The sequence below is a fragment of the Pseudomonas sp. BIGb0278 genome (assembly GCF_024809895.1).
GTDB lineage: Bacteria > Pseudomonadota > Gammaproteobacteria > Pseudomonadales > Pseudomonadaceae > Aquipseudomonas > Aquipseudomonas shirazensis.
On record NZ_JANUEL010000001.1, the window covers coordinates 1,644,856 to 1,702,526 of the forward strand.

A 57,671-nucleotide genomic window follows, 5' to 3' on the forward strand; every position below is an offset into this window, starting at 1 on the left:
CGGTGTACAGGCCGGCTGCGGCCAGCTCGGCGATGGCCGCATAGAGTAGCCGGCGTTCGCGCTCACGCTCGGCAGCGCCGGCGGCAATCGCCGGCAGCAAGGCGCTGACACGGGCCTTCAGCGCGGCGACGGTATTGGCTGGGGCTTGGGCAGGCAAACGTTGAAAGGTAGTCATGGGGCAGTCCTTAGATGGCAATTTTCCACAGTCTTGCTTCGTCGAACAGGTCGAAGGCCTCATGCTCTAGGTCGAGCGGCGGTACGACCAATTCAGTGCCCGCGCCGGGCAGGCGCGGTACTGAGCCAAGCAGACGCTGGGTGTATTTATGGGCCGGCTGCCGGAACAGTTGCTCGACCGGTGCATGCTCGACGACCTGGCCGTGACGCATCACCAGCACATCGTCGCTGACATGGCGGATCACCCCCAGGTCGTGGGAGATAAACAGGTAGGCCAGGCCCAGTTCGTCCTGCAGATCAGCGAGCAGATCCAGCACCTGCGCCTGCACCGAAACGTCCAGCGCCGATACCGGCTCGTCGCAGATGATCAACCTCGGCTCGCTTGCGATGGCGCGGGCGATCGCCACGCGCTGACGCTGGCCGCCCGACAGCTGCAAAGGACGGCGCTGGGCCAGGTCCGCGGCAAGGCGCACCTGATTGAGCAGCACGGCAATCCGCGCCGGCCGTGCTGGCGCCTCGACGCCGGCGACCTGCAAGGCATCATCCAAAATCTGCGCAACCGTCCAGCGCGGGTCGAACGAACCGAGCGGGTCTTGATAGATCACGCTGATTTCGCGGCGCAGCGGCCGCCGGCTGGCCTCGGCGATGGCATCGTCGGGCAGGTTCCAGGGTTTGCCGCGATAGAGCACCTGGCCTTGGTCTGGCGTCAGCAGGCCCAGCGCCAAGCGGGCCACGGTGGTTTTGCCCGAGCCGGACTCACCAACGATGCCTAGCGTGCGGCCGGCATGCAGGGTGAAGCTGACGCCCTGCACCACTTGCCGCGCCAGCCCGTCCGGGCCGGTGTAGCGCTTGCCCAGGTCACGGCCTTCGAGCAGGACCTCGCCCAGGCCACGGTTGACCAGCCTGGGCGTGCTGGCCACGCGTTGCGGCGACAGCCGGGTGCCCCGCGGATGCTCGGCTGGCACCGCCGCCAGCAACGCCATGGTGTAGGCATGTCGAGGCTCGCGCAGCACCTGCTGCATCGGCCCCTGCTCGACCACTTCGCCATGGCGCAGCACCAGCACCTCGTCAGCCAACTGGGCAACCACGGCCAGGTCGTGGCTGATGATCAGCAGCGACGCACCGCGCGCCTTGATCTGCTGAAACACCTGCAGAATCTGCGCCTGCACCGTGGCATCCAGCGCGGTGGTTGGCTCGTCGGCGATCACCAGCGCCGGCTGCATGGCCAGCGCGCTGGCGATCAGGGCGCGCTGACGCAAGCCTCCCGACAGCTGTCCGGGGCGCTGGCGGGCGCGTAGTGCAGAGTCCGGCACGCCGACCAGCTCAAGCAGTTCATGCACCCGCGCCGCACGCTGCTGGCGGTCGCCGTAGCCATGGGTCTGCAACACTTCAAGGATCTCTTTGCCGACCGGTCGCAACGGGTCGAGCGAGACCAGCGCATCCTGCAAGACAAAGCCGATGTCTTTGCCGCGCACCTGCCGCCACTGACGCTCGCTGAGATCAAGCAGGTCGTGGTCGGCAAAGCGCAACTGACGCGCCGACACCACGGCGCCCGTGCCGGTCAGGCCGACCAGGCTCCGGGCGCTGACGCTCTTGCCCGAGCCGGACTCGCCGACCAAGGCCACGCAACGCCCGGGCGCCAGGGTAAAGCTCAGGTCGCGGACCACACTCTGGCCGGCGAACGACACCGTCAGGCCGTCGACGATCAAGGTCTTGTCACTCATGCTTGGCGGCCCTCCAGGCGTTGTTGAATGAAGCGCCCCGTGACCGTCGTGGCCAGGGTGGTAAGAACGATGAACAGCCCAGGGAAGAACGTCAGCCACCAGGCGCTGGCGATGAAGTCGCGGCCCATCGACAGCATGGTCCCCCACTCCGGTGCCGGCGGCCGGGCGCCTAGGCCTAGAAAACTCAGCGCCGAGGCCCAGACAATGGCCTGGCCGACGCCCATGGTCATGGTCACCACCAGTGGGCGCATGGCGTTGGGCAGCAGTTGGCGCAGCACAATCCGCGAGGTGGGATGGCCGAGCGCGCGCGCCGCTTCGATGTAGCCGGCATTGCGCACCGCCAGCACCTGGCCGCGCACCATGCGCGCGTAACCGGGCGCACCCCCCAGGCCGGTGGCAACGATCAGCGTGCCGACGCCGCTGCCGAACACCGCCACGAACAGCAACGCCAGGATCAAGCTGGGGAAGGCAAACAGCACCTCCAGCAGCCAGCCGACAGCGCGGTCGACCCGCGCACCACCGAGGCCGCCAAGCAAGCCCAGGCTGATTGCGATGGTCATCGACAACGCCGTGGCGGCGACGCCGATCAACAGGCTCTGGCGGGCGCCGTGAATGATCCGCGCAAAGATGTCGCGTCCGGATTGATCAGTGCCCAGCCAGTGCGCCCAGCTCGGCGCCTGGAACGCATCGCGCGGCACGATTGCCAGTGGGTCGACGTGGGTAAATAGCTGGGGAAACAGCGCAGCCAGCAGTAACGCGGCCAGAAACAGCAGGGCCAGGCTTGCGCCGACTGGCGGCAGGTTGATCCGGCGCTGACGGCGCAGCGGCGCCTGCACACGGTCAAGTATCAGGTCGCTCATGGCGTGGCCTCCTGTTGGCGGGGGTCGATCCACTGGTAGAGCAGATCCACCAGAATGTTGGCCAGCACATAGCCCGCGGCAACTACCAGGCTGATGCCGATCACCAGCGGCATGTCCTGGGCCTGCACCGCCTGATACAGCTGGCGGCCGATGCCCTTGCGGGAAAAGATCACTTCGCACACCACCGCGCCGCTGATCAGCGCGCCAATGGCCCAACCCGACAGCGAAACCCCGGGCAACAAGGCGTGGCGCAAGGCATGCCGGAAGCGCACGGCCAGGTCACTCAAGCCACGGCTGCGGGCAGTGAGAATGAACGGTTGTTCCAGGGTCAGCTCGAGCGACTCGCGGGTCACCTGGGCAATGAAACCCGCCAGCGGAATGGCCAGAGAAAATGCCGGCAATACCAAACTGGCCAGGCTGTCGCTGCCCGCCGGCGGGAACCAGCGCAGGCCAAAGGCAAATACCGCCAGCAGGACCACGCCAAGCCAGAAGTGCGGCAAGGCGGCGCTGAGGGTTTCCGCCAGCGAGGCCAGCCCGCCGATCAGACGACCGCGCCCGGCGGTGATCACCGTCAGCAACAACACCAGCACCCAGGCCAGCAACAACGCGGCGATGGTCAGCTCAAGCGTCGCACCGCCCTGCTCGGCCAGCACCCGCGTCACCGGCAGGTGCTGCGAGTAGGACAGGCCAAGGTCGCCTTGCAGCAGGCGGCCCAGGTACAGCAGGTATTGCACGGCCAGCGGTTTATCCAGACCGAACTCGATGCGCGTGGCTTCGATGGTTTCCGGACTGGGGTTGCCGCTGGGACCACCGAGAATCGCCAGCACCGGGTCGCCCGGCATCAGACGCAAGGCAAAAAACGTAAGCGTCGCCACGGCCCACAGCACCAGCAACCCGCCACCGAGGCGGATTACAGCGCGGCGGCCGAGTGCGGCCAGGCGCCCGCGGCGCGGGTCGGCTATTGCCAGTTCAGTTGCACTGCTCATTTGATCACCCAGGCGTCATACAGGTAAGTGACCGCCAACGACGGTTCCAGGCGCACGCCTCGGGCGGTCTTGTAAATGCCCAGGCGGGTGCTTTGCGGATAGGTGGTGAGCTGCAGGTATTGCCCGGCGGCTTGCGCCTGGGCCTGCTGATACAGCGCGCGGCGCTGCTCCGGCTGCTGCGTAGCCAGGGCCTGATCAAGCAGGCTGTCGAAGCCGGGATCGGCGTAGCCTGAGGAATTCTGGTGGTAGCCACCGACCCCTGCCGGCTGGACGAAGGCCGAGCTGAAGATGATCCGCAGCACGTCCGGGGTGTTGGTGTTCCAGTAACCAGTGCGGATGTCGTAGTCCCAGGCGGCCTGCCGGGCCGTGACCTGCACATCGCTCATCTGCTCCAGCACCAGCTCTATCCCGGCCTCGCGGGTGGTGGCCTGGACCTGCTCCCACAAGGTCAGCTCCGACGGCGGTGTGCGTGCTCCGATCAACACCGTCGCGCGCAGGCGCTTGCCGTCTTTGCTGCGGTAGCCCTCGGCATCGCGGCTGGTCCAGCCAGCATCATCGAGCAGCTTGCCGGCGCGGGCCGGCTGGTAGTCCTGGCTGTGCTCGAAATCGGCACTGTAGAACGGCGTGGCCATGCTCAGCGGGCCGCCGGCGCGGGGGAATTCACCGAAATAAACGCTCTTCAGCGCGCCCTCGATATCGGCGCTGCGCACAAAGGCTTCGCGCACGCGGATGTCATCGAACGGGGCGCGACGCAGGTTGAAAGTGCCGTTGGTGGGGTTACCTGGGCGTTGGGCGACGATCAGCTCGACATCCGGGTTGCGCCGTGCGGCCTCGTGGGATTCGGGCGGGAGGGTTTCGATCACATCGACTTCGCCTGCCTGCAGCGAGGCAAAGCGTACCGACGGCTCCTGGATGAACTTCCACACGATCCGTTCCAAGTAAGCCGGGCCCTGGTGCTGGGCGGTTGGCGGCGCCCAGTTGTAGTCCGGGTTGCGCACCAGCTCGACCTGGTTCTGCCGGTCCCAGCGCGCCACCTTGAACGGCCCGCTGCCGACCGGGCTTTCGCAGTTGACGTCACGGCTGCGCTTGAGCGCAGTAGGCGACTGAATACCGAGAAAGCCCTGCGCCAGCACTTCGAGAAACGCTGCATAGGGCGTTGCCAGGTGGACCACAGCGGTGTACTCGTCGATCACATCGGTGCCACGATACTGGCGGATATAGCCACCGGCGGTACTCGACTGGGTCTTGGGGTTGGCCATGTGATCGAGGTTGGCCTTGACCGCCTCGGCATTGAACGGCGTGCCATCGGTAAAGCGCACATCGCGGCGTAGCTGGAAGGTGTAGCTGAGGCCATCCGCGGCGACCTGCCAGTGCGTGGCCAGCCACGGGCCGATGCGCCCTTGGCTGTCCATCGACACCAGCGAGTCGAGGTATTGCTGAGCAACGAATACCTGCGGCATGTCCCCGGCGACGTGCGGGTCAAGGCAGGTTGGTTCGCGGTCGGTGGCGTACACCAGTGTGCCGCCGTGGACCGGCTGATCGCCATGGGCGTTGACCTGCTCGGTGCGTTCGCAGCCGACCAGCATCAATGCTGCACTGAGCAAGGTCAGGGGAAGGATGGAGTTATTCAAGGATGCTCCTGCACGGGCCCAAGGGGTGTGCAAGGGCTATTGCAGGACTTGTGCCTGGTTTCAACGCCCTGATTTTGCTGGGTTTGACCTTATTGGCAGTGAATGGCGACGGGCAAACTGTTGCACTGCTGTTGGCCTGCGGACAGTAACGGCCAGCGGCCTGCTGAGAATGCAAATAATTCCCAGCAAGTACCGCACTTTCTTCAGCAAGAAAGGTCTACTCCCTCTTTTGCCGATAATGTTCGACAATCGGCCGTTCAATTGCACCGCACGACGCAGGGCCAAAAGCCAGATGCTTGTGTAGGATGAGCAGCGCCGAGTCTCGCGCTGCCAGATAGGGAGATACACATGCGCGTCCTGTCATCCGTTGCCTGTCTTACCGTGCTGACGCTGGGCCTGGGTGTGTCTTGTGGCGCCCAGGCGTTCACCAGCGAGGAAGGGCAACTGATTGCGTCGATCAACGCCTACCGCAGCCAGCCGCAGAGCTGCGCCGGCGAAGGTTCGCTGGAGCTGCCGCCGTTGAGCAGCGATACCCGCCTGGCGCTGTCGCCGGAAGGCACCCGCGACCTGCAGCAGGCAATGTCCCGCGCGGCTTACCCGATGGTCAACGTGCAGGCGATCAGCCTGTCCGGGCCGCGCGATGCGCCGGCGGCGATGAAGGCCATCGCCGAAAGCTTCTGCCAGGTGGTGCTCGACCCGCAGTTCGTCGATATAGGCGTCAGCCAGGAAGGCCGCGACTGGCGCATCGTGCTGGCTCGGCCGCTGCTCAGTGGTCGCCTCGGTGACTGGCAGGCAGAGGGCCAGAAGCTGCTGCAGGAGATCAATGCAGCGCGCCAGCTGCCCCGCCAATGCGGTGGCCAGCCGTTCGCCGCCGCCGCGCCGCTCAGCTGGAACGCCACCTTGGCCGGCGTTGCTGCCGACCATACCCGGGCGATGGCCAATCAGAACTTCTTCGATCACATCGACCGTGATGGCCGCACTCCGGGTGACCGCGCCGAACTGGCCGGCTACTCCTATCGGCTGGTCGGCGAAAACATCGCGGCCGGTCTGGACACTCCGCGCAAGGTCATCGATGGCTGGCTGGCCAGCCCAGGCCATTGCGCAACCCTGATGAACCCGGATTTCAGCGAACTGGGCGCGGCCTACGCCGTGGACCCCAAGAGCGATGCCGGGATCTACTGGACCGGCTTGTTTGGTGCGCCGCAATGATCGCCTGAGCTGAGTCCGCTCGCTCTGCAGTCATTGAAGCGGCGCCTTCAACCGCGCCGGCTACGCAGCACGAATATGCCCAGCGCCAGCAGTGGCAATGTGGCGCCCACCAGCGCTACGCCATGCCAGCCGAGCTGCTCATACAGTGGGCTGGCCAGCGCCGAGCCCGCTGCGCCGCCGACGAAGATGCTGGTCATGTACAGCGCATTCAATCGGCCGCGGCTGGCCGGGTCCAGCGCATACACCTCACGCTGGCCGATCACCATGTTCATCTGCACGGCGAAGTCCAGCAGTACCCCGCTTAGCGCCAGGCCGATCACGCTGAACCCCGGCGCGCTAAGGCCCAGCAACAGCGCCAGTGGCGCCAGCACCAATGCCAGCAGCGAGCCGCGGCGGGCATGCCCGGCATCAGCCAGCCGCCCCGCCAATGGCGCAGCGACTGCGCCGACTGCTCCGACCAGGGCAAACAATGCGATCTGGCTCTGCGACAGGCCATGCTCCCCGCTCAATGCCATCGGCACCGCCGTCCAGTACAGGCTGAACGCGGCGAACATCAACGCCTGATACAGCGAGCGCTGACGCAGTACCGGGTAGCGGCGCAACAGCCCTGCCAAAGAGGCCATCAGTTGCGCATAGCTGGCTTTGTGCTCGGGCACCCGCCGCGGCAAGGTCAGCGCCAGCAACAGGATGATCGCCAGCATGATCCCGGCGGCGCCGACAAACACTGTGCGCCAGCCGAAGTGGTCAGCAACCACGCTCGCCAGTGGCCGTGCCAGCAGTATCCCCAGCAACAGGCCACCCATGATATTGCCGACCACGCGCCCGCGCTGTTGCTCAGGGGCAAGGTGCGCTGCCAGAGGAATGAGCATCTGCACCGACACCGAGCTGAAGCCGATCAACAAGGCATAGCCAAGAAACAAGCCACCCTGGCCATTGCTGCTGGTGCCCGCCAGGACGAGGCTGACGCAAGCCAGCACTGCGGTAGCAACCATCAGCCGGCGGTTTTCCACCAGGTCTGCCAGAGGCACCAGTAACAGCAGACCAAGCGCGTAGCCGAGCTGGGTCAGCGACACGATCAGGCTGGCGTGCTCGGCTGACAGGCCAAGGTCTGGCGCAATCAGGCCGACAATCGGCTGGGCGTAGTAGATATTGGCGACGATCGCGCCACAGCAAAACGCCAACAGGGTTACCAGGGCCCGACTCAGGCCTGCGGTGGAGGGCTGGCTGGCAGCGATGGATGGGCTCATGTGCAGGTGCCTCGGTGGATGATCAGGGAAGATGCTGTGCACGTTACCCAGCGGTGCAGGGCAAGAGAATCCAGCGGCTGCGCAAGGGGTCTTTGCGCGTAGCGCAACGCCCTGCCCTCACTCGCCCAGCAGTGCCTCGCAAAAGCCGACAAACGCCTGTACCCGGCGTGAGCCGCGGTGGTTGGGCAGGTACAGGGCATTGATCGCGTTGCTGGCGGAGCCGGGGCTGATCTGCCAATCAGGCAACAGCCGCAGCAAACGCCCGGCGGCGAAGTCTTCGCGCACCAGCCAGTCGGCCAGCAAGGCAATGCCGGCGCCACTCAGTGCAGCTTCGCGCAGCACATCGGCGTTACTGCTGCGCAGCGGCCCGCTGATATCCAGCTCCAGCGTCTGCTCGTCACGTGACAGGCGCCACGGCCGTGCGGACTGCCCATAGCGAAAACGCAGGCAGGCCTGTTCATTGAGTCCTCGTGGATGCTCCAGCGGCGCGTGCCCGGCGAGGTACGCGGGGCTTGCCACCAGCCAGCGCTGAAAGCGTCCGAGCGGACGGCAGATCAGTTCGTCGTTGGGCGCGGCCTCGCCCAGGCGAATACTCACATCGTAGCGGCCCTCGAGCAGGTCATCGAAGCGATCACTCAGGTCGATGTCCAGCTCAAGCCCCGGATGCGCGGCGAGAAAGCGCCCCAGATGCGGCGCTATCACCCGCCGGCCGAACTCGACGGGCAGGCACAAACGCAGCACCCCGACGGGCTCCTCGCCACGGTCGCCGACATTGGCATCGGCCTCGGCCAATGCCTCGAGCACCTCGCGGCAGCGCTGGTAGTAACTGGCGCCCGCCTCGGTCAGGCTGACTTGCCGGGTGGAGCGGTTGAGCAAGGCGGCGCCCAGTTCAGCCTCCAGGGCATCGACCAGGCGCGTCACTGAAGAGGTGGCGACCCCAAGGTTACGCGCTGCAGCCGAAAAGCCGCGTGCGTCGACGGTTGCCATGAAGGCCTTGATTGCCAGCAGCTTGTCCATCGCAGTTGATGTCCGCCAAATCGGCCAACCTTGCTCCAAATGGAGCCTGGGTGCAATCACGGCCAGCCTTACCTGACCTGTCCGCCAGCTTGACCGCAGGGGGCAGACGCAAAAATCTAAGTCGACAAAGCCAGATCAAGCTTTTTCGCGAAATTTTCACATTATTGATTTCGCCGTTTTTAAGCTGGAGTTGGCGACTTGATCTAAGCTTTTCGAGGCATCTTGGCAAGCTCAGCCCTGCGACAATAGGTCTCAAGGGCAAATGTACCAACTTGTTAATTAGCTTGCTAAGGGCTTAAACTCCGCGTATTCCACCTGCGAGATCCTTGGCATGAACGACTCACCGCGCGCCTCAGGCGCCTCGAAAATCATTCTGGTTGGCCTGGGCGTGATCATCGCCCTGCTCGGCCTGCTGCTGGCTGCCGGCGGCATCAAGCTGGCCGGTCTGGGCGGCTCCTGGTACTTCCTGATCGGCGGCCTGGCCATGGCCATCGCCGGTATCCTCATCGCCCGCCGCAAGGTCGCCGGCGCCTGGCTGTATGCCGCGTTCCTGCTCGGCACCGCGCTGTGGGCAGTGCTCGACACCGGCCTGGTGTTCTGGCCGCTGTTCTCGCGCCTGTTCATGTTTGCCGTGATCGGCACCTTAGTTGCGCTGGTGTACCCGCTGCTGGCCCGCGCCAACGGCACCGCCACTGGCCGCGGCGCCTACGCCGTCGCTGGCGTCATGGCGGTAGCAGTCGTGGTCGCGGCCGGCAACATGTTCGTCGCCCACCCAAGCGTTGCCCCAACTGGCAAAGGCCCGGGGTTGACCGCCGTCGAACCTGCGCAAGCGCAGAAAGACTGGGCTCACTACGGCAATACCGAAGGTGGCAGCCGCTTCGCCGCCCTCGACCAGATCAACCGTGGCAACGTCGACAAGCTGCAGGTCGCCTGGACCTACCACACCGGTGATGTCGCCCTCAGCGACGGCAACGGTGCCGAAGACCAGCTGACCCCATTGCAGGTCGGCAACAAGGTGTTCATCTGCACCCCGCACAACAACCTGATCGCACTCGACGCCGACACCGGCAAGGAGCTGTGGAAAAACACCATCAACGCCCAGTCGAAAGTCTGGCAGCGTTGCCGTGGCATGGCCTACTTCGACGCTAGCGCGCCGCTGGCCCAGCCCTCCCAGCCGAACAGCTCGCCGGTCGTTGCAGCCACGGTTGCCCCTGGCGCCAACTGCCAGCGCCGCCTGCTGACCAACACCATCGACGGTCGCTTGATTGCAGTCGACGCGGATACCGGCGAGTTCTGCCAAGGCTTTGGCAACAACGGCCAGGTCAACCTGATGGCGGGCCTGGGTGATGTCCCGGATTCGTACTATCAGCTGTCCTCGGCACCGCTGATGGCCGGCACCACCGTGGTGGTTGGCGGACGTGTTGCCGACAACGTCCAGACTGACATGCCAGGTGGCGTGATCCGTGGTTTTGACGTGATCACCGGGCAAATGCGCTGGGCCTTCGACCCAGGCAACCCTGAAGACCGTAACGCCCCGACTGACGGCAGCACCTACGTGCGCAGCACGCCGAACAGCTGGGCGCCGATGTCCTACGACCCGGCAATGAACACCGTGTTCCTGCCGATGGGTTCGTCGTCCACCGACATCTATGGTGTAGAACGCAGCAAGCTCGACCACACCTACGGCGCATCGGTACTGGCGCTGGACGCTACCACCGGTAACGAGAAGTGGGTCTACCAGACCGTCCACAACGACCTGTGGGACTTCGACCTGCCGATGCAGCCGAGCCTGATCGACTTCACCAAGGACGACGGCCAGACCCTCCCTGCGGTGGTGATCGGCACCAAGGCCGGGCAGATCTACGTGCTCGACCGTGCCACTGGCAAACCGCTGACCCAGGTCGACGAAGTGCCGGTCAAGCCAGGCAACATCCCCAACGAACCGTACTCGCCGACCCAACCGAAGTCAGTCGGCATGCCGCAGATCGGCGCGCAGACCCTGACCGAATCGGACATGTGGGGCGCAACCCCGTATGACCAACTGCTGTGCCGCATCGACTTCAAGAAGATGCGCTACGACGGCCTCTATACCGCGCCAGGCACCGACCTGTCGCTGAGCTTCCCAGGCTCGCTGGGCGGCATGAACTGGGGCAGCATCTCCACCGATCCGGTGCATGGCTTCATCTTCGTCAACGACATGCGCCTGGGGCTGTGGGTCCAGATGATCCCGTCGCAGAACCAGGGCAAAGCCGCCGGTGGTGGCGAAGCGCTGAACACCGGCATGGGCGCGGTACCGCTGAAAGGCACGCCGTACGCGGTGAACAAGAACCGCTTCCTGTCGATTGCCGGCATCCCTTGCCAGGCGCCACCATTCGGCACCCTGACCGCGATCGACATGAAGACCCGCCAGGTCGCCTGGCAAGTGCCGGTCGGCACCGTTGAAGACACCGGCCCGCTCGGCATCCGCATGCACCTGCCGATCAAGGTTGGCCTGCCGACGCTGGGTGGCACCTTGTCGACCCAAGGCGGCCTGGTGTTCATCGCCGGCACCCAGGACTTCTACCTGCGCGCTTTCAACAGCGGCAACGGTGAAGAGGTCTGGAAAGCCCGCCTGCCCGTCGGCAGCCAGGGTGGCCCGATGACCTACGTCTCGCCCAAGACCGGCAAGCAATACGTGGTCGTCACCGCTGGCGGTGCCCGCCAGTCGACCGACCGTGGCGATTATGTAATGGCCTACGCCTTGCCATAACGCGCGTCACTCCCGTGCGGCATGAGGCCGCTCCTGCATACCCGTTGCAGGAGCGGCCTCATGCTTTCAGCGGCGCTATTTATCACCACCTCGCGATTCCCAGGAAAGCTGCGCAATGTCCTCCGTGTTCCGTTTTACCCCTACCCGCATCACCGCCAGCCTGCTGCTGGTACTGGCCAGCAACGGCGCCATGGCCGAAGCCGATCTGCTCCAGCGCAGCACCCTCAGTGGTGACTGGGGCGGTTTGCGCCATCAACTTGAAGACGATGGCGTCAAGTTCAGTGCCGACTACAGCGGCGAGACCGCCTACAACGCTGATGGCGGCCTGCACCGCTCGGCGCGCTATTCGCAGAACATCAAGCTGGGCGTGCAGTTCGACTTGTCCCGCTTGTATGGGGTGGATAACGCCGGCAAGGTCCAACTGAGCATTAACGACCGCCGCGGCCACAGCGCCTCGGAGGAACTGGTAGGCAACCGCCTGCCGATCCAGGAAAACTTCGGCGGCCTGTACACACGCCTGACCGAGCTCAGCTACGAACGCAACTTCACTCCGGCGCTGAACATCAAGCTCGGCTACATGGCCATGGGCAACGACCTCGGCGGCCTCGACAGCGGCATCCTGTGCAACTTCATGAACGCAGGTTTCTGCGGCCATCCGCTGAACATGTCCGGCGGCAGTGGCTGGACCAACTACCCCAATGCGCGGCTCGGTGCGCGGGTCAAATATGACCTTTCGCCAGCCTGGCAAGTGCGCGTGGCGGCGTTCAACGTTGATCCCGAAAGCAACGGCAATTCCAGCCGTGCCTGGAAGCTGGGCCCCAAGCACACCACAGGCACGGTGGTGCCGGTAGAGCTGGTGTACAAACTGCGAGGCGAACTGCCGGGTGAGTACAAGCTGGGTTACTACTACGACAGCTCCAACGTCAAACGCATTGGCAGTGATGACGAAGTGGCTGGCCGAGGTGGGCACTACCTGTTGATTGATCAGGCGGTATGGAATGACCCCGCCCTGGCCGGCCGTAGCCTGCATGCGTTTGGTCAATACTCGGCGTCGAGCAAGGCGGCATCGCCGTTTACCAAGTGGTATGGCACGGGCGTGGTGCTGTACCAGCCGTTTGCAGGCCGCCCGCGGGACACCTTGTCGTTGGGCTATGGCCGAGCAGTGCCGAATCCACGTAGTCGGGATGTGCTGGAGGATGCCGCTGCTGGCAGTGATCGCGAGTTCCCGAATATCGACAGTGCTGAGCAGTTGATCGAGCTGAGCTATGGATATCAGGCCACGCCCTGGCTGAATCTGCGGCCGGACGTGCAGTACATCATCGAGCCTGGAGCGTTTTCCGGGACTGATATCGACAATGCGCTGGTGGTGGGATTGCAGGTCAAGGCCAGCTTCTGATTGGGGCTGGCTTGGTGGGCTGTGTGGGGTTTGCGGTTGTTGGCTTATCCTTTCCTGGTGTTGGCCAATGCTGCCCCTTTCGCCTTTACCGGCCATCCCTTTCAAGGTCTCTGCATGTTTCTGAATTTTTCTCTGCTTTGAGATTGCTGGGCCCGCTGCGCGGCCCTTCGCGGGCAAGCCCGCTCCCACAGAGTTCGCGATACTTTCAGGTCAGCATTAATCCCTTAAGTCCGTCGCCCCGGCAACCTCTATCAACACTGACCAAGCCACTCTCAGGCAACGCGGACCCTGTGGGAGCGGGCTTGCCCGCGAAGGGCTGCAAGGCAGCCCCGCTGTTGATGTGCGCCAGCGCAGCGAGGCGTGCTTTTGATCTTGATCTTGATCCTTCAGCGATTCAGAGGCAATACCGGAGCAAGGGAACCCCTAGCAGCGCAGAGCTAGCCGATGTCGCCACGCCCGCACATCACCATTTATGCAGGTTATACAGGCCGACCACACATAGCACAATCAAAGCTGCGCCATACATCATTGCGTTCGCTATAAAAACCCGTCGCCTCAGTGTTCTCGGAAAACTATCCAGTTCCACCAGACGGATATGCCAAGGCAAGCTGGCGCCACTCAAAGCAGCGCAATCATCAACCCCGCAAATAATCCACCAACCGCAACATCATCCCATCGCACCCACGCAGTTGCTCGACACTGACAAACTCATCCGGCCGATGCCCCTGCTCCATGCTCCCTGGCCCACATACCACCGTCGCTATCCCCGCCTGATCAAACAACCCTCCCTCAGTCCCAAACGCCACCGTGCCAAACTCACTCGACCCACTGAGCAACGCCACCAACCGCGCAGCCTCGCTATCAGCCGCCGTAGCCAACCCAGGATACGCACTCAAAGGCCACAGCCGAATATCACTCGCGGCACTCACCGCCCGCATCCGCGGCAGCAACTCGGCCTCGGCGTAGGCCTGCAACTGATCCGCCACAGCCTCTGCAGCAAACCCCGGCAACGCCCGCACTTCAAAGTCGAACTCACATTCCTCAGGCACGATATTCAATGCCCGGCCACCTTTGATGACCCCCGTCTGCACCGTCGAAAACGGCGGATCGAAACGCGCATCCTGATCCTCGGCCAACGCCTGCCCAATCTCGCCCAACTTGCCGATCATCCGCGCCGCATACTCGATGGCATTCACCCCGTAAGGTGCATAGGCCGAATGACAGGCCGCGCCATGCACCTGGCAACGCATCGCCAGCTTGCCCTTATGGCCAAGCACCGGTTTCAGCTCGGTCGGCTCACCAATCAGGCACAAACGCGGTTTGTGCGGCCGCTGGGCCAAGGCGTCGAGCATCGAGCGCACGCCCAGGCAGCCGACTTCCTCGTCATAGGAAAACGCCAGATGCACCGGCGTGTGCAGCGGCTGCGCGAGAAACGCCGGGACCGCCGCCAGTACCGAGGCGATAAACCCCTTCATGTCCGCCGTGCCGCGACCATACAAGCGGCCATCGCGTTCGGTCATGACAAACGGGTCGACGCTCCACGCCTGGCCATCGACCGGCACTACGTCGGTATGCCCCGACAGCACCACGCCGCCGCGATCGGTCGGGCCGATGCTGGCGAACAGATTGGCCTTGGTGCCCTCGGCGTTGAAAAACAGCTCACTCGCTACCCCCAGCTCAGCCAGGTAATCACGAATGAAGCCGATCAGTTGCAGGTTCGAATCACGGCTGACCGTGGCAAAGCCGATCAGCCGCCTCAACAGCTGCTGGCTGCTCAGCTCATTCATCGCCCGCCACTCCGTAACTCGGTGCACGGGTCGGATCGAGTGCGCGGGTCACGTAGTCGTTCATCTGCGGCCGGTAGGCTTGCCAGAGACCATCGAGCTGGCCAATCGGGTCGTGCTCGGCCCAGTCCACACGCAGATCAACCAGCGGCCAGGTCAGCTCACCGGCAATCTTCAACGCCGCCGAATGGATCGGCCCGGCCTCGCCACCTGCCGCGACAGCCGCGTGCATGGCGGCCAGCAAGCGATCCGCCAGGTGCCCACCGGCCTGCTCGAAGGCGTCGACCATGGCCTGGATCACCTGCTGCGAAGCGAGCAGATTGCCCGCCGCCGCGCACTGCTCACCGGCCACGGCATTGTGTACGCCCAAGGCCTGCTTGCCAGAGAACAGCGCGACCTGGCCATGACTGTCGATCACCGTGACCTGGCGGTATTCACTCCAGCCGTTGGCCGTCAACACCTGGTCCAGTGCAGCGGGTGGTAGCTGGCCTCGCTCCAGCGCATCAAGAATCTGCGGGCCAAGGGCAGGCAGGGTGATGTTCTGGCTGGCAACTGCACCGACCCCAGCGCGCACCCATGGGCAGCGGGCACCTACCGCGATGCTGGAAGAACTGATGGCGATACCAAGCTGGCCGGTTTCGGCGCAGCGGCCAATGATGGAAAAGGTCATGGTGCAGCTCCTGTATCAGGCGAAAACCAGGCGGAAGACAACTGCCCGCCACTCAATACCGAGCATTCTGGACAGCCCGCCCAGCCCACGAAACGACCTTTTTTGTTGCCCCTGCACAGGAAAAAACTCACGGCCAACAAAATCACCCTGACAGCACTGCCAAACCGCGCTGCAGCCCTTGCTGCACCTGGCCTTCGCCAATTTATCGGCAAGCCCCAGCTAAATAGTATTTTCGCCGCTATTGAGCAGTCCCTAGTCTGGCCCCAGGCAAAGGCGGTCTCCCACCGACCTGATCAAATCGCCTTCCAAGAAGGGCTCGAACATGACATTGAACAACATCGAAATCGACACGCTGATCGTCGGCGCCGGCCAGGCCGGGGTCGCCATGAGCGAACACCTGAGCAAACTCGGCGTGCCGCATCTGGTGCTGGAGCGCAACCGCATTGCCGAGGCCTGGCGCAGCGGCCGCTGGGACTCGCTGGTAGCCAACGGCCCGGTCTGGCACGACCGTTTCCCCGGCCTGGAATTCGACCTGGACGCCGACGCTTTCGCCGGCAAGGAGCAGGTGGCCGATTACTTCGAGCGCTATGTACGTAAATTCAATCTGCCGGTACGCACTGGCGTTGAAGTGAAGAAGGTCGTACGCAATGCCGACCGCCCAGGCTTTGTCATCGAGACCAACCAGGGCACCATCCGCGCCAACCGCGTAGTGGCTGCCACCGGCCCGTTCCAGCGCCCGGTCATCCCCGCCATTGCCCCGCAGGACCCACGCCTGCAGCAGATCCACTCTGCCGCCTACTTCAACCCTGAGCAGCTCCCTGAAGGCGCGGTACTGGTAGTAGGCGCGGGCTCTTCCGGCGTACAGATCGCCGAAGAGCTGATGCGTGCCGGGCGCAAGGTGTACCTCTCGGTCGGCGCCCACGACCGCCCGCCGCGCGCCTACCGCAACCGCGACTTCTGCTGGTGGCTGGGGGTACTGGGCGAATGGGATGCAGAAATCGCCAAACCTGGCCGTGAGCACGTGACCATCGCCGTCAGCGGCGCCCGTGGCGGCCACACGGTGGACTTCCGCGCCCTCGCCCACCAAGGCATGACCCTGGTCGGCCTGACCGATTCATTCGACAACGGTGTCGCCACCTTCCAGAACAACCTGGCCGACAACATTCGCCGCGGCGACGAAAACTACCTGGCCCTGCTCGACGCCGCCGATGCTTACATCGAGCGCAACGGCCTGGACCTGCCGGAAGAACCCGAAGCCCGCAAACGCCTGCCCGACCCGGCCTGCATCAGCGAACCGATCCTGCAGCTGGACCTGATCGCGGCCGGCGTCACCAGCGTCATCTGGGCCACCGGCTACGGCGTCGACTTCAGCTGGCTGCAGGTCAATGCATTCGACAGCAACGGCAAGCCAGTACATCAACGCGGCGTGTCGCAGGAGCCTGGGGTGTACTTCCTCGGCCTGCCGTGGCTGTCGCGGCGCGGCTCGTCGTTTATCTGGGGGGTGTGGCACGACGCCAAGCACGTCGCCGGCCATATCGCCACGCAACGCACTTACCTGGCCTACCGCGACCGTCATCAGCGCGACGCCGATGCCGCCGCCCAACCTCACAACGTCAGCACCCTCGGAGCCCACTGATGCCTACTCATACCCGCGTACGGATGTTCAACACCAAGGTCACCTACCCTAACCAGTCGCTCGACAATGACCTGTGCCAGGCGGTGCGCGCCGGCAACACCGTGTATGTGCGCGGCCAGGTCGGTACCGACTTCGAAGGCCGCCTGGTCGGGCTGGGCGACCCGCGTGCCCAGGCCGAGCAGGCCATGAAGAACGTCAAGCAGCTGCTTGAAGAAGCCGGCTCGGACATGTCGCACATCGTCAAGACCACCACCTACATCACTGATCCGCGCTTCCGCGAGCCGGTGTATCAGGAGGTCGGCAAATGGCTCAAGGGCGTGTTCCCGATTTCCACCGGGCTGGTGGTCGCCGGGTTGGCGCAGGCTGAGTGGCTGATGGAGATCGATGTGATTGCGGTCGTGCCGGACTGAGCGGCATAGCTGAAGTTGCTGGGGCCGCGTTGCGGCCCCACACCCTAAAGGCTGGCCAACTGCTCACGGCAAAACTCGACAAACAACTGCGCCGGCTTGGTCAACTGCACCCGTTTCAAGTGCGCTGCGGCCAACCCGGACAGCTCGACTGGCTCGGCAATGTCGACCGTGACCAGCCGCTGGCCATCGTAGGTGCACTCGGAATGCGGCCGAGTCACCAGCAGCGAAAAACCAAACCCCTGCCCGACCATCCCCCGCACCATCTCGATCGACGGCGAGCTGAATACGATATTCGGCGTCAGCCCCAACTCATTGAACAGGCTAACGAAGTAGGTCCTGCTCGGCGCGACGTCGAGCAGGATCATCGGTTCTGGGCACAAATCGCGTAACGACACCTGCGCCTGACCCGCAAAGCGGTGCTTCTCCGGCAACAACACGTATGGTTTCTGGGGTGCCATCAACGGCTCGGCCTCGATGGTGCCATCCAGGTCATGGTCGTAGAGAAACGCCAGGTCAAAGGTGCCAGCAGTCAGCCCCTGGATCAGCTCCTGCTGTTCACCGTCGCGCAGGCGAATGTCGACCCCCGGATAACGCTCGCGAAACCCAGCGATCAAACGCGGCAGATACAGCGGTGCCACCGTTTCAAAACAACCGATGTCGATCTGCCCAGCCACCGTGTCGTTGTCGGCCAGTGCGTTCTGCTCGAACTCGTGGGCCATCTGCAGCAGCGACTTGGTCTTGGCGTAGAAACGCTTGCCGCTGGGCGTCAGCGACACGCCCTGGGCGTGATGGCGGATAAACAGCTGCACGCCAAAACTCTCTTCCAGGTTCTTGATCGCGGTAGAGATCGACGGCTGGGCGATATACAACTGGCGCGAAGCCTCGGCAACGCTGCCGGCCTCCACCGTGGTGACGAAATACTTCAACTGACGCAAGGTATAGGAAGCCACAGGCACCTCTGGGGCGCCGTCGGCGGCGCGCTCTGATTTATCCCTGCTACCTTACCTCAGCCCCTTGCTGCAGCGCCGCTGGCCGGGCAAGCATTTGCCTAAGGCCTGACGTTATTTTGCCTATCCGCGCCTCAGCGCGGCATGCTGGCCATGCGCAGTATCGATGGCGGCAGTGGGTTTATCATTCTGGATGATAATAACCTTCGGCCCATTCGATTCGTTCCCCACCCGCGCGCCGCGCAGAATCCGCCCCACTATCCATATACATTGGCGGATTTCTCCATGGAACAATCACTCAAACCCTTGCGTTATCCCCTCGCTGCCCTGGCAGTGCTGGTGATCAGCGCCTGCGGCCGTACCCCAGACGCCGTGCAGGCTCCGACCGCGCCGAAGGTCACCGTCGCCAAGGTGATCGAGCAACCGATCAACGAGTGGGACGAGTTCACCGGGCGCCTCGAAGCGCCAGAAACCGTCGAAGTCCGCCCACGGGTATCGGGCCAGATCGATCAGGTGGCCTTCACCGAAGGCGCCCAGGTGAAAAAGGGCGACCTGTTGTTCCAGATCGACCCGCGCCCGTTCCAGGCCGAAGTCCGCCGCCTCGAAGCACAACTGCAACAAGCCCGCGCCAGCGCCCAGCGCAGCGAAAACGAAGCCCGCCGCGGCGAGCGTCTGCGTGACAGCAACGCCATCTCCGCCGAGCTGGCCGAGTCGCGCAGCAGCGCCGCCGCCGAAGCCCGCGCCGGGGTTGCCGCGATCCAGGCACAACTGGACCTGGCCCGCCTCAACCTGAGCTTTACCCGGGTCACCGCGCCGATCAGCGGCCGGGTCAGCCGCGCCGAGTTCACCGCCGGCAACATCGTCAGCGCCGATGTCACCCCGCTGACCTCGGTGGTGTCCACCGACAAGGTTTATGCCTATTTCGACGCCGACGAGCGCGTGTACCTCAAGTACACCCAGCTGGCGCGTGAAGGCCAACGTGGCCAGAGCACTCCGGTGTACCTGGGCCTGACCAACGAAACCGGCAACCCGCACCTGGGCCAGATGAACTTCGTCGACAACCAGGTCAATCCGCGCACCGGCACCATCCGCGGCCGCGCCGTGTTCGACAACACTGACGGCCAGTTCACCCCGGGCCTGTACGCCCGCCTGAAGCTGGTCGGCAGCGCCAAGTACGACGCAGTGCTGATCAACGACGAAGCGGTCGGCACCGACCTTGGCAAGAAGTTCGTGCTGGTCATGGACCAGGACAACAAGGCTGCCTACCGCGCCGTTGAACTGGGCCCCAAGCTTGAAGGCCTGCGCATCGTCCGCAGCGGCTTGAACAAGGACGAGCGCATCGTCGTCAAGGGCCTGCAGCGGGTGCGCCCAGGCTCGCAGGTGACTCCAGAAGAGAGCGCCATGGCCAGTGAGCAGACCCTGACCAACCTCGCCCAGCAGCGTCAGGCGCTGGAAGCCAGCAACCCGGCGCCGCGCGTGGCCGGCCCCAGTGTGAAAGTCGCCAGTGCCCAGGCACCGCGCGGTTAAGGGACGACACCGATGAACTTCTCCAAATTCTTTATTACCCGGCCGATCTTCGCCGCCGTGCTGTCGCTGATCCTGCTGATCGCGGGCTCGATTGCGCTGTTCCAACTGCCGATCAGCGAATACCCCGAAGTGGTCCCGCCTACGGTCGTGGTACGCGCCAACTTCCCCGGGGCCAACCCCAAGGTCATCGGCGACACCGTTGCCGCGCCACTGGAACAGGCCATTACCGGTGTCGAGAACATGCTCTACATGTCCTCGCAGTCGACCGCCGACGGCAAGCTGACCCTGACCATCACCTTCGCCCTGGGCACTGACCTGGACAACGCCCAGGTACAGGTGCAGAACCGCGTCACCCGGACCCAGCCCAAGCTGCCCGAAGAAGTCACGCGCATTGGTATCACCGTCGACAAGGCTTCGCCCGACCTGACCATGGTCGTGCACTTGACCTCGCCGGATCAGCGCTACGACATGCTCTACCTGTCCAACTACGCCATCCTCAACATCAAGGATGAGCTGGCCCGCCTGGGCGGCGTCGGTGACGTGCAGCTGTTCGGCATGGGCGACTACTCGCTGCGGGTCTGGCTCGATCCGAACAAGACCGCCTCGCGCAACCTGACCGCCACCGATGTGGTCACGGCGATTCGCGAGCAGAACCGTCAGGTCGCTGCCGGCCAGCTCGGTGCGCCACCTGCGCCAGGTTCGACCAGCTTCCAGCTGTCGGTCAACACCCAGGGCCGCCTGGTCAATGAGGAAGAGTTCGAGAACATCATCGTCCGCGCCGGTGCCGATGGTGAAATCACCCGCCTCAAGGACATTGCCCGGGTCGAACTCGGCTCCAGCCAATACGCCCTGCGCTCGCTGCTGAACAACCAGCCAGCGGTGGCGATCCCGATCTTCCAGCGCCCTGGCTCCAACGCCATCGAAATCTCCGACGAAGTCCGGGCGAAGATGACCGAGCTGAAAAAGGACTTCCCCGAAGGGATGGACTTCAGCATCGTCTATGACCCGACCGTGTTCGTCCGTGGCTCGATCGAAGCCGTCGTGCACACGCTGTTCGAAGCTTTGATTCTGGTCGTGCTGGTGGTGATTCTGTTCCTGCAGACCTGGCGCGCCTCGATCATTCCGCTGCTGGCCGTGCCGGTCTCGCTGATCGGCACCTTTGCCGTGATGCATCTGTTCGGCTTCTCGCTCAACGCCCTGTCACTGTTCGGCCTGGTGCTGGCGATCGGCATCGTGGTCGACGACGCCATCGTGGTGGTGGAAAACGTCGAACGTAATATCGGCCTGGGCCTGAAACCACTCGAAGCCACGCAAAAGGCCATGAGTGAAGTGACCGGGCCGATCATCGCTACGGCGCTGGTGCTGTGCGCGGTGTTTATCCCGGCAGCGTTCATCTCCGGGCTGACCGGGCAGTTCTACAAGCAGTTCGCCCTGACCATCGCTATTTCGACAGTGATCTCGGCCTTCAACTCGCTGACCCTGTCGCCAGCACTGGCGGCGGTATTGCTGCAAGAACACGGCGCGCCCAAGGATCGCTTCTCGCGTGCCCTGGACCGGATTTTCGGGCGCTGGTTGTTCAACCCGTTCAACCGCTTCTTCGAGCGTGCCAGCCTGCGTTACGTGGCCGGCGTGGGCCGGGTCATCCGCTCCAGCGGCATCGCCCTGTTCGTCTATGCCGGGCTGATGGCGCTGACCTACCTGGGCTTTGCCTCGACCCCGACCGGCTTCGTCCCGGCGCAGGACAAACAGTATCTGGTCGCCTTCGCCCAGTTGCCCGACGCGGCCAGCCTCGACCGCACCGAAGCCGTCATCAAGCGCATGAGCGAGATTGCCCTGAAGCAGCCCGGTGTGGCCGACTCGGTAGCCTTCCCAGGCCTGTCGATCAACGGTTTCACCAACAGCCCCAACAGCGGCATTGTCTTCACTCCGCTCAAGCCGTTTGAAGAGCGTACCGACCCGAGCCAGTCGGCGGCGGCCATCGCGGCTGCGTTGAACGCGCAGTTTGCTGATATTCAGGATGCCTACATCGCGATCTTCCCACCGCCGCCGGTACAGGGCCTGGGCACCATTGGCGGCTTCCGCCTGCAGATCGAAGACCGCGGCAACCTCGGCTACGAAGCGCTGTACGAAGAAACCCAGAACATCATTGCCAAGAGCCACAACGTACCCGAGCTGGCAGGGCTGTTCACCAGCTATCAGGTCAACGTGCCGCAGGTCGATGCCGATATCGACCGGGAAAAGGCCAAGACCCACGGCGTGGCGATCAACGATATCTTCGACACCCTGCAGGTCTACCTGGGCTCGCTGTACACCAACGACTTCAACCGCTTTGGCCGCACCTATCAGGTCAACGTTCAGGCTGAACAGCAGTTCCGCCTAGACGCCGAGCAGATCGGTCAGCTGAAAGTGCGTAACAATCTGGGCGAGATGATCCCGCTGGCGACCTTCCTCAAGGTCAGCGACACCTCGGGGCCAGACCGGGTGATGCACTACAACGGCTACATCACCGCAGAAATCAACGGTGGCGCCGCCCCAGGCTACAGCTCCGGCCAGGCCGAGGCGGCTATGGAAAGACTGCTCAAGGCCGAGTTGCCCAACGGCATGACCTACGAGTGGACCGACCTCACCTACCAGCAGATCCTGTCTGGCAACACCGCGCTGCTGGTGTTCCCGCTCTGCGTACTGCTGGCGTTCCTGGTGCTGGCGGCGCAGTACGAAAGCTGGAGCCTGCCGCTGGCGGTGATCCTGATCGTACCGATGACGCTGCTGTCGGCGATTACCGGGGTGATCATGTCGGGCGGTGACAACAACATCTTCACCCAGATCGGCCTGATCGTGCTGGTGGGCCTGGCGTGCAAGAACGCCATCCTCATCGTCGAGTTCGCCAAGGACAAGCAAGCCGAAGGGCTCAATCCCCTGGCCGCAGTATTGGAAGCCTGCCGCCTGCGTCTGCGGCCGATCCTGATGACTTCGATTGCCTTCATCATGGGCGTGGTGCCGCTGGTGTTCTCGTCCGGCGCCGGTGCCGAGATGCGCCATGCGATGGGTGTGGCAGTGTTCTCGGGGATGATCGGGGTGACCGTGTTCGGCCTGTTCCTGACCCCGGTGTTCTTCGTCCTGATCCGCCGTTATGTCGAGCGTCGCGAAGCCCGCAAGGCCGCGCAAGCCAAGCCGCTGGAGAACCACGCATGAACCTCCTCAAACCACTGACCCCGAGCCTGTTGGCGCTGGCCCTGGCGGCCTGCGCGGTGGGCCCGGACTACCAGACGCCGAACACCGAGCCGGCGCAGCTGGGCAACCAGGTGCAGGTCAAGGCCTTCGACCGTAGCCGCTTTGAAAGCGTGTGGTGGCAGCAGTTCGACGACCCGACCCTGAACCAGCTGGTGCAGGCTTCGCTGCAAGGCAACCGCGACCTGCGCGTGGCCTTCGCCCGGCTCAAGGCGGCGCGCTCGATCCGGGAGGATGTCGACAACGACAACCTGCCGGTGGTGAGCAGCCGTGCCAGCAGTGAGCTGGGCAAAGGCCAGATCCCGGGCCAGACCGAGCGCCGGGTCAACAGCGAACGCTATGACCTGGGCCTGGACATGGCCTGGGAGCTGGACCTGTTCGGCCGCATTCAGCGCCAACTGGAAGCCAGCGAAGCGCAAGAGGCCGCCGCCGCGGCCGACCTGCAGCAGTTGCAGGTGAGCATGATCGCCGAGCTGGTCGATGCCTATGGCCAGCTGCGTGGCGCGCAGTTGCGCGAAAAAATCGCCCTTGCCAACCTCAAGACCCAGCAGGACTCGCGCAGCATTACCGAGACCCTGCGCGATGCCGGCGTCGGCAACGAGCTCGACGTGGTTCGCGCCGATGCCCGCCTGGCGGCAGTCGAGGCCACCGTGCCGCAACTGCAGGCACAGCAGGTGCGCGCACAAAACCGCATCGCCACTCTGCTCGGCCAGCGCCCGGATCAGCTCAGCGTTGATCTGTCGCCTAAACAGCTGCCGGCAATCGCCAAAGCACTGCCGATCGGCGACCCCGCTGAACTGCTGCGTCGGCGCCCGGATGTTCGCAGCGCGGAGCGCCAGTTGGCAGCGGCGACCGCCAACGTTGGGGTAGCGACCGCCGACCTGTTCCCGCGGGTAAGCCTGAGTGGCTTCCTTGGCTTCACCGCCGCGCGTGGCTCGCAGATCGGCTCGTCCGCAGCCAATGCCTGGGGGCTTGGCCCAAGTATCACCTGGGCAGCGTTCGACCTGGGCAGCGTACGTGCGCGCATCCGTGGCGCCAAGGCTGACGCCGAAGGCGCACTGGCTACCTACGAACAGCAGGTGCTGCTGGCGCTGGAAGAGTCAGCCAATGCATTCAGTGATTACGGCAAGACCCAACAGCGCTTGCAGGCCTTGATGCGCCAGAGCGATGCCAGCCGCAAGGCCGCCGACCTGGCTTCGATCCGCTATCGCGAAGGCACCGTGGATTATCTGGTACTGCTGGATGCCGAGCGCGAGCGGCTCAGCGCGGAAGATGCCCAGGCCCAGGGCGAAGTCGAGTTGTATCGCGGCATCGTCGCGATCTACAAGGCTTTGGGTGGCGGCTGGCAGCCTGAGACGGTAGCCAGCCTGCGATGACGCTGGGGGGCGCTATGCACCCCTTTCCGACCGGTCCGGCGCCCCGGCAAGGCCGCTCCTACAGGGACCGCGCATCAGCGGCTTACGCGGTCACTGTAGGAGCGGCCTTGTGTCGCGAAAGGCCAGCGCAGCTGGCCCCGACGTACTCAAGCTAAGCGCAAGTATCTGAAAAGCGGATGGCCTAGCAACAGCTCCTTTGGTTGGCTCCTCCCCCAACCGTTTGCCCCGCAGGCCTGGCCCGCGGGGCTTTTTTTGCCCGGTATAGAGCAGGACCTGCCTCAACCAACCAGATGCAGATAATGCATATGCCGCTCGAAGTGATCGAGAATGTCGCCGATCACCTCATCCTTGGACCAGCCCATCACGTCATGGTCCTGGCCGCCTTCACGCAGGTGCACCTCGGCGCGGAAGTACTTGCGCTCCTCGCCCGGCGGCGCATCGCTGGCGGTGACAAAGCTTGGCGTGGCATACGCCTGCGGCCTGATCTCGTAGACGAAGGTGCCCTCGCTCGGGCCGACCTTGAGCATCACGCTGCCCTCGCTACCTTGCTCGACGCTGCAGTCATAACCCTGCCTGCGCCACTCATCAGCCACCGCCTCACATGCTGGCAAGCCAACGTCGGCGATAAACCGCGCGACGTGGGCACGCCGCGGGAACATCGCCAGGGTGCGCAGGCGCCGTTGCCAGTTACCGGCAGCACGCGAGGCTGTTGGCGAAATCGCCAGTGCCTGATAGCGCAGATCACGTTTGGTAGCGTCCAGCTTGAGCGCCTTGAGCAGCCCGCGGGTACTGAACAGCAGCGCCAGGGTGAACGGCAATGCACTGGCGATGGTTGCCGTCTGCAACGCCTTGAGGCCGTCGGCCAGCAACAGCGCAATCGCCACCAGGCCCATGCTCGCCGCCCAGAACACGCGCTGGCGCAACGGGGTGTTCTCCTGCCCACCAGACGCCAGCATGTCCACTACCATCGCCCCGGTATCCGCCGAGGTGACGAAGAACACCACCACCATGATCACCGCCAGGGTGCTGATCACGCTGGCGAACGGGAAGTGCTCAAGGAAGGCAAACAGTGCCAGCGAGGTGTCCTTGTCGACCGCCATGGCCAGGTCAGTCAGGCCCTCGTCGAGGATCATGTGGATTGCGGTATTGCCGAACACGGTCATCCACAGCAGGGTAAACGCGGTCGGTACCAGCAGCACGCCGGTGACGAACTCACGAATGGTCCGGCCACGGGAAATCCGCGCAATGAACAGGCCGACAAAGGGCGACCAGGCCAGCCACCAGCCCCAGTAGAACAAGGTCCAGCCGCCGATCCAGTCGGTTGGCTGGTAGGCATACAGGTTGAGTGTGCGGCTGACGATCTCGCTCAAGTAACCGCCCGTGTTTTGCACGAAGGTCTGCAGGATCAACACGGTCGGCCCCAGCAGCATGACCATCAGCAACAGCAGCACCGCCAAACCCAGGTTCAGTTCGGACAGGCGGCGGATGCCTTTGTCCAGGCCAGACATCACCGACAAGGTGGCGAGGAAGGTGGTGCCGATGATCAAGGCGATCTGCACCCCGGTCGACACCGGCACACCGAACAGCGCATTGAGCCCGGTATTGATCTGCGCCACGCCAAAGCCCAGCGAAGTGGCAACGCCGAACACCGTACCGATGATGGCGAAGATGTCCACGGCATGCCCCAGCGGGCCGTAAATGCGCTCACCGATCAGCGGGTACAGCGCCGAGCGCAAGGTCAACGGCAAGCCCTGGCGATAGCTGAAATAGGCCAGGATCAGCGCGACGATGGCATAGATTGCCCAGGCGTGCAGGCCCCAATGGAAGAAGGTGATGCGCATCGCCTCCCCCGCCGCCTGGACCGTGCCGCCATCACCAATGGGCGGCTTGAGAAAGTGCATGACCGGCTCGGCAACGCCGAAGAACATCAGGCCGATGCCCATGCCGGCCGAGAACAGCATGGCAAACCACGTGGTGCTGCTGTAGTCGGGGGTGCTGTGGTCAGGCCCGAGTTTGATGTCGCCATAGCGGCTGATGCCGAGGAACACCACGGTGCCGAGGATGATTGCCACGGCCAGGATGTAGAACCAGCTGACGTTGCCGATGATCCAGCCCTGGATGTGCGCAAACAGGCTTTGCGCATGGGCCTGGAACACGCTCGCGTAGAGCACGATCAGCAACAGCAGAACAGAAGAAATCCAGAACACAGGGGGATTGATGGTAGCTTTTGGTGTTTTGTCAGGCGGTGTAGACATCAGGCAGTTGGCTCCAGCGTGGCGCATCGTGCGCACTTTTTCTCAGGTCAAGCGTAGACCGTGCATGTTTCGTCCGACAATGTCTGTCGGAAAACGATCAATGCTCAGGGCAAATAGGGCCAATAAATGCCGCCCTGCAACAATGCTTTTCCCCGCTGCAAGCCTGCTTCCCCCCAATCCTTCTTGTACACTCGCGCCACTAGCCCCCACCTGTATACGTTTGGTGACAGCATGATCGAGGTAACCGAGGTTTCCATTGCCGAGCTGCGCGCCGCGCTCGAAGCTGGCCGCACCACAGCGGTCGAACTGGTCAAGGCCTACCTGGCACGCATCGATGCCTATGACACAGCCGACAGCGCCAGCGCGCTGAATGCGGTCGTGGTGCGCAACCCAGAGGCGATCGCCGAAGCCCAGGCGTCCGATGCTCGCCGTGCTCGTGGTGAAAGCCGCGGCCCGCTGGAAGGCATCCCCTACACCGCCAAGGACAGCTACCTGGTCAAAGGCATGACCGCCGCCTCCGGCAGCCCGGCATTTGCCAAGCTGGTGGCGCAACGGGACGCCTTCACCATCGAGCGACTGCGCGCCGCCGGTGCGGTCTGCCTGGGCAAGACCAACATGCCGCCGATGGCCAACGGTGGCATGCAGCGCGGTGTGTATGGCCGCGCCGAGAGCCCGTATAACGCCGCCTACCTGACCGCACCGTTTGCCTCCGGCTCGTCCAACGGTGCCGGCACCGCCACCGCCGCGAGCTTCTGCGCATTTGGCCTGGCTGAAGAAACCTGGTCCAGTGGCCGCGGCCCGGCCTCGAACAACGGACTGTGCGCCTACACGCCATCGCGCGGGGTGATCTCGGTGCGCGGCAACTGGCCGCTGACACCTACCATGGATGTGGTGGTGCCGTTTGCGCGGACCATGCACGACCTGCTGGAAATCCTCGACGTGGTGGTGGCCGACGATGCCGACACCCGTGGCGATCTGTGGCGCCTGCAGCCGTGGGTGCCAATTCCCAAGGCATCGGCGGTACGCCCGGCGTCCTATCTTGATCTAGCGCAGGATGCCAACTCGCTGCAGGGCAAGCGCTTCGGCGTGCCACGCATGTACATCAATGCCGACGAACTCGCCGGCACCTCGGAAAAACCCGGCATCGGTGGCCCGACCGGCCAGCGTATCCACACTCGCCCAAGCGTCATCGCGCTGTGGCAGCAGGCGCGCCAGGCGCTGGAAGCCGCCGGCGCCGAAGTGATCGAGGTGGACTTCCCGCTGGTGTCCAACTGCGAAGGCGATCGCCCGGGCGCGCCGACCGTCTACAACCGTGGCATCGTCAGCAAGGAGTTTCTCCACGACGAGCTGTGGGAGTTGTCCGGCTGGGCCTTTGACGACTTCCTGCGCGCCAACAACGACCCCAAGCTCAACTGCCTGGCCGATGTCGACGGGCCGCAGATCTTCCCGCACGACCCGGGCACCCTGCCTAACCGTGAAGACGACCTCGCGGCCGGCATGGACGAATACGTCAACATGGCCAAGCGCGGCCTCAAGAGCTGGGATCAGATCGACACCGTTGCCGATGGCCTGCGCGGCCTGGAGCAGACGCGCAAGCTCGACCTGGAAGACTGGATGGACCAGCTTGGCTTGCACGCCGTGCTGTTCCCGACGGTGGCCGATGTTGGCCCCGCCGATGCCGACGTCAATCCGGCCTCGGCCGACATTGCCTGGAGCAACGGCGTCTGGGTTGCCAACGGTAACCTCGCGATCCGCCACCTGGGCGTGCCGACCGTAACCGTGCCGATGGGTGTGATGGCCGATATCGGTATGCCGGTCGGGCTGACCTTTGCCGGCCGTGCCTACGATGACTCGGCCCTGCTGAGCTTCGCCTGCGCCTTCGAGTCGACCGGCTCGCGCCGCATCGTGCCGCCGCGCACTCCGGCACTGGGCTGAACCACGCGCTGCCGATTGACGCCCTCGCGATAATTCAACAGAATGTTAAAAATTGACATTTTGTTGAATTATCCATGCCCGCTGCACACATTCTTCGTGAACGCCAGATCGTCCTCTCCACGCTGAAAGCCGCCATCGCGGCAATCGGCAGCGTTGCCGGGCGCAATATGGAAATCCTCCTGCACGACCTCGACCAGCCAGAGCAATCGGTGGTCGCCATCGCCAATGGCCAGCTGTCCGGGCGCGTGGTCGGCAGCCCGATCCTTGCCGCGCCGGAGCAGGACCAGGGCTTCAAGGCCCTGATGCAGGCGGCCAACCAGCCTAGCTGCGAGCCGGTGATCCTGCCCGACTACCCCACCGTGATCAAAGGCCGCACCCTGCGCAGCGCCACGGCGATCCTGCGCGACAGCGAAGGGCAGCCGTTCGCCAGCCTGTGCATCAACGTCGACAACAGTGGGCTGGATGCCGCCCTCGCCTTTCTCACCCAGCTGCAGCCACTGACTGCCGCGCCACCTGCAGTGGCGGTGGTTGAGGACGCGGCCGACATGGCGCTGCTGATGACCCAGATCATCGACAGCGCCCTGGCTTCATCTGGTCAGGGCCGGCTCACCAAGCAGGCCAAGGTCGAGGCCGTGCGCCTGATGCAGGAGCGCGGCCTGTTCATCGTCAAGGGTGGGGTCGAGAAGGCCGCAGCCGCGCTCGGCGTGACCCGCTACACCGTTTACAACTATCTGGAGCAGCTGCGTGGCGAGCCCACTGCAGCGCCCCGCCAGCCATAATCCAGCGGAGATCAGCATGCCTTTGCACATCCACACCCCCTTGATCGAATCGCGGCCGATGTCGCTCGCCGCTGGCCGTTCGATCTGGCTCAAGCTCGACGCCCTGCAGCCGTGCGGCTCGTTCAAGCTGCGCGGGGTTGGCCACGCCTGTGAGCAGCACCATGCTCGCGGTGCGCGTCACTTTGTATCTTCGTCGGGCGGCAACGCCGGGCTGGCGGTGGCCTATGCCGGGCGCAGCCTGGGCGTGCCGGTGACCGTGGTCGTCCCCGAGACCACCAGCGAGCGGGCCAGAGAGCTGCTGCGCCTGGAGGACGCCAAGGTCATCGTCCACGGCGGCTCCTGGCAGGAAGCCAACCAGCTGGCGCAAACCCTGGTCGGCGCCAATGATGCCTTCATTCATCCATTCGATGACCCGCTACTGTGGACGGGCCACGCCAGCCTGATCGACGAAGTCGCCGCTGCCGACTGCAAGCCCGATGCGCTGATCTTGTCGGTCGGTGGTGGCGGCTTGCTCAGCGGTGTAGTCGAAGGCCTCAAGCGCAATGGCTGGGACGATGTGCCGGTGCTGGCGGTGGAAACCACAGGCGCGGCGTCATTTCACGCTGCAGTCGAGGCTGGTCACACGGTCGAGCTGCCGGCACTTAGCTCCATCGCCACCTCCTTGGGCGCCAAGCGGGTAGCGGAGCAAGCGCTGGAATGCGCGCGCAGCCATCCGGTTGAAAGCCATTTGGTCACGGACCGCGAGGCGCTGCAGGCTTGTGAGCGCTTCCTTGCCGATCACCGTCTGCTGGTCGAGCCGGCCTGCGGCGCGGCCTTGGCGCTGGCCTATAAAGCAGAAGCGCTGGGCAACTACCGCAAGGTGCTGGTGGTGGTGTGCGGCGGGGCTACGGCGACGCTTGAGCAGATTCAGCTGTGGTTGGCTGCGCAATAGCTCATTCCAGGCGCGTAAAAAAGCCCGTGACGAGCACGGGCCAAGAGCACCACCGCAGAAAACGTCAGTTACTGCCTATCAATGATCCATCTCGTCCTTGGTGACCTTGCCGCTGTACGGGTCGACATGGAAGTCGTACTTCATGCCATCAGCCTTGACGCCCTCGCCTTCCCAATGGCCGTCGTCGGCCTCGATCTTGGTGATCTGGGTGTAGCCGGCGGCCTTGAGGCTGGCCTCGGCCTGATCCTTGGTGACTTTCCAGTCGGCGCCAGGCTGGTCAGCCCAGGCTGCGCTTGCGCCCAGTGCACCTACCAGAGCAAGACCTGTGAACAGTCGAGTCATCGATTTCATCGTTAACGTCCTTTTTGCATGAAGGTATTTGCTGCGACCGGTCGAGTACGGCGAAGGTTCACTCCTTGTGCAAGGCGTCTTCACGGTGCATCGCCAGGTGCCCGGTCTTGGCACTTTTGACCTCGTATTGCGGCTCATCCTTCGAGCAATGGCGCTGCCTGCCCATGAACTCGACATCGTGCAGATGCACCTTGGTCACCGTGCCATGGATGACTCCGACCTCGGAATTCCAGCGCACCGTATCGCCCACTTTGTATTTTGTGCTCATCGGTTGATGCCTCCTCACGACCGTCATATCTGTCTGTTTTACTAGGCCTCAGCTGCGGGAAATAATTCCTCGCCGTTCGCCCAATGGCGACAACAGGCGCAGGGCGACACACAACTCTGACGAAATGCGTCTACGACCCTTTCGATATGCGGCCAGTGAAGGCACAATGCGTGTCCTTTTTTTGGCCGGCCTGGCCGGGGGCCTTAAATGATCAAGACGCCGTACTACCTCATCGACAAACAGAAGCTGCTGGGCAACCTCGAGAAGATTGCCTACGTGCGCGAACACTCCGGCGCCAAGGCGCTGCTGGCACTCAAGTGCTTTGCCACCTGGTCGGTATTCGACCTGATGCAGCAATACATGGACGGCACCACTTCGTCCTCGCTCTACGAGCTCAAACTGGGCCGAGAGAAGTTCGTCGGCGAAACCCACGCCTACAGCGTGGCCTGGGCCGATGACGAAATCGAAGACATGCTCGCCAACTGCGACAAGATCATCTTCAACTCGATCGGCCAGCTGCAGCGCTTTGCCGAACAGTCCGAAGGCAAGGTCCGCGGCCTGCGCGTCAACCCGCAGGTGAGCAGCTCCGATTACCTGCTGGCCGACCCGGCGCGCCCATTCAGCCGCCTCGGCGAGTGGGACCCGGAGAAGATCGAGCAAGTCATCGGCCAGATCTCTGGGTTCATGTTCCACAACAACTGCGAGAACGGCGACTTCAGCCTGTTCGACAAGATGCTTGCGCACATCGAAGAGCGCTTTGGCCATCTGCTGCACAAGGTCGAGTGGGTCAGCCTCGGTGGCGGTATCCACTTCACCGGTGCCGACTATGCGCTGGACGAGTTCTGCGCGCGCCTCAAGAGCTTCTCCGAGAAGTACGGCGTGCAGGTGTACCTGGAGCCGGGCGAAGCCGCCATCACCCAGAGCGCTTCGCTGGAAGTGACCGTGCTCGACACCCTGTACAACGGCAAGAACCTGGCCGTGGTCGACAGCTCGATCGAAGCGCACATGCTCGACCTGCTGATCTACCGCCTCGACGCCAAGATGGCCCCCAACGATGGCGCGCACAGCTACATGGTGTGCGGCAAGTCGTGCCTGGCCGGTGACATTTTCGGCGAGTACCAATTCGATCGTCCGCTGGCCATTGGTGATCGCCTGTCGTTCATCGATGCGGCCGGTTACACCATGGTCAAGAAAAACTGGTTCAACGGTTTGAAAATGCCGTCCATTGTGGTCAAGCAACTCGACGGCAGCGTCGAAGTGGTCCGCGAGTTCGGTTTTGAAGACTACGTTTCCAGCCTGTCGTAAGTCAGGCCTTCAGTAAGGAGCAAGGGATAAATTGAAGAAGAACGTTCTTATCATTGGTGCAGGAGGTGTCGCCAAGGTGGTGGCCCACAAGTGCGCGCAGCATAACGACGAACTCGGTCGTATTGCCATTGCGTCGCGGAACATCTCCAAATGCCAGGCCATCATCGACAGCGTCAAGGCCAAGGGCAGCCTCAAGGTTCCCGCCGATATCCAGGCCTTCTCGCTCAATGCACTCGATATCGAGGCGACCAAGGCACTGATCCGCGAGACCGAATCGCAGATCGTGATCAACGTCGGCTCTGCATTCCTCAACATGTCGGTGCTGCGTGCCTGCATCGATACCGGCGTTGCCTATCTGGACACCGCCATCCACGAAGAGCCGGGCAAGATCTGCGAGACCCCGCCGTGGTACGGCAACTACGAGTGGAAACACCTCGAAGAATGCCAGGACAAGAACATCACAGCCATTCTCGGCGTCGGTTTCGACCCGGGTGTGGTCAACAGCTATGCCGCACTGGCACAGCAGCAATACTTCGACCAGATTGACTCGATTGACATTCTCGACGTCAACGCTGGCTCGCATGGCAAGTACTTCGCCACCAACTTCGACCCGGAAATCAACTTCCGCGAGTTCACCGGGCAAGTGTGGAGCTGGCAGAACAGCCAGTGGACCAGCAATACCATGTTCGAGGTCAAGCGCACCGACGACCTGCCGGTGGTCGGTTCGCAGAACCTGTACCTGACCGGTCACGACGAAGTGCACTCGCTGTCGAAAAACCTCGGCGTGCCCAACGTGCGCTTCTGGATGAGCTTCGGCGAGCACTACATCAACGTCTTCACCGTGCTGAAAAACCTTGGCCTGCTCTCCGAGCAACCGGTCAAGACCGCTGAAGGCCTTGAAGTGGTGCCGTTGAAAGTGGTCAAGGCAGTGCTGCCTGACCCGTCCTCGCTGGCGCCTGGCTACACCGGCAAGACCTGCATCGGTGACCTGGTCAAGGGCAGCAAGAACGGCCAGCCGCGCGAAGTGTTCATCTACAACGTGGCTGATCACGAAGAAGCCTACGCCGAGACCGACAGCCAGGGCATCTCCTACACCGCAGGCGTGCCGCCAGTGGCGGCGGCGTTGCTGGTTGCTCGCGGCGAATGGGACGTCAAGCGCATGGCCAACGTCGAGGAGCTGCCAGCCGAGCCGTTCCTCAAGGCGCTGGACGTGATGGGCCTGCCGACCCGTATCAAGGATGAACACGGCGATCGTCCCTGGGACGCTGAAGCCTAAGCAGTAACACGAAGGGGCGCCATGATGGCGCCCCTTCTGCATTGCGGGTTGTGCTGATCAGGGCTTGAGGTCAGGGTCAGTGGTCTGATGGTCCTGGCTGACCGGGTCGATATCATCCGGGTTGGCCGGGTCCTGGCGCTTGTCGATGGCCGGTGGCGGGGTCAGCTGGAGAATCTCGCTGGTGTAGGCCCACTCCTCCTCGACCCGCTCGGGGCTGTCGTTCAGATGCGTGCCGTACGATGGGATGATCTGCTTGATCTTGTCCTGCCACGGCGCGCTCGCGAGTTTGTCCTTGAACACCTTGTTGAGCAGATCGAGCATGATCGGCGGCGCAGTCGAAGCGCCCGGCGATGCACCGAGCAGGCCGGCGATACTGCCATCCTTGGACGCGACCACTTCAGTGCCGAGCTTGAGCACCCCGCCCTGGTTTTCGTCTTTCTTGATGATCTGCACGCGCTGACCGGCCTGCCACAGGCGCCAGTCTTCTTTCTTCGCCTCGGGGAAGTAGGTCTGCAACGCTTCGAAGCGGTCGTCATCGGACTGCAGTACCTGGCCAACCAGGTACTGCACCAGGTCGAATTCACGCACGCCAACACGCACCATCGGCCAGGTGTTGTGCAGGCTCATGCTGGCCATAAGATCGAACAGCGAGCCCTGCTTGAGGAACTTGGTCGAGAAGGTCGCGAACGGGCCGAACAGGATCATCCGCTTGCCATCCAGCACACGGGTATCAAGATGCGGCACCGACATGGGCGGCGCACCGGTTGCCGCGATGCCGTAGGCCTTGGCCATGTGGCGCTCGGCGATAGCTGGATTGTCGGTCACCAGGAACGAGCCACCCACGGGGAAGCCTGCGTAATCCTTGGCCTCTTCGATGCCGGACTTCTGCAGCAGCGGCAGCGCTGCGCCGCCAGCACCGATGAACAGGAACTTGGCATCGGTGGCCGACTTGCTGCCATCCTTGAGGTTCTTGTACTCGACGTGCCAGGAGCCATCGTCGTTGCGGCTGATGTCCTGCACTTCGCTGGAGAGCTTGAGGCTGAAGTTTTCGCGTGACTGCAAATACCCTACGTACTGGCGGGTAATTTCACCAAAGTTGACGTCGGTGCCGAGCGGCGTCCAGGTCGCCGCAAGCTTCTGATTGGGGTCGCGCCCTTCCATCATCAACGGCACCCATTGTTTGATCTGGGCAGGGTCTTCGGAATACTGCATCCCTCTGAATAGCGGGCTGGCCTGGAGCGCGTCGTAGCGTTTTTTCAGGAAGCGAATGTTGTCATCGCCCCAGACGAAACTCATGTGCGGCGTTGAATTGATGAACGAGCGTGGGTTTTTCAACACACCGTTCTTGACCTGCCAGGCGAGGAACTGGCGAGTGATCTGGAACGACTCGTTGATCTCCACCGCCTTGGTGATGTCGATCTTGCCGTCTTTCTCGGGGGTGTAATTGAGTTCGGCCAGCGCAGAGTGCCCAGTGCCGGCGTTGTTCCAGCCGTTGGAGCTTTCTTCGGCGACCTTGTCCAGGCGCTCGACCATCTCCATCGACCAGCTCGGCTCCAGTTCGTTGAGCCAGATCGCCAGGGTCGAACTCATGATCCCGCCGCCAACCAGCAAGACGTCCACCCGCTTGGTTTCGGCAGCCTGGGCGTTGGCCAGCCCACAACTGAGGGTGAAACCTGCGAGCAGCAGTTTCGAGGTGTTCGTGATCGTCATGTGGTTCTCCAGCGAGGCCAGACGCGCCTCTGTCTGTAGGTGAATGAATGACCCAGCCTTATCAGTGTTAGCCCAGGTTGGGTGCTGCCTCCACTCAGGGGTGTCTGGTTTCGAGGCGAGCCAGGCGGGATCAGTTCAACCGAGTGCCCGGGGTCGCCTCTGGCCGGTTTAATCTGAACGCGCCGGGACAGAGCCAGTCCCAACCTTCATCCACGCATCAATGAAGGAGAAACCGATGGCTATCACCGTAAGTGACTTTCTCGTCGAGCGTTTGCGCCAGTGGGGTGTCACGCGCATCTTTGGCTACCCCGGCGACGGCATCAACGGCGTGTTCGGCGCCCTGCGTCGGGCCGGCTCGATCGAATTCGTGCAGTGCCGCCACGAAGAAATGGCCGCGTTCATGGCCAGCGCACATGCCAAGTTCACCGGCGAGCTGGGAGTGTGCATCGCCACCTCCGGGCCCGGCGCCTCGCACCTGCTGACCGGTCTGTATGACGCACGCATGGACCATATGCCGGTCCTGGCCATTGTCGGCCAACAGGCGCGCACGGCGTTGGGCGGGCACTACCAGCAGGAGTTGGACCTGGTGTCGATGTTCAAGGACGTCGCCGGCGCCTTTGTTCAGCAGGCCGCCGCGCCGTCGCAGGTGCGCCACCTGGTCGACCGCGCCGTGCGCACCGCCATCGGCGAGCGCAAGGTCACTGCATTGATCCTGCCCAACGACTTGCAGGAGCTGGCGTATGAAGAACCAGCCCGGGCCCATGGCACGCTGCATTCGGGTATCGGCTTCAGCAAGCCCAAAGTAGTTCCGTACGATGCCGATCTGCAGCGCGCAGCCGATGCGCTCAATGCTGGCAAGAAAGTTGCGATTCTGGTCGGTGCCGGCGCCTTGCAGGCGGGTGAGCAGGTGCAGGCAGTTGCCGAAAAACTCGGTGCAGGTGTTGCCAAAGCCCTGCTCGGTAAAGCGGTCCTGCCTGACGACCTGCCCTGGGTCACTGGCTGCATCGGCCTGCTCGGCACCGAACCAAGCTTCAAGCTGATGGAGGAATGCGACACTTTGCTGATGATCGGCTCGGGCTTCCCCTACGCCGAGTTCCTGCCCAAGGAGGGCCAGGCTCGGGGCGTGCAGATCGACCTTGCCCCAGACATGCTCAGCCTGCGCTACCCGATGGAAGTGAATCTGGTCGGTGATGCCGCCGACACCCTCGCAGCCCTGCTGCCACTGCTGGAAGAAAAAAGCCAGCGTACTTGGCAGCACAAGGTCGAAGGCTGGCGCAAGGATTGGGACAAGAAGCTGGCCAAGCGAGCGCTGACCTCTGCCGACCCGATCAACCCGCAGCGAGTGGTGCACGAATTGTCGCCACGCCTCCCCGACAACGCCATCATCACCAGCGATTCCGGCTCGTGCGCCAACTGGTTTGCCCGCGACCTGCAGATGCGTAAGGGCATGCAGTGCTCGCTCTCCGGCGGGCTGGCGTCCATGGGCGCAGCGGTGCCCTATGCGATTGCCGCCAAGTTCGCCCATCCGGAGCGCAGCGTTGTCGCGCTGGTAGGTGACGGCGCGATGCAGATGAGCAACATGGCCGAGTTGATCACCGTGGCCAAGTATTGGCAGCAATGGGGCAATGGCCGCTGGATCTGCGCGGTGTTCAACAACCAGGACCTCAACCAGGTGACCTGGGAGCAACGGGTGATGGAGGGCGACCCGAAGTTCGCCGCCAGCCAGGACATCCCTGATGTGCCCTATCACCTGTTCGCCATTTCGATCGGCTTGAAGGGCATTTATGTAGGCCGCGAAGAAGACGTCGCGCCCGCCTGGGAAGAAGCCCTGGCCAGTGATGTGCCGGTGGTGATCGATTTCCGCACCGACCCGGATGTGCCACCGCTGCCGCCTCATATGACCCTTGAGCAGGCGAAGAAATTTGCCTCGGCATTGCTCCAGGGCGATCCCAATCAGGCCGGGATCATCAAGCAGACTGCCAAGCAATTGCTCAGCGGCGTACTGCCTAAACGCGATTGATGCCTATGCCCTGAAGCCGCTGCGGCGCATTTGCCGCAATGGTTTCAGGGCCATTTGGCAATTGCCGACGGCCAACACTTGCAACCAGACCGATCTACAAATACTGTATGAATATTCAGTACATCGAGATCGACTAATGGAGCTCATCGCCAAGCTCGGCATCCTTGCCGACGCCGCCAAGTACGACGCCTCGTGCGCCAGCAGCGGCGCGCCCAAGCGCAGCTCGCGCGGTCGCGACGGGCTTGGTGCGACCAATGGCATGGGCATCTGTCACAGCTACACGCCGGATGGCCGCTGCGTCTCGCTGCTCAAGGTGCTGCTGACCAACTTCTGCCTGTACGACTGCCAATACTGCGTCAACCGCCGTACCAGCAACGTGCCGCGAGCGCGCTTCACCCCTGAAGAGGTGGTGCGGCTGACCCTGGATTTCTACCGGCGCAACTGCATCAGCGGGCTGTTTCTCAGTTCCGGCATCATTCGCTCGGCCGACTACACCATGGAGCAGTTGATCGAAGTTGCCCGGCTGCTGCGTGAAGAGCACGAGTTTCGCGGCTACATCCACCTCAAGACCATCCCTGACGCTGACCCGCTGCTGATCGAGCAAGCCGGTCGCCTGGCGGATCGACTGAGCGTGAATGTCGAACTGCCCACCGATGAAAGCCTCAAGCGCCTGGCCCCGGAAAAACAGGGCCACACCATCCGCCAGGCCATGGGTACTATCCAGCGCGGTCAACAGGCCGTAGCTGGCGAGCCGCGGGCGCCGCGTTTTGCCCCCGCAGGGCAAAGTACCCAGGTCATTGTCGGCGCTGATGACACCGATGACCGGACCCTGCTTGGCAATTCCGAATCGTTGTATCAGGGGTTTGGCCTCAAGCGCGTGTATTACTCGGCCTTCAGCCCGATCCCCGACAGCCCTGGCAGCGTGCCGCTGGCCGCCCCGCCATTGCTGCGCGAGCACCGTCTGTACCAGGCTGACTTCCTCATGCGCGGTTACGGCTACAAGGCTGGCGAGCTGCTCAGCCAGGCTGGCAACCTGGACCTGGATATCGACCCCAAGCTAGCTTGGGCGCTGTCCAATCGCGAGGTGTTCCCGCTGGATCTCAACCGCGCCGAGCCCGCCTTGCTCGCGCGGATTCCCGGCATTGGCCTGCGCAGCGTCGAACGCTTGGTAGCGCTACGCCGGGAGCGGCGCATACGTTATGACGACCTGATCCAGCTGCGCTGCGTACTCGACAAGGCGCGGCCTTTCATTGTCACCAGCGATTATCGCCCGGCGCAGGCCGATTTGCGCAGCGGCCTGCTGCGAGCGCGCCTGCGCGAACCGCAAGCGCCAGTGCAGATGGGCCTGTGGGGATGATCGCGCTCGACTGCGACCAGCAATTCAGCCTCTGGCGCGAACAGGCGCGCGCGCTGCTCGGGCATGGCATCGATCCCGCCGACGTCACCTGGGCGCAAGGGCCGATGGACGATCTGCTGGCAGTGCCGGCGCCCCTGCCAGAGGGCCCGGGGCCGTTTCGGGCAAAGGTGCCAGCGGCGTTGCTGGTTCAGCTGGAACAGGCCTCGCGCTACTGCGGCGAGCAGCGCTGGAACCTGTTGTATGAAGTGCTCTGGCGGGTCGCCCATGGCGATCGTACCGCCATGCTCCCCGGCGACCGCCTCGGCAGCGAGCTGCACCGGCGGATCAAGCAGGTCAGCCGCGAAGCCCATCACTTGCATGCGTTTGTGCGCTTCGTGCCGCTGCCGGCAGCACTGGCTGCGCAGCTGCAACTGGACCTGGTCGCCTATCATCAGCCGGCCCACGACATTCTTGAAAGCGCCAGCGGCCACTTTGCCGAGCGCCTCGGCCGCCAGCGCTGGTTGATCGCCACCGACCGCGACGGCATTCGCTTCGACGGCCATACACTGGACTACCGACGCCACTGCCCCGAGCCCTGGCGGCAATGGGCGCAGCACGCCGACGACCCCGGTGCGGATCTGTGGCGCACCTACTACCGGCACATCTTCAATCCGGCCCGGCTCAACCCCGATGCAATGCGCATGCACATGCCGGGCAGGTTCTGGCGGCACTTGCCCGAAGGCATGCTGATCCCGCAACTGATGGGCCAGGCCCGACAAGGCAAGCAGCGCGATGGCCAGGCGCTGGAAGTTGCTCAGCAGGCCGGCAAACGTATCGGCAAAGGCAAAGACTGAAACGGTCGCGGCCCCCACTGCATCTACTGATCAGCCAAATGTGAAAAATTCATTGGATTTTTTGCAGCCCTTGGCTGTTGCTGCTCGGAAAATCCTGACAAACTAATTGGTAATGTTTCTCATAAGCATAAACATTTACTAAAAAGACCGTCAGGAACCGCAACCCATGTCGCGCCTTATCCCGCAACGTCGTTTCAGCCCGTCGCGTACTCTCTTGGCTTCCGCCATCTGCATGGCCAGCATGGCCCATGCCGTAGCCGAAGAAGCCGTCAAGCCCAAGGATGGGGCGCAATCGACTGTCATGGAATTAGGCGCAACCGAAGTCAGCTCGGACCGGCTGGGCAGCACCACCGAAGGCTCCCGCTCCTACACCACAGGCGCCATGGCCACGGCGACCAAACTGCCGCTGACCATGCGCGAGACGCCACAGGCAGTCACGGTGATTACCCGCCAGCGCATGGACGACCAGGCGATGACCAGCATCAATGACGTGGTCAAGGCCACGCCGGGGCTGTTCCTCAACTTCTCCAGTGGCCCTGGCCGGCAGACCTATACCGCGCGTGGCTTCGACATCGACAACATCATGTACGACGGTATCCCCAGCGGTTACTCGGGCTGGACGGCCGGGGTGCAGCCAAACCTGGCGATGTTCGACCGGGTTGAAGTAGTACGCGGCGCCACAGGTTTGGTGACCGGCGCGGGCAATCCGTCGGCGGCGATCAACATGGTACGCAAGCGGCCCTTGGCCGAACAGAAAGTCACCCTGACCGGCGCTGCCGGCAGCTGGGACGACTACCGCGGTGAGGTCGATGCCTCCAGCCCGCTGAACGACAGCGGCACTCTGCGCGGCCGAGTGGTCACCTCCTACCGCGACGCCAACAGCTTTGTCGACGATGCCGAAGAAAGCCACGGCCTGTTCTACGCGGTGACCGAAGCGGACCTTAGCGAAGACACCACGCTGACCGTAGGCCTGTCGCACCAGAAGGACAAGACCAACTACTTCTGGGGTTCTTCGATGGTTGGCCTCGATGGCCACCACCTCGACCTGCCGCGCTCGTACAACCCGAGCACCGACTGGGAGAACAAGGACCAGGAAATCAACACGGTGTTTGCCGAACTGCGCCAGCGCCTGGCCAATGACTGGAAGCTGCAGGTCAATGCCAATTATGCCGAGCAGAATGCGCTGTTCTCGGGCTCGTATCAGTCGCGTTGGACCGGCACTACGCTGGGTCGAACGGTTTACCAGTCCAAGCACGATGAAAACCAGGCAGGCGTGGATGTGTTCGCCAGCGGCCCGTTCCAGGCGCTGGGGCGCAGCCATGAACTGGTGGTCGGCACCAGCCGCCGCATCTACGACATGACCAACCACAACTACAGCCCATACGACCCCAACTGGCCCATCAACGCCGGCAAACCGAACTTCCTGCATACCACCAACGACCGCTCCGTCACGACTCAAGACGGCGTGTACCTGACCACCCGCCTGAGCCTGGCCGACCCGCTCAAGCTGATCCTCGGCGGCCGGCTGGACTGGTATGACTACGATGACAAGGATGGCCAGGGCGATTACAAGGTCACCCGCAACGTGACCCGCTATGCCGGCCTGATCTACGAGCTCAATGACAATCACTCGGTGTATGTCAGCTACAGCGATATCTTCCAGCCACAGACCGAGCGCGGCTCAAGCAATTCGCCGGTGCGTCCGATTGAAGGCAAGAACTACGAGGTAGGCATCAAGGGCGAGTACTTCAACGGTGCCCTGAACGCCAGCCTGGCGGTATTCCGCGTCGACCAGGAAAACCGTGCGGTGGAAGTGCTCGACCGTACTGTCTGTTCGTCGACTCAGCTTACCTGCTACGAAGCCTCTGGCGAGATTCGCAGCCAAGGTATCGACATGGAACTGCAAGGCGCACTCACCGACAACTGGCAGATCGGCGGCGGTTACACCTATGCTCGCACCCATACCACCAAGAATGCCGCGCAGCCGGCGCTGGTCAACAAGCAGTTCGACACGGACACCCCTGAGCATCAGTTCAAGATCAGCACGACCTACCGCTTCCAGGGCCCTCTGGAAAAACTGCGCGTCGGCGGCAGCGTCAACTGGCAGAGCCGGATGTACAACGACATCGCATTGGTCGACGGTGGCAACTACCGTCTTGAACAAGGTGCCTATGCAGTCACCGACGTGATGGCCGGCTATCAGGTCAACCGCAACCTCGACCTGCAGCTCAATGCCAACAACATCTTTGATCGCAAGTACTACTCGGCGATCTCGCAATCCTGGCAATACGGCGGCGATGTCTATGGCGCGCCGCGCAACATGATGCTGACCGCCAAGTACAGCTTCTAAGCGAAGACGTGCAAGGGCCACACGCCAGATTCAACCTGGCGCGTGGCCCCTGCCTGCATCAGGCGACGCGGTGTTCGTCTTTGATCAGTTTTTTCTGCGCCTGCATGGCGTCGCCCAGTTGCTCAAGGGTTGCCTTGTCGAGCAGCTCCTTGGCGCGCGGGAACATATCCGACTCCTCCTCTTCGATGTGATGCTCGAGCAGTTCCTTGAGCACCTTCATCCGCCCGGAAAACTCCAGGGTATCGGGTGGCGTCTTGAGCAAGTCAGGCAATACCAGCGCATCCACCGTGCGGTGCTCCTCCTTGGCCTCGTGGTACATCTTGACGTCTTCCTTGTCGCCGGCCTGGGTCAGCGCAGGGTAGAAGATCTCTTCTTCGATGGTGGTATGCGCCTGCAGCTCCAGCTCGATCCGCGCCAGCAGCTCGGTGCGCTTTTTCAGCGCCCGTTCAGTGGTGTTGGACAGCTCTTCGAGCAGCTTTTTCACCGTCTTGTGGTCTTGTTCCAGCAGTTCGATAGCGTTCATTCAGCACCTCATCAGTACCTGGTTGGAATCACGGCGTTGCGTAGGATTGAGTGGCCGGCAATCTTCCAGGTTCAATGCGTTTCCCCAGCGGCAGGCGGTGCTGAATATTTTTCGGCATGGATGATAGGTTTTCTCATTCCCATTCGACTTAATCAGCGAAGGGCAGATAAGCCCGCCTGCCACCCACAACGAGATTTCACGCCATGACCGCCCCTTTCCCGGTTGGCCGCCTCAGCGCCAGCCTTCGCAGCGCCCTGCTCCTCTCCACCCTGCTTGGGCTGGGCCTGGCCATGCCCGCCAAGGCTGCCGACAGCAGCGAGCGCGATTACCACATCCAGGCCGGCGACCTCGGCACTGCGCTGACCCGTTTCGCTGCTGAAAGCGGCGTGGTGCTGTCGTTCGACCCAGCGCTGACGCGGGGTCTGGCTACAGCTGGCCTGGATGGCAGCTTTGCTGCCGATCAAGGCCTGCAACGACTGTTGCTCAATTCCGGCCTGCAAGCGGTGCGCGAGGGCGACGGTCGTTACTCGCTGCAACCGATCGCACAGGACGGCGCGGCCCTGGAGCTGGGCGCCACCGAAGTGATTTCCAATCAGTTGGGTACCGTCAGCGAGGGCACCGGCTCGTACACCCCAGGCTCGATCGCCACCGCCACCCGGCTGGTACTGACCCCGCGCCAGACGCCACAGTCGATCACCGTGGTCACCCGTCAGCACATGGATGACTTCGGCCTCAACAGCGTCGACGACGTCATGCGTCACACCCCGGGCATTACCGTTTCAGCCTTCGACAGCGAGCGCAGCAACTACTACGCGCGCGGCTTTTCGATCAACAACTTCCAGTACGACGGCATCCCCTCGACCGCGCGCAACGTCGGCTATTCAGCCGGCAACACCCTCAGTGACATGGCCATCTACGACCGCGTCGAGGTGCTCAAGGGCGCGACTGGTTTGCTCACCGGCGCCGGCTCGCTGGGTGCGACCATCAACCTGGTACGCAAAAAGCCTACGGCCGACTTCCAGGGCCACGCGACGCTGGGCGCAGGCTCGTGGGACAACTACCGCAGCGAGCTGGACGTCAGCGGCCCGCTCAACGACAGCGGCAACGTGCGTGGGCGAGCGGTAGCGGCCTATCAGGACAAGCACTCGTTCCTGGACCGCTACTCGCGCAAGACCCCGGTGTACTACGGCATCCTCGAGTTCGACCTGTCGCCAGACACCCTGCTCACCGTCGGCGGCGACTATCAGGACAGCCTGCCCAAGGCCTCGTCGTGGTCAGGCAGTTTCCCCCTGCTCAACGCCCAAGGCCAGCACAACAACATCTCGCGCTCGTTCAACAATGCGGCTGACTGGAGCAGTTGGGAGCAGTACACCCGCACCGTGTTCGCCATGCTTGAGCACAACTTCGACAACGGCTGGGTGAGCAAACTGCAGGTCGATCACAAGATCAATGGTTACCACGCGGTGATGGGCACCATTCAGGGCACCACGCCGAATGCCGACGGCACCTCGGCGATCGTCCCCGGCAAGTTCACCGGCGAGACTGTCAGCGACTCGGCCGACCTGTATGCCTCCGGCCCGTTCAGCCTGTTTGGGCGGGAACACGAACTGGTGGTCGGCGGCTCCATCGCCCACTCCAACTGGGATGGCAAAGGCTACTGGAACTACACCCTGCGCGAGCCCAACGTAGTCGACTTCAACAACTGGCACGGCAACATTGCCGAACCGGACTGGGGCAGGCCGTCGCAGCGTACCGACGATACCGTGCGCCAGACCGGCGCCTACTTCACCACCCGGCTCAACATCACTGACGACCTGAAAGTGCTGCTCGGCGGTCGGGTGGTCAACTATACCATCACGGGCCTGAACCCGACCTACAGGGAAAGCGGCCGCTTCGTGCCCTACGTCGGCGCCATCTACGACCTCAACGACACCTACTCGGTGTACGCCAGCTACACCGATATCTTCATGCCGCAGGAAGCCTTCAATCGTGATCGCGACAACAAGATGCTCGAGCCGGACGAAGGCCAGAACTACGAGATTGGTCTGAAAGCCGAGTTTCTCGATGGCCGCCTGAACGCCAGCGCCGCTTACTTCGAGGTGCATGAGGACAACCGCTCGATTTCCGATGACGAATACAACGATCGCGTGCCCACGCCAGACAATTATGCCTTCAAGGGCACTCAGGCAGTCACCAAAGGCTACGAGATCGAAGCGTCCGGCGAGCTTGCGCCGGGTTGGCAGGTCCAGGCCGGCTACACCCACAAGATCGTGCGTGATGACAACAACCTGAAGATCTCCACCTTCGAACCTGAAGATCAGGTCACCCTGTACACCAGCTACAAGCTGACCGGTGCACTCGACAAGCTGACTATCGGCGGCGGCGCGCGCTGGCAGAGCGTAGCCTGGCAGGACATCTACAACACGCCGCAGGCGCGCTACGAGGAGTTTTCGCAAAAGGCCTACTGGCTGGTCGATGCCATGGCCCGCTACCAGTTCACCAAGCAGCTGTCCGCGACCGTCAACGCCAACAACCTGTTCGACAAGACTTACTACACCAACCTTGGTTTCTACAAAGCGGGCGCCTATGGCGAGCCGCGCAACTACATGCTGACCACCCGCTGGGACTTCTGACCGCGCCCCGAGGACGTGGCGCCCGCAACGGGCGCCCTGGTGCGGCAGGCTGCCGTCGGTCGCCCAATCATGAGCCTCCTTGCACGCTTGCATGATGCAGACTAATAGTTAATGCATCTGCCTGGGGAGGCACTCGACATGCAGCCGCGCTTTGTTGTGGTTCCGGCTATGCCAAAAGAAAAACCGTGCCCGCAGCACGGTATTCGTCTTTTTACAGGGGCGGCCTGCAGCGGCTTCAACCTGTACGACAACGTCGAAAAGCTGCGATTGCAACTGACCTTCAATCAGCGAGCTGAGGCTGAAGCGGAGTGCTCGCGGCTTAACGTGAGTGCGCCTGGCTGAAACGTTCAGGGCTTGCCAGGCAACGTTCCGGGCTCGTTCTGACTGCGCCAACGCTGCAGGTTGTGCATGACCCACTGCGCGGGCAACGGCCCGGCGGCCACCTCTTGCATGCTCGCCGCCAGCCGCTGGCGCAGCTCGGCCACGTTGCATGGCGCATTGTGCGACACGGCCAGGTACAAACCCTCGGCAGATACCGGCGGCTCAAGCATCTGCAGCTTGTGCTCCACACCCAGCGTGCGCGCCAGTGCCATGCCGGGATAGCGTTCGAACAGCACGTAGTCGTTGCGTTTGTGCAGCAGCTTCTCGAACGCCTGGTGGGCGCTGGGCACGGCTTCCAGGTTGAGATTGGCGCTGGCGAAGTCATCGAACGCCTGGCCGTGGCTGTTGTTGACCAGGGTGCCGCCACTGCGTCCTTTCAGGTCGTCCCATTTGACGTAGGCAAAGCCGTCATCACGACGGACCCAGACCATACTGGCGGTGGTCAGAAAGGCCGGCTTGATGAAGTCCATGGTCTGTTCGCGCGTTTGCGTGATGAACAGACCGGCAAGCAGGTCGATACGGCCGTTGCGTACCTGCTCTTGCGCCCGCGACCACGGCCCGCTGTAGACCACGGCGATGTCGATGCCCAGTTGCCTGGCCACATGCTGGAGCAAGTCGACATTGGCGCCGATCAGCAGTGCCGGGTTGTCCGGGTCGCGCCACAGGTACGGTGGATATTCCGGATTACCGGTAGCGGTCAGGTGCCGACAGTCGTCCGCTGCCATCGCAGCCATCGGCAGCAGCAGAATCAGCGACAACAAGCAGCACCGCCAGCGACAGCGTTCGAGCATTGGCGACCCTCGGCAAGGATGACGGTGCGTCTGCCCAAGCAATCCCGGGAGACTGACGACGCCCCGTCAGTCTGGCCCAGAATTGCCCGGGCGCCAATGCGCGCGTGGCGGGTTTGCATGCCGCAGGTCAATCGTTGGCAACAATCCCGTCAATAGGTGGCTCGGCCGCCACTGAGGTCGAACACGAAGCCGGTGGTGAAGCTGCACTCTGGGCCGGCGATCCAGGTGACCATGTTGGCGATTTCTTCGGCCTTGAGGAACCGCCCCATGGGGATCTTGGCCTTGCTCGCGTCGATGTGCTCTTGGGTCATCTCGGCCATCAGTGGCGTCTCGACCATGGCAGGTGCCACACAGTTGAGCAGCACCCCGTCCTGCGCCAGCTCCTTGGCTGCAGCCTTGGTGAAGGCGATCACACCAGCCTTGGCCGCCGAATAGCCGGAAATGTACTGCACGCCGTCCTTGCCGGCCATCGAGGCGATATTGACGATGCGGCCGTAGCCGCGTTCGCGCATATGCGGGATGACCGTGCGGCAGCAATAAAACACGCCGTTCAAGTCAATCGCGATGACCTTGTCCCAGGCTTCTACCGGATACTCCCAGGACGGCAGCACCGGCCCGTTGATGCCGGCGTTGTTGACCAGAATATCGACCCGGCCCAGGTTCTCGATCAGTTCGGCAAAGGCCGACTCGACCGAGGCCAGCGAGGCGACATCGACGGCCTGGCACATTGCGGGCTCCAAGCCAGCGGCAGTGCTGTCCCAGCTATCCACCGCCAGATCCCAGATGACGATACGGGCGCCTTCGGCATGCAGCCGGCGGGCAATGGCCAGGCCGATGCCGCGCATGCCACCGGTCACAATCGCGGTTTGTCCTTCGAGGTGCAGGCTCACGGTGTTGCTCCTTGGTTGAGATTACAGGCGGTGATGGCCGCGGCTCAGGCAAAGCCGAACAGCCGGCGTGGGGTGTCCCACATGATCTCGCGGCGCAGTTGCGGGTCTGGCATCAGCCGCTCGGCAAGCTTGAGCAGCGGGCCGTAGTCGATCCGCGAGTGCTGACGAATGAACGGCCAGTCCGAGCCCCACACGCAGGCGTTTGGGCCGAATGCCTCGATCAAGGCCTGCACATAGGCATGGCTCTGGGCGTGCAAGGCATCGGCCGCGGCAAACTTCTGCATACCCGACAGCTTGACGCTGGCGCGCCCGGAACGCGCCAGCTTGAGCAACGCCTGAAAGCCCGGTTGCCCTACCCCGGCCGCAGCGTTCGGCCGGCCACAGTGATCAATCAGCAGGCGCACCGGGCTACGTTCGAGCAGTCCGTGCAGCTCCAGCAACTGGTCATCACACACCTGAATCTGGGCAAACATGCCCAACTCGGCCAGCTTGGCCAGACGTGCTTCGGCACCATCCATGGTTTGCAGGCCGTACAGCGCCGGGTTGAAGGCAACCCCAACTACGCCCTGGGCCTGCAGCGCAGCCAAGGCGTCGAGGCTGATAGCGTTGTCGACCACCGCAATGCCCTTGAAACGGCCCTGACCAGCTGCCAATGCCGCCAGCAGACAACGGTTGTCGGTGTGGTAGCCACTGTTGGGGCCGACCAGTAAGGCATTGCATACGCCGTAGGCAGCCATGACCTCCTCCCACTGCGTCAGCGTGGCCACTTCCTGGCCGGAGGGCGCATACGGCGCATCGGGGTGATAGGGGTAAGCTACTGGATCAAACAAATGGTTATGGCAGTCGATCTTTGGCTCGTCGAAAATACTCATGCGTTTCTCTCTCCAGACGCCGCAGCGCGGGCCCGCAAATCTTGGTATTGTCGCCACCGACATGGCGCCAGGCAGGAGCTAACGATACTGCGCAGCCGCCACCAGCGCTCATACCTGGATGAGCAAGACCATAACCAAAGGTAATGATTATGCCCTCAGACCGACCGAGTGCAGATCACATGCTGTTCAAGCTGCGGCACATGGAAGTATTCCGCGCGGTGATGCTGACCGGCTCGATCAGCGCCGCGGCCAAGCTGCTCTATGTCTCGCAACCAGCGGTGAGCAAGCTCATGGGCTACATCGAAGGGCGCCTGGGCTACCGCTTGTTCGAACGGATCAACAATCGCCTGGTACCGACCGGCGAGGCGCAGGTCCTCTATCGTGAAGTCGAGCGGGTGTACCAAGCGGCGTTGGTAGTCAACGACTGTGCGCTGGCACTGGCCAGCGGTGCCCAGCGCACCTTGCGCCTGTGCTGCAGTGCCTCGCTGTCGACCGTGGTCATCCCGGCAGCGCTGGCCCAGCTCAAGCGCGAGGTGCCGGCGCTGAATATCGAATGGCAGACCACGCTCATGGTCGAGATGGCCAATCAGATCCTGTCGAAAAAGGTCGACCTGGCCATCGCCGCCCTGCCGCTGCCGCACGACCACCTGCACTCGGTGCCCTACATGCGCGGGCGCATGGTTGCGCTGATGCCGTTCGACCACCCGTTGGCGCATCACCCATCCCTGTCATTGCAACAACTGCAGGGCTATCCCCTGCTGCTGTTCCGCCCGGACATGGCATTCGGTCAATTGCTCGGCGAGGCCTTCAGCCGCTGCGGCGTGCAGCTTGATTCGCTGTTGTCGTTCACCAATGCAGTGGAGGCCGTGGCACTGGTCAAGCAAGGCATGGGTATGACCATCATCGACGAGTTCGTCGCCCAGGACAGCGGCCTCAAAACTGTGCCGCTAAGTGATGAGATCAGCTTCGATATCAGCTTTGTCTACTCGCGCTTCGAGCCACCAGCCCAGGCCACGCTGCAATTGATGCGTATCTTGCAGGCGCAGGCAATGCAGCTGGGCCGGGCGATCGAACCAGTCGAACCGGCGCTCACCTGAGCTACGGGCGATAGCGCATCGCCTCGACAAAGGCGGTAAATGCTGGCGAGGGCTGGCGCCGATTCGGGTAATAAAGGTGAAAGCCCTGAAAGTACGGGCACCAGTCCGCCAGCACTTCCTGCAAGCGCCCCTCAGCGATCAGTGGCGCCGCCAGGGCGTACGGCACGTAGCCAAGGCCGATACCGTCAACCGCGCTGTTGAGCACGTGCATGATGCTGTTGACCACCAACTGGCCCTCGCCCTTCACGGTAAAGGCCTGGCCATCCTTCTCGAATTCCCACGCATAGATCGATCCATCAGGGCGGTGGCGGATATTCAGGCAGCGGTGCTCAGTCAGCTGGTGTGGCGTCTGCGGTATGCCGTGAGCGGCGAAATATTCGGGTGAAGCAACCACCGCAAGGCGCCAGTCCGGGCTGATGCGCACGGCGATCATGTCCTTGCTGATCGACTCGCCCATTCTGATCCCGGCGTCGAAACGCTGCTCGACCACGTTGGTGAAGCCGTAGTCCACCATCAGCTCCAGGGTGATATCCGGGTAGGTCTGCAGAAAGGCCTTCAGCTTGGGCCGGATGTACAGATCGATGGCGTCATCGGTGCAGGTGATGCGCAGGGTCCCGGCAGGCTTGTCGCGCAGCTCGCCGAGCGCCTCGACCTGCTCGGCAATCTGCTCGAACAGCGGCGCCAGCGACTGCAGCAAGCGCTGCCCGGCCTCGGTGGGCGCGACATTGCGGGTAGTCCTGGCCAGCAACCGTACGCCCAGGCGCTGCTCCAACGCACGCATCGCATGGCTCAACGCCGACGGCGTGACGCCCAGCTGGGCCGCTGCCTTGGTAAAACTCTGTTCCTGGGCGACAGCGATGAACGCTTGCAGGTCGTTGATCTTGGCGTGCTTCATTGCTGAGATTTTCTCACAACCACATTCAGATTCCCTCTACTAATCAGCAGACGCTCTATCAGTCAAGATTTAAACCACGACACGTCAGCTGCATTGTCCTTCAAAAACGGAATCCATTATGTCCAGCCCAACCATCGAGGCCTCGCCGGGTATGCACCGCAACGACGGCCAGGGCAGTGCGCCCGCTTACTGGAGCGGCATCTTTGCCATGACCCTGTGCGTGTTCGCGCTGATTGCCTCCGAGTTCATGCCGGTAAGCCTGCTTACGCCAATCGCTCGCGACCTGAGCGTCAGCGAAGGGCTGGCCGGCTACGGCATTGCCATCTCCGGCGCATTCGCCGTGCTGACCAGCCTGACCATCGCCAGGCTGGCCGGCTCGCTCGACCGCAAGGCCCTGCTGCTGTTATTGACCGCACTGATGTGCGTATCTGGGCTGATTGTCGGCTCGGCCAGCAATTACAGCGTCTACATGCTCGGCCGTGCCCTGATCGGCGTGGTCATCGGCGGCTTCTGGTCGATGTCTGCGGCGGTTGCCATGCGCCTGGTGCCCAAGGCCAGCGTGCCCAGGGCGCTGGTCATCTTCAATAGCGGCAATGCGCTGGCCACTGTCATTGCCGCGCCATTAGGCAGCTATCTTGGTGGTGTCATCGGCTGGCGCGGCGCATTCTATTGCCTGGTGCCGGTGGCATTGCTCGCGCTGGTCTGGCAATGGTTGAGCCTGCCGTCGATGCCGACGCATGAGCGAGCTGGCCCGTCGGGCAGCGTCCTGGCGCTATTGAAAAGGCCCATCGTGATACTGGGCATGCTCGCTGTCGGCGTGTTCTTCATAGGCCAATTCATGCTGTTCACCTACGTGCGGCCCTTTCTGGAAAGCGTCAGCCGGGTAAATGTGACCACCTTGTCGATGATCCTGCTTGGCCTGGGCGTCTCGGGTTTTATCGGCACAGTGCTGATCGGCGCCTTCCTCAAGCGCAACCTGTACCGGCCATTGATCGTCATCCCGTTGTTGATGGCTGTCATCGGCGTAGGCCTGGTCATGTTCGGCACTTCGGTACCCGCCGTGTCCGCCCTGCTCGCCCTGTGGGGCCTGTTTGCCACTGCTGCACCGGTGGGCTGGTGGGCTTGGCTGGCCGAGTCGCTGCCCAATGATGCAGAAGCCGGCGGCGGGCTGATGGTGGCGGTAATCCAGTTGTCCATCGCACTCGGCTCGACCGCAGGCGGGGTACTCTTCGACAGCAGTGGCTATCGGCTGACATTCTTTACCAGCGCCGCACTGCTGGTCCTGTCAGCGCTGCTGACCCTGCGCGCCGCTCGGGCCAGCGGCTGAATCGAACACAGATCAGCTTGAACCTCTGGCGTGCTGGCCTGCTCAGAAAACCATTACTTGAGGAGAACATCATGACCCAGACAGCTTTGGTAGTCGGCGCCAGCGGCATCGTCGGCAGCGCCATCACCCAGCTTTTGCTCGACAATCACTGGCAGGTGGCAGCGCTTTCGCGTACGCCAACGGCGGCGCCGGGGATCATCCCGGTGGCCGCAGACCTGCAAGACCCTGCCTCGCTGCAGGCGGCGCTGGCCGACCTCAAGCCTACCCACGTATTCATCACCACCTGGTCGCGCCAGGCCAGCGAAGCGGAAAACATCCGCGTCAATGGCGCCATGGTGCGCAATGTGCTCGCGGCGCTGCGCCCGGCAGGCAGCGTCAAACACGTCGCTCTGGTCACTGGCTTGAAACACTACCTTGGCCCCTTCGAGGCCTATGGCAAGGGCAGCCTGCCGCAGACGCCGTTTCGTGAGGAACAAGGCCGGCTGGATGTCGAGAACTTCTACTACGCCCAGGAAGACGAACTGTTTGCCGCTGCCGAGCGCGATGGTTTCACCTGGAGCGTTCACCGCCCGCACACCGTCACCGGCGTGGCCGTCGGCAATGCGATGAACATGGCAACCACCCTCGCCGTATACGCCAGCATCTGCAAGCAAAGCGGCCGCCCGTTCGTGTTCCCCGGCTCGCGCGTGCAGTGGCAGAGCCTGACCGACATGACTGACGCCCGCCAGCTCGCGCAGCAGCAACTATGGGCGGCGACTACCCCTGAAGCCGCCAATCAGGCGTTCAACATCACCAATGGCGATGTGTTCCGCTGGCAGTGGATGTGGGGCCGGATCGCCAATTACTTCGGCCTCACACCCGCGCCCTTCCCCGAGTCGCCGGCGCCGCTGGAGGCGCAGATGGCCGATGACCAGGCGCTGTGGAGCCAGATCGTCGCCGAGCATGGCCTCAAAGAAGCCGACATCAGCCGCCTGGTCTCGCCCTGGCACACCGATGCCGACCTCGGCCGGCCGATCGAAGTCGTGACCGACATGAGCAAGAGTCGGCTGCTGGGCTTCAGTGCCTATCAAGCAAGTGATCGGGCGTTTTTCGAGGTGTTTGATCAATTGCGAGAGGCACGTTTGATTCCCTGAGGTTTACGCTTCAATCGCTCTGTGCGCCGGGCAGCCGGCGCACACGCGCGAGCCGAAATCGCGATATCATGCCGGCGTCCACTCGCAGGTAGAAAGCACATGAACCGCCAGAAAAAACTGCAACAGCTGTTCAAGGCCAAGGCGCAAAAAGCCAACGCCAAACTCGCCCCGAAAAAACCTAAGTACATCTGCAAGGCTGACCGTCTGAAAGCCGCTGCCGAAGCAGCTGAGGCCGCCGTATCCAGCCCTGAATAAAGCGGGCAGACAGCTCTCGCGACCGGCATCCATCACTCAGCTGGTGCATTGAAGGCCTGCGACGATAGCGACATTGACATCCGTCGAGAAATGTTTTGTAACATACTCGGTAGCTTGCTATGCTTCTCGCTACCCGTGATGTCCAAATCAGGCCTAATGACGCCCTCGAGAGGGTCGTTCATTCAAGCCACGCGACTGCCAGGCTTCATACAAGAGCAGCGCCCAATTCAGTCTCCCCACACTTCGTAGAGCCGTTTTTGCTGTAGTGCCTGACCAGGCGCACTGAAAGATAGCGCTATCTCATCTGAGACTATCGCGGCTCCTACAGGTAACGGATTACCGGATACATCTCGGGTTCCTCGTGAATAGTCATAGGTGAACCCGCATGCTGATTGCCACGCAAACATCGCGAAGAAAGTTTCTGCTGTCCTCGCTGATCGCCTTGCCCGCCATGGGCATCGCCCTCAACGGCCTGAGCGCCGCTGCCGCCGCCGAGCTCGCCGCGCCGAGCCTGGACAGCTACACGCCGATCTTTTTCACTGCAGCCGAATGGACCTTCATCCTGGCTGCCTGCGACCGCTTGATCCCTGCTGATGGCCGCGGCCCCGGTGCGCTGGAGACCAACGTGCCGATCTTCATCGACCAGCAACTGGCCGGCGACCTGGGTAGCGAGGTGTACCTTGAGGGCCCGTTCGACGTCAACGCGCCGGCCACCCTCGGCTACCAGCTGCCGTTCACTCCGCAGCAGATCTACCGCCAGGGCATCGCCGCGCTCGAAGGCTGGTGCCAGGCCAAATACGGCCAACACTTCGCCCTGCTGTCCCTGAGCGATCGCGAGCAGGTGCTCAAGCAGATGCAGAACGGCCAGGTCGACTTTGCCGCCCACGGCGAGCCTGTGCTCAAGGCCAAGCTGCTGTTCAGCGAACTGCTCAACATCACCCGCCAGGGCTGGCTTGCCGACCCGATCTACGGCGGCAACAAAGGCATGAAGGCGTGGATTGCGATCGGCTTCCCCGGCGCGCGTGCTAGCTACCTGGAATGGGTAGCCCAGCACAACGTCCCCTACCCGCTCGGCCCGGTCAGCCTGACCGGCCAGCGCGGTTGAACCCTTCGCCAAGCGACAGAGCATTCAAGGTTACCTATGCCAAACATTACCAATGACGAAGTCGATGTAGTCGTGGTCGGCCTCGGTTGGGCCGGCTCGCTGATGAGCATCGAGCTCGCCCAGGCCGGTCTCAAGGTGCGCGCCCTGGAACGTGGCGAAGACCGCAGCAATGCCGACTTCACCTACCCCAAGCCCGCCGACCAGTACGCTTACGGCGTGCGCAACAAGATCATGGTCACGCCCAAGGACGGCGCCCTCACCGTGCGCCACAACATGCAGAGCACCGCTCTGCCGACTCGCCAGTGGGGCGCATTCGTGCCCGGCACCGGCGTCGGCGGCTCGGGCCTGCATTGGACCGGCGTGCTGATCCGGCCAACGCCGACCGACATCAAACTCAAGACCTACGCCGACCAGGCCTACAAACCCGGCGTGCTGGGTGAAGGTATGCAGATCCAGGACTACCCGTTCACCTGGGAAGAAATCGAGCCGTACCTGGATAAATTCGACAAGATCTGCGGTCTGTCGGGCAATACCGGCAACCTGCAGGGGCGCATCGTCGAAGGCGGCGACCCGTTCGAAGGGCCACGCTCGAGCCCCTTCCCGCTGCCGGCGCTGGAAGACACGCTGAACAACACGATGTTCGCCGAAGCCGCGCGCAAGCTGGGTTATCACCCGTTCCCCAACCCTTCGGCCAACGTTTCGCGCGCCTGGAAAAACCCCTACGGCAACCAGATCGCGCCGTGCAACTACTGCGGTTATTGCAGCAAGTACCCGTGCCTGAACTACTCCAAGGCCTCGCCGCAAACCGCGGTGATGGACTCTCTCAAGCGCATGGACAACTTCGATTACCGCACCAACGCCAACGTCCTGCGGGTTGAGCTGCACGCCGACGGCAAGACTGCCAAGGGCGTGACCTATGCCGATGGCCAGGGTAACGAAGTGTTCCAGCCGGCCAAGATCGTCGTACTGGCGGGCTTCCAGTTCGTCAACGTGCGCCTGATGCTGCTGTCGGGTATCGGCCAGCCGTACAGCCCGCTGACCGGCAAGGGCACCATCGGCCGCAACTATGCCTTCCTCAGCGTTGGCGGCAGCACCCTGTTCTTCAAGGACAAGACCTTCAACCCGTTCGCCACCGCCGGCGCCACCGGGCAGATGTTCAACGACATCTCGCCAGGCAACTTCGACGGCCCGGCACTGGGCGTGATCGGCGGCGCCAAGATCCACAGCTCGCAGGCCACCGGGACGCCGATCGGCACCGCCCTGCCCGCCGGCACCCCTGAGTGGGGCCAGGGCTGGAAAGAAGGCATGCAGGACTGGTACGGCCATTCGATGAAGGTCAGCATCTCTACCGGCTGCATGTCCTATCGCGAGCACTACCTGGACCTCGACCCGACCTACAAGGACCCGTGGGGCCAGCCGCTGTTGCGGATCACCTTCGACTGGAAGCCCAACGAGCTGAAACTGCAGCAGCACCTGCGTGGCATCGTTGGCGACATCACCAAGGAGCTCAACCCCGACAGCGTCAGCGAAAGCTACCTGGACATGGATTCGCACTGGGACATCACCAAGTACGTCTCCACCCACAACGTCGGCGGCGCGATCATGGGCGACTCGCCCGAGACCAGCGCGCTCAACCGCTATCTGCAGAGCTGGGACGTGCACAACGTATTCGTCCCCGGCGGCAACGCCTTCCCGCAGAACTTCCAGGCCAACCCGACCGCGCTGATCGGCGCGCTGACCCTGTTCGCCGCCCAGGCGATCAAGGACCAGTACCTGAAAAACCCTGGCCCGCTGGTGCAGGCATGAGGAGCGCTTCGATGAAATCGACCCTGATCCGTCTGCTCCTGCTCGCGGCCCTGCTGGCATTGCTGGCCTGGGCCGTGAGCCTGTGGCTGAACCGCTCCGGCGACGCCAGCGCGCAGATGCCACAGCCGATCACCGAACAGTTGATCGACAAGGGCGCCTACCTGGCCCGGGTGGGCGACTGCGTGGCCTGCCACACCAGCCACGATGGCGGCAAGGCGTTCGCCGGGGGCCTGGGCATTGCCTCGCCAATCGGCACCATCTACTCCACCAACATCACCCCCGACCACAAGACCGGTATCGGCGCCTGGAGCTACGGTGAGTTCGAACGGGCCATGCGCCGCGGTATCGGCCATGACGGCAGTGCGCTGTATCCGGCGATGCCCTACCCGTCCTATGCCAAGGTCAGCGATGCCGACCTGCAGGCGCTGTATGCCTACTTCATGAAGGGTGTGGCGCCGGTGGAACAGGCCAACAAAGCCAATGGCATTGCCTGGCCGCTGTCGATCCGTTGGCCGCTGGCGTACTGGCGCGCGCTGTTCTCGCCTACGCCCGAAGCGGCTGCGGCCGACGCCGTGAGCATCGACGATGCCCAACTACAGCGCGGCGCCTACCTGGTTCAGGGCCTTGGCCACTGTGGCTCATGCCACACGCCACGGGCACTGACCATGCAGGAGCAAGGGCTGGACGAGCGCACTGGCAGCTATCTCAGCGGCGCTGAGCTCAATGGCTGGGCGGTACCGGCGCTGCGCGGCATGCCGCACTGGAGCGAGCAGCAGATCGTTGACTACCTGGGCACCGGGCGCAACAGCATCGCCGCTGTGGCGGGCGAGATGAAGGATGTGGTCGCCAACAGTACCTCGCACATGAGCGACGAAGACCTGCTGGCGATGGCCGCCTACCTCAAATCGCTGGAGGCCACCGGTAAAGGTGAGTATCAGCACGCCCCGCAGCGCAGCCAGGCCACCATCGCCAAACTGACGGCGGCCAAGGACCTGGATCTGGGTCAGCGGCTGTACCTGGACAACTGTGGCGCGTGTCACTTTGTCACCGGCCAGGGCGCCGAGCAGGTTTTCCCGCGGCTTGACGGTGCTTCGGTGGTCAATGCCGAGAACCCGTCGGCGCTGATCCAGGTAATCCTCGCGGGTGCCATGACGCCGTCCACCGAACGTGCCCCTTCGGTGCTGCCGATGCCCGGCTTTGCCGAGCGCATGGACGATGCTGAAGTGGCCGCGCTGGCGAGCTTCCTGCGCCATGGCTGGTCGAACCAGGCCTCGAAGGTGACTGCGGCACAGGTCCGTGAAGTACGCGCCGCGCTCCAGCATCACTGAGGTGCCATAGCGCAATTGTCGCGGGCCGTCCTGGCCCGCGATAGCCGCTTGCTCAGGTCTGCAAACCCTCATACCACTGCGCATAGGGTGTATTCCGGACCTTGTGCCGATTGAAGTCGGCACTGCCATCGTCCCACCACACCGGGCCGCGTTCGCCCAAGGCTACCTTGGCCGCCTGCACGCCTGCTCTAGCCTCGCGCAACGCCTCTGCATCCACACTGCCCTTGGCCGCTTTCACAGCCCGTCGAGCAGTCATCAGCTCATTCACCAAGCGTTGCCGCTCTGGCTCGGCCAGGCTGGGATTGGAGCAGCGCCAGAGCACCCCATCGATCACGAAATAACGACCATCAGGTGTGGTTGGCGCGGCCATCAGTCGGCCTCTTCTGGCTCGACCGGATCGATATCTTCCTCTTCCTCAACCACCTCGGTGTGGCCATGGTTGGCAGGCTTTTGCGGGTCGTTGATGAACGGCACGCCGCTGGGCCCCTGTTCTTCCAAACCTTCCGTTGCTGGGTTCATTGTCAGTACCTCTCCAGTGATCAATGCGTACCGTTAGAGACCCGCGCGCCGGCCAACGTTCAACCCTGGCGCACGAACAGGCGCCGGTCGCGAGCCCAGACAATGGCCTCGCTGCGGCTGTGCACATCGAGCTTGGAGTACACCGTCGCCACGTGGTTACGCACGGTGTTGGGCG

At 63.1% G+C, this 57,671-nt stretch carries 48 protein-coding genes (2 of these 48 only partly in view); 26 read left to right on the plus strand and 22 right to left on the minus strand.

Annotated features, from left to right (window positions below; all coding sequences use genetic code 11):
* The 5 genes in view from M2396_RS07535 to M2396_RS07555 are tightly spaced (at most 10 nt apart) and all read right to left on the minus strand, a layout consistent with a single transcriptional unit that may run on beyond the window.
* Window positions 1-175: the 5' end (the start) of an acyl-CoA dehydrogenase family protein gene (locus M2396_RS07535; protein ID WP_259074054.1), read on the minus strand. The gene continues 1,037 nt to the left of window position 1, outside the view; the window shows 175 of its 1,212 coding nt (coding positions 1-175); its start codon is at window positions 173-175; its stop codon lies beyond the left edge, outside the window.
* Between the two features lie 10 nt (window positions 176-185).
* Window positions 186-1,898: an ABC transporter ATP-binding protein gene (locus M2396_RS07540; RefSeq protein ID WP_259074056.1), complete on the minus strand. Its 1,713-nt coding sequence runs from the start codon at window positions 1,896-1,898 to the stop codon at window positions 186-188.
* Window positions 1,895-2,758, minus strand: coding sequence for an ABC transporter permease (locus tag M2396_RS07545; protein WP_150569480.1), 864 nt, complete (start codon window positions 2,756-2,758; stop codon window positions 1,895-1,897). The genes M2396_RS07540 and M2396_RS07545 overlap by 4 nt, the downstream gene beginning before the upstream one ends.
* On the minus strand, window positions 2,755-3,744 hold the full coding sequence (locus tag M2396_RS07550; RefSeq protein ID WP_259074057.1) for an ABC transporter permease: 990 nt from the start codon (window positions 3,742-3,744) through the stop codon (window positions 2,755-2,757). The genes M2396_RS07545 and M2396_RS07550 overlap by 4 nt, the downstream gene beginning before the upstream one ends.
* Window positions 3,741-5,330, minus strand: coding sequence for an ABC transporter substrate-binding protein (locus M2396_RS07555; RefSeq protein WP_150572935.1), 1,590 nt, complete (start codon window positions 5,328-5,330; stop codon window positions 3,741-3,743). The genes M2396_RS07550 and M2396_RS07555 overlap by 4 nt, the downstream gene beginning before the upstream one ends.
* A 393-nt stretch (window positions 5,331-5,723) precedes the next feature.
* On the opposite strand from M2396_RS07555, the gene M2396_RS07560 reads away from it, so the two are divergent.
* Window positions 5,724-6,584 (plus strand): CAP domain-containing protein, encoded by an 861-nt coding sequence (locus M2396_RS07560; protein ID WP_101318755.1) that lies wholly within the window; start codon window positions 5,724-5,726, stop codon window positions 6,582-6,584.
* A 47-nt stretch (window positions 6,585-6,631) separates the two neighbouring features.
* On the opposite strand, the gene M2396_RS07565 is transcribed toward M2396_RS07560, so the two are convergent.
* Window positions 6,632-7,831 (minus strand): MFS transporter, encoded by a 1,200-nt coding sequence (locus tag M2396_RS07565; protein ID WP_259074059.1) that lies wholly within the window; start codon window positions 7,829-7,831, stop codon window positions 6,632-6,634.
* Between the two features lie 117 nt (window positions 7,832-7,948).
* Entirely contained in the window at window positions 7,949-8,848 is a 900-nt protein-coding gene (locus tag M2396_RS07570) for a LysR family transcriptional regulator (protein WP_259074061.1), read from the minus strand.
* A gap of 331 nt (window positions 8,849-9,179) precedes the next feature.
* Here M2396_RS07570 and M2396_RS07575 point away from each other — a divergent pair, with 331 nt between their 5' ends.
* Entirely contained in the window at window positions 9,180-11,597 is a 2,418-nt protein-coding gene (locus M2396_RS07575) for a glucose/quinate/shikimate family membrane-bound PQQ-dependent dehydrogenase (RefSeq protein WP_259074062.1), read from the plus strand.
* Between the two features lie 115 nt (window positions 11,598-11,712).
* Window positions 11,713-12,993, plus strand: a complete 1,281-nt coding sequence (locus tag M2396_RS07580; RefSeq protein WP_150569485.1) for a carbohydrate porin — start codon at window positions 11,713-11,715, stop codon at window positions 12,991-12,993.
* Window positions 12,994-13,628: 635 nt separating this feature from the next.
* Here M2396_RS07580 and argE read toward each other — a convergent pair.
* Window positions 13,629-14,780: an acetylornithine deacetylase gene (argE, locus tag M2396_RS07585; protein ID WP_259074064.1), complete on the minus strand. Its 1,152-nt coding sequence runs from the start codon at window positions 14,778-14,780 to the stop codon at window positions 13,629-13,631.
* Window positions 14,773-15,447 (minus strand): DUF1028 domain-containing protein, encoded by a 675-nt coding sequence (locus M2396_RS07590; RefSeq protein ID WP_188035779.1) that lies wholly within the window; start codon window positions 15,445-15,447, stop codon window positions 14,773-14,775. Before M2396_RS07590 ends, argE begins: the two co-directional genes overlap by 8 nt.
* Before the next feature lie 322 nt (window positions 15,448-15,769).
* On the opposite strand from M2396_RS07590, the gene M2396_RS07595 reads away from it, so the two are divergent.
* The gene (locus tag M2396_RS07595; protein ID WP_150572911.1) at window positions 15,770-17,083 is read left to right on the plus strand and encodes an NAD(P)/FAD-dependent oxidoreductase; all 1,314 of its coding nucleotides are present in this window, start codon (window positions 15,770-15,772) and stop codon (window positions 17,081-17,083) included.
* Window positions 17,083-17,493, plus strand: a complete 411-nt coding sequence (locus tag M2396_RS07600; RefSeq protein ID WP_101318737.1) for a RidA family protein — start codon at window positions 17,083-17,085, stop codon at window positions 17,491-17,493. The genes M2396_RS07595 and M2396_RS07600 overlap by 1 nt, the downstream gene beginning before the upstream one ends.
* Window positions 17,494-17,537: 44 nt before the next feature.
* Here the strand turns inward: M2396_RS07600 and M2396_RS07605 are convergent, their stop codons facing one another.
* Window positions 17,538-18,443: a LysR family transcriptional regulator gene (locus M2396_RS07605; protein ID WP_101318735.1), complete on the minus strand. Its 906-nt coding sequence runs from the start codon at window positions 18,441-18,443 to the stop codon at window positions 17,538-17,540.
* Window positions 18,444-18,725: 282 nt separating this feature from the next.
* On the opposite strand from M2396_RS07605, the gene mexE reads away from it, so the two are divergent.
* Genes mexE through M2396_RS07620 form a run of 3 tightly spaced genes read left to right on the plus strand, consistent with a single transcriptional unit; the run spans window position 18,726 to window position 24,571 of the window.
* On the plus strand, window positions 18,726-19,967 hold the full coding sequence (gene mexE / locus M2396_RS07610) for a multidrug efflux RND transporter periplasmic adaptor subunit MexE (RefSeq protein ID WP_101318733.1): 1,242 nt from the start codon (window positions 18,726-18,728) through the stop codon (window positions 19,965-19,967).
* Window positions 19,968-19,979: 12 nt separating this feature from the next.
* Window positions 19,980-23,159 carry an efflux RND transporter permease subunit gene (locus M2396_RS07615; protein WP_150572912.1) on the plus strand — a complete coding sequence of 1,060 codons (3,180 nt, stop codon included), beginning with the start codon at window positions 19,980-19,982 and terminating at the stop codon, window positions 23,157-23,159.
* Complete coding sequence (locus M2396_RS07620) at window positions 23,156-24,571, plus strand: efflux transporter outer membrane subunit (protein WP_259074065.1); 1,416 nt, start codon at window positions 23,156-23,158, stop codon at window positions 24,569-24,571. Before M2396_RS07615 ends, M2396_RS07620 begins: the two co-directional genes overlap by 4 nt.
* Window positions 24,572-24,849: 278 nt before the next feature.
* On the opposite strand, the gene M2396_RS07625 is transcribed toward M2396_RS07620, so the two are convergent.
* Window positions 24,850-26,826 carry a choline BCCT transporter BetT gene (locus tag M2396_RS07625; RefSeq protein WP_101318727.1) on the minus strand — a complete coding sequence of 659 codons (1,977 nt, stop codon included), beginning with the start codon at window positions 26,824-26,826 and terminating at the stop codon, window positions 24,850-24,852.
* Between the two features lie 231 nt (window positions 26,827-27,057).
* Between M2396_RS07625 and M2396_RS07630 the strand changes: the two genes are divergently transcribed.
* From M2396_RS07630 to M2396_RS07640, 3 genes are all read left to right on the plus strand, one after another.
* Complete coding sequence (locus tag M2396_RS07630) at window positions 27,058-28,761, plus strand: amidase (RefSeq protein ID WP_259074066.1); 1,704 nt, start codon at window positions 27,058-27,060, stop codon at window positions 28,759-28,761.
* A 74-nt stretch (window positions 28,762-28,835) separates the two neighbouring features.
* Window positions 28,836-29,540, plus strand: coding sequence for a transcriptional regulator (locus M2396_RS07635; protein WP_259074067.1), 705 nt, complete (start codon window positions 28,836-28,838; stop codon window positions 29,538-29,540).
* A 16-nt stretch (window positions 29,541-29,556) separates the two neighbouring features.
* Window positions 29,557-30,471, plus strand: a complete 915-nt coding sequence (locus M2396_RS07640; RefSeq protein WP_188035776.1) for a pyridoxal-phosphate dependent enzyme — start codon at window positions 29,557-29,559, stop codon at window positions 30,469-30,471.
* A 78-nt stretch (window positions 30,472-30,549) separates the two neighbouring features.
* Here M2396_RS07640 and M2396_RS07645 read toward each other — a convergent pair whose 3' ends face one another.
* Together M2396_RS07645 and M2396_RS07650 are read right to left on the minus strand one after the other, a co-directional pair.
* A complete protein-coding gene (locus M2396_RS07645) occupies window positions 30,550-30,822 on the minus strand; it encodes a PepSY domain-containing protein (RefSeq protein WP_101318720.1) in 273 nt (90 codons plus the stop codon).
* Between the two features lie 58 nt (window positions 30,823-30,880).
* On the minus strand, window positions 30,881-31,090 hold the full coding sequence (locus tag M2396_RS07650) for a DUF2945 domain-containing protein (RefSeq protein WP_259074070.1): 210 nt from the start codon (window positions 31,088-31,090) through the stop codon (window positions 30,881-30,883).
* 207 nt (window positions 31,091-31,297) lie between these two features.
* Between M2396_RS07650 and M2396_RS07655 the strand changes: the two genes are divergently transcribed.
* The gene (locus tag M2396_RS07655) at window positions 31,298-32,395 is read left to right on the plus strand and encodes a carboxynorspermidine decarboxylase (RefSeq protein WP_150569496.1); all 1,098 of its coding nucleotides are present in this window, start codon (window positions 31,298-31,300) and stop codon (window positions 32,393-32,395) included.
* A gap of 31 nt (window positions 32,396-32,426) precedes the next feature.
* Window positions 32,427-33,671, plus strand: a complete 1,245-nt coding sequence (locus M2396_RS07660) for a saccharopine dehydrogenase family protein (RefSeq protein ID WP_101318714.1) — start codon at window positions 32,427-32,429, stop codon at window positions 33,669-33,671.
* A gap of 57 nt (window positions 33,672-33,728) precedes the next feature.
* Here M2396_RS07660 and mqo read toward each other — a convergent pair whose 3' ends face one another.
* Window positions 33,729-35,381 carry a malate dehydrogenase (quinone) gene (mqo, locus tag M2396_RS07665; RefSeq protein ID WP_259074072.1) on the minus strand — a complete coding sequence of 551 codons (1,653 nt, stop codon included), beginning with the start codon at window positions 35,379-35,381 and terminating at the stop codon, window positions 33,729-33,731.
* A gap of 235 nt (window positions 35,382-35,616) precedes the next feature.
* Between mqo and M2396_RS07670 the strand changes: the two genes are divergently transcribed.
* The 4 genes from M2396_RS07670 to M2396_RS07685 all read left to right on the plus strand — a co-directional run bounded on the left by M2396_RS07670 (window position 35,617) and on the right by M2396_RS07685 (window position 41,941).
* Entirely contained in the window at window positions 35,617-37,401 is a 1,785-nt protein-coding gene (locus M2396_RS07670; protein WP_259074073.1) for a thiamine pyrophosphate-requiring protein, read from the plus strand.
* A 136-nt stretch (window positions 37,402-37,537) separates the two neighbouring features.
* The gene (locus M2396_RS07675; RefSeq protein WP_101318708.1) at window positions 37,538-38,758 is read left to right on the plus strand and encodes a putative DNA modification/repair radical SAM protein; all 1,221 of its coding nucleotides are present in this window, start codon (window positions 37,538-37,540) and stop codon (window positions 38,756-38,758) included.
* On the plus strand, window positions 38,755-39,591 hold the full coding sequence (locus M2396_RS07680) for a TIGR03915 family putative DNA repair protein (protein ID WP_220633449.1): 837 nt from the start codon (window positions 38,755-38,757) through the stop codon (window positions 39,589-39,591). The genes M2396_RS07675 and M2396_RS07680 overlap by 4 nt, the downstream gene beginning before the upstream one ends.
* A 166-nt stretch (window positions 39,592-39,757) precedes the next feature.
* Window positions 39,758-41,941: a TonB-dependent siderophore receptor gene (locus M2396_RS07685; protein WP_259074075.1), complete on the plus strand. Its 2,184-nt coding sequence runs from the start codon at window positions 39,758-39,760 to the stop codon at window positions 41,939-41,941.
* Window positions 41,942-41,999: 58 nt separating this feature from the next.
* Here the strand turns inward: M2396_RS07685 and M2396_RS07690 are convergent, their stop codons facing one another.
* The gene (locus M2396_RS07690; RefSeq protein ID WP_259074077.1) at window positions 42,000-42,464 is read right to left on the minus strand and encodes a hemerythrin domain-containing protein; all 465 of its coding nucleotides are present in this window, start codon (window positions 42,462-42,464) and stop codon (window positions 42,000-42,002) included.
* Window positions 42,465-42,667: 203 nt separating this feature from the next.
* On the opposite strand from M2396_RS07690, the gene M2396_RS07695 reads away from it, so the two are divergent.
* Window positions 42,668-45,097 (plus strand): TonB-dependent siderophore receptor, encoded by a 2,430-nt coding sequence (locus M2396_RS07695; protein ID WP_259074078.1) that lies wholly within the window; start codon window positions 42,668-42,670, stop codon window positions 45,095-45,097.
* A 138-nt stretch (window positions 45,098-45,235) separates the two neighbouring features.
* Window positions 45,236-45,439, plus strand: coding sequence for a hypothetical protein (locus tag M2396_RS07700; RefSeq protein ID WP_150569503.1), 204 nt, complete (start codon window positions 45,236-45,238; stop codon window positions 45,437-45,439).
* Between the two features lie 5 nt (window positions 45,440-45,444).
* On the opposite strand, the gene M2396_RS07705 is transcribed toward M2396_RS07700, so the two are convergent.
* The 3 genes from M2396_RS07705 to M2396_RS07715 all read right to left on the minus strand — a co-directional run bounded on the left by M2396_RS07705 (window position 45,445) and on the right by M2396_RS07715 (window position 48,031).
* Complete coding sequence (locus M2396_RS07705; protein WP_188035770.1) at window positions 45,445-46,269, minus strand: ABC transporter substrate-binding protein; 825 nt, start codon at window positions 46,267-46,269, stop codon at window positions 45,445-45,447.
* A gap of 149 nt (window positions 46,270-46,418) precedes the next feature.
* On the minus strand, window positions 46,419-47,159 hold the full coding sequence (locus M2396_RS07710; protein ID WP_259074080.1) for an SDR family NAD(P)-dependent oxidoreductase: 741 nt from the start codon (window positions 47,157-47,159) through the stop codon (window positions 46,419-46,421).
* 44 nt (window positions 47,160-47,203) lie between these two features.
* Window positions 47,204-48,031, minus strand: a complete 828-nt coding sequence (locus M2396_RS07715) for an amidohydrolase (RefSeq protein WP_101318691.1) — start codon at window positions 48,029-48,031, stop codon at window positions 47,204-47,206.
* Window positions 48,032-48,174: 143 nt separating this feature from the next.
* On the opposite strand from M2396_RS07715, the gene M2396_RS07720 reads away from it, so the two are divergent.
* A complete protein-coding gene (locus M2396_RS07720) occupies window positions 48,175-49,128 on the plus strand; it encodes a LysR family transcriptional regulator (protein ID WP_150569507.1) in 954 nt (317 codons plus the stop codon).
* Window position 49,129: 1 nt separating this feature from the next.
* On the opposite strand, the gene M2396_RS07725 is transcribed toward M2396_RS07720, so the two are convergent.
* Complete coding sequence (locus M2396_RS07725; protein WP_259074082.1) at window positions 49,130-50,023, minus strand: LysR family transcriptional regulator; 894 nt, start codon at window positions 50,021-50,023, stop codon at window positions 49,130-49,132.
* Window positions 50,024-50,174: 151 nt separating this feature from the next.
* Between M2396_RS07725 and M2396_RS07730 the strand changes: the two genes are divergently transcribed.
* The 6 genes from M2396_RS07730 to M2396_RS07755 all read left to right on the plus strand — a co-directional run bounded on the left by M2396_RS07730 (window position 50,175) and on the right by M2396_RS07755 (window position 56,977).
* Complete coding sequence (locus M2396_RS07730; RefSeq protein WP_259074242.1) at window positions 50,175-51,350, plus strand: MFS transporter; 1,176 nt, start codon at window positions 50,175-50,177, stop codon at window positions 51,348-51,350.
* Between the two features lie 71 nt (window positions 51,351-51,421).
* A complete protein-coding gene (locus M2396_RS07735) occupies window positions 51,422-52,483 on the plus strand; it encodes an SDR family oxidoreductase (protein WP_150572926.1) in 1,062 nt (353 codons plus the stop codon).
* A 99-nt stretch (window positions 52,484-52,582) separates the two neighbouring features.
* On the plus strand, window positions 52,583-52,738 hold the full coding sequence (locus tag M2396_RS07740; RefSeq protein WP_101318684.1) for a DUF2986 domain-containing protein: 156 nt from the start codon (window positions 52,583-52,585) through the stop codon (window positions 52,736-52,738).
* Between the two features lie 385 nt (window positions 52,739-53,123).
* A complete protein-coding gene (locus tag M2396_RS07745; protein ID WP_101318682.1) occupies window positions 53,124-53,843 on the plus strand; it encodes a gluconate 2-dehydrogenase subunit 3 family protein in 720 nt (239 codons plus the stop codon).
* 36 nt (window positions 53,844-53,879) lie between these two features.
* Window positions 53,880-55,649: a GMC family oxidoreductase gene (locus M2396_RS07750; RefSeq protein WP_150569511.1), complete on the plus strand. Its 1,770-nt coding sequence runs from the start codon at window positions 53,880-53,882 to the stop codon at window positions 55,647-55,649.
* Window positions 55,650-55,765: 116 nt separating this feature from the next.
* Window positions 55,766-56,977, plus strand: coding sequence for a c-type cytochrome (locus M2396_RS07755; protein WP_409035092.1), 1,212 nt, complete (start codon window positions 55,766-55,768; stop codon window positions 56,975-56,977).
* A gap of 52 nt (window positions 56,978-57,029) precedes the next feature.
* On the opposite strand, the gene M2396_RS07760 is transcribed toward M2396_RS07755, so the two are convergent.
* The 3 genes in view from M2396_RS07760 to M2396_RS07770 are tightly spaced (at most 59 nt apart) and all read right to left on the minus strand, a layout consistent with a single transcriptional unit that may run on beyond the window.
* Window positions 57,030-57,347: a hypothetical protein gene (locus tag M2396_RS07760; RefSeq protein ID WP_150569513.1), complete on the minus strand. Its 318-nt coding sequence runs from the start codon at window positions 57,345-57,347 to the stop codon at window positions 57,030-57,032.
* Window positions 57,347-57,496: a hypothetical protein gene (locus tag M2396_RS07765; protein ID WP_181089522.1), complete on the minus strand. Its 150-nt coding sequence runs from the start codon at window positions 57,494-57,496 to the stop codon at window positions 57,347-57,349. The genes M2396_RS07760 and M2396_RS07765 overlap by 1 nt, the downstream gene beginning before the upstream one ends.
* A gap of 59 nt (window positions 57,497-57,555) precedes the next feature.
* Window positions 57,556-57,671 carry the 3' portion of a helix-turn-helix transcriptional regulator gene (locus M2396_RS07770; protein WP_259074083.1) on the minus strand. Its footprint extends 1,366 nt past the window's final position, so the window shows 116 of its 1,482 coding nt (coding positions 1,367-1,482); its start codon lies off the right edge, out of view; the stop codon is at window positions 57,556-57,558.

Coding starts and splice junctions, on each gene's coding strand:
- M2396_RS07755 (WP_409035092.1), top strand. CDS start 55,766: ATGCCACAGCCGATCACCGAACAGTTGATCGACAAGGGCGCCTACCTG.
- M2396_RS07730 (WP_259074242.1), top strand. CDS start 50,175: ATGCACCGCAACGACGGCCAGGGCAGTGCGCCCGCTTACTGGAGCGGC.
- M2396_RS07595 (WP_150572911.1), top strand. CDS start 15,770: ATGACATTGAACAACATCGAAATCGACACGCTGATCGTCGGCGCCGGC.
- M2396_RS07690 (WP_259074077.1), bottom strand. CDS start 42,464: ATGAACGCTATCGAACTGCTGGAACAAGACCACAAGACGGTGAAAAAG.
- M2396_RS07650 (WP_259074070.1), bottom strand. CDS start 31,090: ATGAGCACAAAATACAAAGTGGGCGATACGGTGCGCTGGAATTCCGAG.
- M2396_RS07760 (WP_150569513.1), bottom strand. CDS start 57,347: ATGGCCGCGCCAACCACACCTGATGGTCGTTATTTCGTGATCGATGGG.
- argE (WP_259074064.1), bottom strand. CDS start 14,780: ATGAATGAGCTGAGCAGCCAGCAGCTGTTGAGGCGGCTGATCGGCTTT.
- M2396_RS07735 (WP_150572926.1), top strand. CDS start 51,422: ATGACCCAGACAGCTTTGGTAGTCGGCGCCAGCGGCATCGTCGGCAGC.
- M2396_RS07590 (WP_188035779.1), bottom strand. CDS start 15,447: ATGACCTTTTCCATCATTGGCCGCTGCGCCGAAACCGGCCAGCTTGGT.
- M2396_RS07540 (WP_259074056.1), bottom strand. CDS start 1,898: ATGAGTGACAAGACCTTGATCGTCGACGGCCTGACGGTGTCGTTCGCC.
- mexE (WP_101318733.1), top strand. CDS start 18,726: ATGGAACAATCACTCAAACCCTTGCGTTATCCCCTCGCTGCCCTGGCA.
- M2396_RS07655 (WP_150569496.1), top strand. CDS start 31,298: ATGATCAAGACGCCGTACTACCTCATCGACAAACAGAAGCTGCTGGGC.
- M2396_RS07725 (WP_259074082.1), bottom strand. CDS start 50,023: ATGAAGCACGCCAAGATCAACGACCTGCAAGCGTTCATCGCTGTCGCC.
- M2396_RS07670 (WP_259074073.1), top strand. CDS start 35,617: ATGGCTATCACCGTAAGTGACTTTCTCGTCGAGCGTTTGCGCCAGTGG.
- M2396_RS07700 (WP_150569503.1), top strand. CDS start 45,236: ATGCAGCCGCGCTTTGTTGTGGTTCCGGCTATGCCAAAAGAAAAACCG.
- M2396_RS07680 (WP_220633449.1), top strand. CDS start 38,755: ATGATCGCGCTCGACTGCGACCAGCAATTCAGCCTCTGGCGCGAACAG.
- M2396_RS07675 (WP_101318708.1), top strand. CDS start 37,538: ATGGAGCTCATCGCCAAGCTCGGCATCCTTGCCGACGCCGCCAAGTAC.
- M2396_RS07615 (WP_150572912.1), top strand. CDS start 19,980: ATGAACTTCTCCAAATTCTTTATTACCCGGCCGATCTTCGCCGCCGTG.
- M2396_RS07745 (WP_101318682.1), top strand. CDS start 53,124: ATGCTGATTGCCACGCAAACATCGCGAAGAAAGTTTCTGCTGTCCTCG.
- M2396_RS07555 (WP_150572935.1), bottom strand. CDS start 5,330: ATGCTGGTCGGCTGCGAACGCACCGAGCAGGTCAACGCCCATGGCGAT.
- M2396_RS07640 (WP_188035776.1), top strand. CDS start 29,557: ATGCCTTTGCACATCCACACCCCCTTGATCGAATCGCGGCCGATGTCG.
- M2396_RS07545 (WP_150569480.1), bottom strand. CDS start 2,758: ATGAGCGACCTGATACTTGACCGTGTGCAGGCGCCGCTGCGCCGTCAG.
- M2396_RS07630 (WP_259074066.1), top strand. CDS start 27,058: ATGATCGAGGTAACCGAGGTTTCCATTGCCGAGCTGCGCGCCGCGCTC.
- M2396_RS07550 (WP_259074057.1), bottom strand. CDS start 3,744: ATGAGCAGTGCAACTGAACTGGCAATAGCCGACCCGCGCCGCGGGCGC.
- M2396_RS07600 (WP_101318737.1), top strand. CDS start 17,083: ATGCCTACTCATACCCGCGTACGGATGTTCAACACCAAGGTCACCTAC.
- M2396_RS07720 (WP_150569507.1), top strand. CDS start 48,175: ATGATTATGCCCTCAGACCGACCGAGTGCAGATCACATGCTGTTCAAG.
- M2396_RS07575 (WP_259074062.1), top strand. CDS start 9,180: ATGAACGACTCACCGCGCGCCTCAGGCGCCTCGAAAATCATTCTGGTT.
- mqo (WP_259074072.1), bottom strand. CDS start 35,381: ATGACGATCACGAACACCTCGAAACTGCTGCTCGCAGGTTTCACCCTC.
- M2396_RS07645 (WP_101318720.1), bottom strand. CDS start 30,822: ATGAAATCGATGACTCGACTGTTCACAGGTCTTGCTCTGGTAGGTGCA.
- M2396_RS07740 (WP_101318684.1), top strand. CDS start 52,583: ATGAACCGCCAGAAAAAACTGCAACAGCTGTTCAAGGCCAAGGCGCAA.
- M2396_RS07570 (WP_259074061.1), bottom strand. CDS start 8,848: ATGGACAAGCTGCTGGCAATCAAGGCCTTCATGGCAACCGTCGACGCA.
- M2396_RS07580 (WP_150569485.1), top strand. CDS start 11,713: ATGTCCTCCGTGTTCCGTTTTACCCCTACCCGCATCACCGCCAGCCTG.
- M2396_RS07765 (WP_181089522.1), bottom strand. CDS start 57,496: ATGAACCCAGCAACGGAAGGTTTGGAAGAACAGGGGCCCAGCGGCGTG.
- M2396_RS07695 (WP_259074078.1), top strand. CDS start 42,668: ATGACCGCCCCTTTCCCGGTTGGCCGCCTCAGCGCCAGCCTTCGCAGC.
- M2396_RS07715 (WP_101318691.1), bottom strand. CDS start 48,031: ATGAGTATTTTCGACGAGCCAAAGATCGACTGCCATAACCATTTGTTT.
- M2396_RS07635 (WP_259074067.1), top strand. CDS start 28,836: ATGCCCGCTGCACACATTCTTCGTGAACGCCAGATCGTCCTCTCCACG.
- M2396_RS07685 (WP_259074075.1), top strand. CDS start 39,758: ATGTCGCGCCTTATCCCGCAACGTCGTTTCAGCCCGTCGCGTACTCTC.
- M2396_RS07560 (WP_101318755.1), top strand. CDS start 5,724: ATGCGCGTCCTGTCATCCGTTGCCTGTCTTACCGTGCTGACGCTGGGC.
- M2396_RS07625 (WP_101318727.1), bottom strand. CDS start 26,826: ATGTCTACACCGCCTGACAAAACACCAAAAGCTACCATCAATCCCCCT.
- M2396_RS07750 (WP_150569511.1), top strand. CDS start 53,880: ATGCCAAACATTACCAATGACGAAGTCGATGTAGTCGTGGTCGGCCTC.
- M2396_RS07565 (WP_259074059.1), bottom strand. CDS start 7,831: ATGAGCCCATCCATCGCTGCCAGCCAGCCCTCCACCGCAGGCCTGAGT.
- M2396_RS07620 (WP_259074065.1), top strand. CDS start 23,156: ATGAACCTCCTCAAACCACTGACCCCGAGCCTGTTGGCGCTGGCCCTG.
- M2396_RS07705 (WP_188035770.1), bottom strand. CDS start 46,269: ATGCTCGAACGCTGTCGCTGGCGGTGCTGCTTGTTGTCGCTGATTCTG.